Source organism: Macrococcus sp. 19Msa1099 (assembly GCA_019357535.2).
Taxonomy (GTDB): domain Bacteria; phylum Bacillota; class Bacilli; order Staphylococcales; family Staphylococcaceae; genus Macrococcoides; species Macrococcoides psychrotolerans.
In genome coordinates this window covers 1,784,434-1,842,104 of the sequence record CP079955.1, presented here as the reverse complement: position 1 = coordinate 1,842,104, position 57,671 = coordinate 1,784,434, and the positions used below count along the sequence as shown (strand labels likewise).

Below are 57,671 nucleotides of genomic sequence, written 5' to 3'. Positions count from 1 at the left end.
ATTTCGATGTCTGACCATTTTTCAAGTAATTTTTCATTTTCACTATTGAGTTTAATAAGTTCTTCATTGAATGTGTTTGCTTTTTCGATATCACTGAATACTTCTGGCTTTGTAAGTTCGAGTTCAATTTCATTGATACGCTCTTCGTTTGTTTCGATTTGCGTTTCCAGCTTTTCTTTTTGTCGCTCTAGCTTTCTGATCTCTTTTTGGTTCGCTTTGAATGCGTTATAGTCGTTCTCTTTATTTACGGATTTCGTTTGTTCTTCTGCTTGATGTGCAAGTATGGCCATACGTTCTTCTTCTTTTTCAATGAAGTAAGAATAGTCGCCTAGGAACATACGCCCGCCCTCTTTATCCATATGGAATACTTTCGTTGCGAGTTTGTTGATAAAATAACGGTCGTGACTGACAAAGAGCAATGTTCCTGGGTAATGGATGAGTGCATCTTCCAGTACTTCTTTCGCATCGATGTCTAAATGGTTCGTCGGCTCATCGAGTATGAGCACGTTATGATTTTCAAGGCTAAGCTTTGCGAGCTGGAGTCGAGCTTTTTCGCCACCGGATAAGTCATTGATGATTTTCTTGACATCATCTTGTACGAATAAGAAACGTCCAAGCACAGTTCTGATTTCTTTCTCAGGCATTGCAGGATAGTACTGCCATAATTCTTCCAACACGGTATTGTTCGATGAGAATTCAGCTTGTTTCTGATCGTAATAACCAATCGACAAGTTTGCACCGTAATGAACCTCTCCGGAAAGAGGCTTTAATAATTTAGCAATTGTTTTGATGAGCGTTGTCTTGCCGATGCCATTCGGGCCGATAAATGCGATTGCGTCTTGTTTAGAGACATCAAAGTTGATATTGGTTGCAAGAGGCGTTGAATAGCCGATTGCAAGATCAGTACAACGCAGTACGTCATTTCCTGTTTCTTTATCTATAGTAAAGCGCAGGTTCATTGAGTGGTCGTCTTGTTTTGGCATATCGATCTTTGTCATCTTCTCTAATACTTTGCGGCGGGACTTTGCCATGCCACTCGTCGATGCACGTGTAATATTCTTCTGTACGAATGTTTCTAGTCGTTTGATTTCAGCCTGCTGACGCTCATATTCGGCCTGCATCTTATCATAGAATTGATCACGCAGTTCAATAAATTTTGAATAGTTACCGGCATATTTCGTTACTTGTCCGAGCGCGACATCATATACTGTATTCGCAACCTTATCTAAGAAATAACGGTCATGTGAAATAATGACGATGGCACCGTTGTACGTCGTTAAGTAATTTTCCAGCCATGCAGTTGTATCCATATCAAGATGGTTCGTCGGTTCATCAAGTAATAGTAAGTCGGGATTATGAAGTAGCATCTCAGCAAGTGCGAGACGTGTCTTCTGTCCGCCAGAGAAGTTATCTATTTTCTTATGGAAGTCTTCTTCTGTGAAGCTTAATCCTGTTAAGACAGATTTGATCTTCGTTTCATATAAATAACCATCTTGTGATTCGAACTTTTGCTGCAGTCTTTCGTATTCTGCTAATTTCTCTTGATATGCATCACTCTGTGCATCTTCACTCTGTTCACTTAAGTAAGTGGCGATGTTATTTAACTCCTGCTGCATGCGCTCTAAATGTAAGAAGGGTTTCTTCATAGCCTCATAGACTGTACCTTCAGCATTTAAAGTCATCTGCTGTGTTAAGTAACCAACGTTTACATGTTTAGCAATAGACAGATGACCTGAATCGTAGTCTTCAGTTCCAGCAAGAATCTTCATTAATGTCGTCTTTCCGGCACCATTTCTGCCGACAATGGCTATACGGTCATTGGATTTAACTTCAAATTTTACATTTGAGAATATATTTTCACCTGAATAGGATTTTGTTAAATTACTAGCTTGTAATAGTATCACTTTGTTCACCTCTCTTTTATTGTACAGTAGTGTGATATCAGTGGGAATCATTTATCGTTAATTCATAATTTCACATAGTCATTTATTAGTATAGATGTTATAATTATATCGATGTGAAAGTTATCACAAAAAATAGAAACGGGTGAATAGGATGTCGAAGGACCAAATCAAGATTCCTAAAGCCACTTTGAAACGACTTCCTTTATATTATCGTTTTGTTAATACGTTATATAATTCAAATGTTGAACGAGTGAGCAGTAAGGAATTAAGTGAAGGATTACAGATTGATTCTGCAACAATACGCAGAGATTTTTCTTATTTTGGAGAACTTGGCAAGAAAGGATACGGATATAACGTTAAATTCCTGCTAAATTTCTTTAAGACGACGTTACAGCAAGATATGATTACGAAGGTCGCGATTATCGGTGTCGGTAATTTAGGGACAGCACTAGTGAACTACAACTTCTCGATTAATGATAGAATGAAGATAACAGCAGCATTCGATGTGAATGATGAAGCGATTGGTCGTAAGATTGGCAAGATTGAAGTTCAGGATATGAAAGAGTTTGAGAAGGTTGTAGAAGCTACAGGGATTCAAGTCGTTATCTTAACGGTTCCAGGTAGTGTTGCTCAAGACGTCGCAAATAGAGTGACAAAAGCACAAATAAAAGGTATATTAAACTTTACACCAGAACGTTTAAATGTACCGAGCGGAGTACATGTACATCACATTGATCTCGGCGTAGAATTACAATCATTAATTTTCTTTATGAAAAATCATTAGGGGGATAAATATATGTTTTTAGGTTTAGCATTATCAGGACCAGTTGTTATATTTCTAGGAATTATCGCTTTAATTATCTTTGGTCCTAAGAAATTACCAGAGTTTGGTCGTGCCATGGGAACATCTCTTAAAGAATTCAAAGATGCAACAGATGGCATCATGAAGGATCACGAAGATAAAGATAACAAAGATATCAAATAAATTGAAATTTTAAAGCGGCGATGTAGTGCCGCTTTTTGTATGAGGAGGTCAATTCCTTACATGAATAAAGATGATTTAACAGTAGTTGAGCATTTAGAAGAACTGCGTAAACGAATTATGACAGTCTGTTACTTCTTAGTAGCAGGCGTTATCGTCGGATTCTACTTCGGAAAGCCGGTCACAAAGTACTTGACGAAGGATGATGTGCCAAAAGAAATTACTTTACATTACTTTAAAGTAAGTGATCCGCTGACAATTTATATTACAGTGATTATGTTAATTGCACTCATCTTAATCTCGCCTGTTATTCTGTATCAAATATGGGCGTTTATCTCACCCGGACTGCATCCCAAAGAAAGAAGCGCTACGTTAGCATATATTCCGATCAGTATTATATTATTTCTTGCTGGGCTATTGTTCAGTTATTATTTAGTATTTCCTTACCTCATCTTCTTTACGTTAGGGCTCGCAAGCGAGATTGGTGTCAACCAGATGATTGGTGTAAGAGAGTACTTTAACGAAATGCTGCGCTTTACGCTGCCTTTCGGGTTTGTCTTTCAGTTACCGATTCTTTTACTGTTCTTAACACGACTTGGTATCGTCACACCGATGTTCTTAAGTAAGAACCGTAAGTATGCTTATTTTATTTTATTTGTCTTTGCCGCATTAATTGCACCTGCTGACTTTATGACGTATTTAATGTTCGCTGTGCCGATGTTACTGCTGTATGAAGTGAGTATCCAAATAAGCAAGATCGGCTATAGACAATATTTAAAAGGTGAACAGAAACTGATTGAAGAAGAACTTGAGAAGTAGTGACAAAGCTACTTCTTTTTTTATATTTTCTGATAGAATATAAGTAATATATTTCAAGGAGAATTATGATGAAGGAATCCCAGATAGTGCCATTAACAGAGCAGGAATTAGAGGAACTTGAAGCGCAAGTCGGCAGCAAGTTAGATGTGTATCCATCACAATTGAATTATAATATTGCTGACCATGGATTCGATTATCAGCCCGTCACCTTTATGCTGGATGAACAAGACCGTTGCCTATTAATCGGCAGAATTGGTGATGTACTTGCTACACCAAGGATTGTGTCAATCGAGGACGGACAGCTAAGACAACGGCCACTGCTTTCTTCTAGTAGGCAAGGCAAACTTGAAACAGCAGAAGGTTACGCCACAAGGAAGAATGTTCGCCTGCATCCTTATGAAGGCAATAATTATGAACTTGTCGCTGAGATTATAGAGAATAATGCCTTAGAATATATACTTGAATTACGTGTTTCAAGAAAAGAGCGCACGGTATTGATCTATGACACAGAGAAAAGAATATTTACTGTGGATCGTTCGGATAGTGGTTTGATTGATGAACCCTATACAAAGTTTATTACGTTGCACGAACCATTGACAAAGTTACACTGCATTGTTCATAAACAGACGATAGAGATATTTATCAATGATGGAGAAGCAGTAATGTCCACGCGTATTAATACATCAGAATCAGCAGATGGCATTAGAACATCGGCGGTTCATGGGGATGTTTATTTGAAGCTATGGAAGTATGATTTAAAGGATGCATAAAAACATCCACAAATTTTAGAAAATTTTTGTTTTAATTGTTTTCAGCAAATAGTATATTTATACTGAAGTGAAGCTAGCGAATTGAAATTAAATAGGGCATAACATTAATTGAATAAGATGTAAGGAGCTGAAATTATGTATTCAGTATTAGGTCAAATTACAAAGATGTACGATAGCTTTACACCAGTTGAAAAAAGGATTGCCGACGTTGTCATTGAGTACCCTGAAAAGGTGGTCAACTTACCAATCAAAGAAATTGCACATCTTTCAAATACAAGTGAAGCAGCCATTGTACGCTTCAGTAAGCGTCTTGGATTATCTGGGATTAAAGTGGTTAAGGTGGAGCTCGCACGTGAACTTCACACAATTGCAGATAAAAAGGTACCGACGAAGATTGAATTAACAGACGATGAAGAAGTAATGAAAGAGAAAGTCTTCAACAATACAATTCAAGCACTTTATAATACAGAGAAGGTCATTTCTGCTAAAGTGATTGATGAAGCGGCCCAGGCAATTACAAGTGCAAAACGCGTTATGATCTTTGGCGTCGGGAACTCAAGAGTTGTTGCGACAGATTTGCATGTAAAGCTGATGAATATTGATCAGTCTGCAATTCTGGCAACAGATCTTTTATCTGCGATTACATTATTAGGACACTATGAAGCAGGAGATGTATTATTCATTACATCTGAAACAAGTAAGAATAAGGTTATTACAGATATTTGTAAATATGCAAAAGAGAAAGGGATTAAGATTATATTATTAACACAAAAGTTCTCATCTCCTGCTATTCGTATGGCGGATATTGTACTTGCGATGGCGAAAGAAGAAAATGAAATCAATTTAGGATATATGACAGTACGTACAGCACAACTTACAATTGTGGACGTACTTTATTTAAGAGTTTGTGCGTATTTAAAGGATACAGTATTATCTAATATGCAGAATTTAAATGAAACACGTAAAATTACGCACGAACAAGAGAACTTATAATATAAAAAGCTGCATGTATGTACCGAATTATCGGTGCTATACCTGCAGCTTTTTATAGATGCTTTTATTTTTTTGATGAAACGGTCCTCATTCTTCTCATAGTGCCTAAAAAGCTTGCTATATTTTTCTTAAATAATCCCATAGTTACACTTCTAATTTTTTGTCATTATTCTAATTCCAATGCCGCTAGGGTCATATATAATATTTGAATTCTCGTCTTTTGACTGAGTTAATCCTTTTTCTGATAATGTTTCTAAAAAGTGCTGGAGGTCTTCTTCGTTCGGGATATTCAGATCAAATTTCCTTAATCCTGGATAGTCAAGACGTGCGCGCTCGGTCTGATGTTGCCATGTATTTAATCCGAGATGATGATGATACCCGGCTGTTGCCATAAATGCCGCCTGACTACCATAGCGAGTCATTACATCTAATCCAAACAATTCATTATAAAATGCAATGGACTGATTTAAATCAATGACTGATAGATGCATATGTCCGATGATTGTGTCCTTCGGCATACCATCGAATGGACGGTTATGATTCGCTTCAATAACAGCTGCATAATCCATCTCAGATGTACCCATGACGATATCACCATTTGGTTCAAACTGCCATTCATTGCTTGGCACATCTCTGTAAATCTCTATCCCATTACCTTCCGGGTCCTGCAAATAGATGGCTTCTGAAACATCATGATTGCTCGCACCTGCTAACGGATATTCAGTCTTAATGAGGTGGTAGAAAATATTGCCGAGCGCAGCACGAGAAGGAACTAATAGTGCAAAGTGAAACAGCCCTGCAGTTTGAACACGCGCATGATTCGTCTGATATAAGTAGATTAGAACGCTATCATTAACCCCAAGTGCTGAAAATGAAGGGGTATGCTCGATAATATCCAGACCTAATATTTCATGATAAAACTTTACGCTGTTATCCATAAAGTTAACGTTAAGATGTACAGCACCAATATGTGTGTCTTTCGAAAAGAATTGTTTCTCCATTATTATCCCTCTTTACAATGTATTATATATATTTTATATTTGATATATTAATTATACTAAAATTTGTTAGAATTGCAAAACATTCATTTCTGGCATTAGATTTTGATATGTTTCATTTATATATGAAATGTTAAATGTGTGTAACAATGCATCCTCATCATAGAAAAAGTGTACATTCTCCATTATAATTAATCTAAGTGGAAATTGGAGGAATTAAAAATGCACAAATTTAAGGTGAAAGCTGTTGCGGCATTGGTATGTACGTTCGGTTTAACGTCGTACCATGCAGCGCTGACTGAAGCAGCAGATAACTCAGTGACAGTAGAACAGCCATCAAGTGAGCAAGTAGAATCTATAAATACCGAATCTTCATTGAAATCGACTGAAGACAAAAGTTCAGAAAGCCCGGTAATTGAAATCTTGTCTACTGAAATTATCAAGGATGATGAGACGACAGAAATGCCAACAACAGAGGCACCAACAACAGAAGCACCAACAACAGAAGCAATGACCACAGTATTACCATCCAAAGAACAGACATTAACGACAGAATTACCTTCAGTTGAAGTCGATCAACCGACTGAACGCCTAACAGCAGAATATCCCGTTACAGAACATCCAACAGCAGAACATCCAACAACAGAGGATCCAGCAATCCAAGAACCGATAGAATCACCTACAGGTGAAGAGTTTACAGATTCAGTAATAACGCCTCCACAAGATAGTGATAATCAATCGGTGAGAGAGAAGTCACCTTTAAATGAACCGTCAGCAGGCACAGTTGATATTCCTGAGTTGCCTGATACTCCGGTGAGTCCAGTAGAACCTAGTGATAGTGAGCCGGAACATCCTTCTCTTGAAGAAGATGATGATTTGCTTGGCATTAATCCGGGAAAGTTTAAACCAACAGATGGCGAAGCGTATTATGCAGTGCTTGATAAACAAGTGTGTGACCTCGTGACACGTGAAATTGGTAAATCTAAAAAAAACCATCAAGACGAGGATTCAAAAACGACTTCAAAGCAAAAACAAAAAGTAAAAAAGCATTCTGAGCTGCCCGATACAGGTGAAAATGTCTTCATGTATGTATTAGCATCTGTGAGTTTGTTGTTATCAGGATTAATCTTATTAAGAAGATTATAACGTATCACAATGAAATAATATCCCCATCGATACAATATATCGATGGGGATATCTTTATAGTGAACTAAAAATTGCTCGTATCGATTTCATCAAGATAATCTTCAAGGAAAGTCATCGTATCTTCTAATGCACCATCTTGGAATGGAGAGCGTAAGTTTGCCGCTTCAACAATTTTATTGAATGGTAATGACCCACCAATATCACAGATGTGCAGATAATCTTTCCATGCCTCTTCAAAATCCTCTGTTGAACGTTTGAAGAACTGGAAGGCACAAACTTGTGCAAGCGTGTAGTCAATATAATAGAACGGCGACCCAAAGATATGACCTTGACGATGCCAGAATGCACCGCTTTCTAAAGACGCGATTCCGTCATGATCTTTATGCGGCAGATACTTCTGTTCAAGCTTCGTCCATTCAGCACGACGTTCTTGCGGCGTTAATTCAGGATGCTCATAGACGATATGCTGAAATTCATCAACGGCCACACCATAGGGTAAGAACTTGATGGCATCCCCGATATGTTTATATTTGAACTTATCTGGGTTGTTAAAGAAGAGATCCATCCATTTATATGTGAAGAACTCCATACTCATTGAATGAATTTCACATGATTCGTGCGTCGGCCATAAATAGTCCGGAATTAAGTCCTGTGAACGGTGTACTTGAAATGCATGCCCAGCTTCATGTGTAAGTACGGTAATATCATGATCTGTTCCATTAAAGTTAGAGAAGATAAACGGCGATTTATAGTCTTGGATAAACGTACAGTAACCTCCAGCCTCTTTCCCTTTCTTCGCTTCTGCATCAAACAGTTCGCGGTCCATCATGAACTGGTAGAATTCATCTGTTTCTGCACTGAGCTCTTTATACATTTTACGACCGTTCTCTAAGATTGTTTTCCCATCATCTTTTGGTTTCTCGTTCCCTGATAAGAACACAATGTTCTCATCGTATGGCTTTAAGCTATCCCATCCATTACGCTTCATTTGAGACTGATACAAACTTTGTGCAACTGGGACAACATGCTTATGAATCTGATCACGATATCTCTTTACCATGTCGGGTGTGTAATCCACTCGGTTCATACGCACATAACCAAGTTCGATAAAGTTTTTAAAGCCCAGTTTCGTTGCGATTTCATGACGTACTTTAACGAGTCGATCATAGATTGCATCGTACTGCTCTAACTGCGCAGCACGATATTCTTCCATTGCAAGTTTCGCTTCCTTACGTACGGATCTGTCTGCAGAATCGAGAAATTGTCCCATCTGAGCGAACGTGTATGTTTCACCTTTAAATTCAATTTCTGCTGAAGCAACGAGCTTACTATATTCAGATGAGATTTTATTTTCTTTGTTCAAGAGATCCTTGATTGAATCATCGTACTGTTTCACGAACAGCTCAGCAAGATCAAACAGCTGGTCACCATAGGTTTCACGCAATTCATCTTTAAATTTACTGTTTGCAAGTGCATTATAGAACTTGGATTCAATCTGAACGACTTCTCCACCATGTGCATCCAGATAATCTCGCTCTTCAGAATAAAATGCATCATTTGTATTAATTGAAGCACGCACGTAAGCAAGATTCATTGCAGTATCAAGATGCTTTCTTACTACGTTAATCTCATCAATCAGCTTTATTTGTGCTTCAGCAGATGATGCTGCTTCAAACTGTTCAAGTAACTGATCGATAGATTGGTCAACTGCATGCAAGTCAGGTCGCTCATATTTATAGTTTTGGAATGTTGTCATATAGCTGCTCCTCATTGTCTAATTTTTCTTACTATTCTAATAATACTTCAATAATCGAAATAATGAAATACAAAAATTCTTAAAAATCTGTTATTTAATAGTATAATTAAATTAATACGCTGAGGAGGGGTCATATGACGAAAATAGATAAACAGTTACAGCTTACGACAGCAGAGCTCGTAAGAAAGACACATGAAGCAGGCATTCCGGTTATGATTGTATTTGAGGGGATACCAGCTTCAGGAAAGTCACGACTATCTAACGAACTCTTGCTGACGCTTGATGCAAAATATACAAACTTCTATGCGACGAAACGTCCGGATGAAGAGTTATTACGCTATCCATTCCTGTACCCATATTGGAACAACATTCCGAAAAAAGGCGGGGTAACGCTGTTCTTTAGGAGTTGGTATGCCCAGAAACTTGATTTTGAAGAGCATGGCTATAAGAAAGATATCATTAAAGATTATGATTTATTAACGCAGGAAATTAAAGGGTTTGAATCGATGTTGTCAGATGATGGCTATGTGATTATTAAATTTTATCTATCAGTAAATGAACAAAAGCGTCAGGAGCATATAGAGCAGACGAAGAAGAATCCATTGACACGCTGGAAAGCTCAGGAATATGAAACGAGTATTCCGACCAAAGTCTACCAGGACGGTATGATTGATTTGATGAAAGCGACAGAAGAGATTGCACCATGGACACATATCGACTATACAGAACGTGGTAAAGCAGTCAATGAAATGTACGAAGTCATCATTAAGCGACTTGAAAAAGCGCTGAAAGCTAAAGAGAAATCTAAGCAAGATGAACGAGACGGCGCCTTTACAGAAGACTTCTCAACAGACATGTTCGAGGATACGTCGGATGATATGTCTAAAGCAGAATATAAAGAACTATTACCGAAATTACAGGCGCGTATCCGTGAACTTCAATATGCACTGTATGAACGTAAAATTCCTCTGATGCTCGTATATGAAGGCATGGACGCTGCAGGTAAGGGCGGTAATATTAAACGTGTCCGTGAAAGTCTGGATCCAACAGGATACGAAGTGAATGCCATCAGTGCACCAACTGAAACAGAACTGAGCTATCACTATTTATGGCGCTTTGCGACAGATGTGCCGAGAAGCGGGCATATCGAAATCTTCGACCGCAGCTGGTATGGACGTGTACTCGTTGAACGTGTGGAAGGCTTCGCAACGAATAAAGAATGGCAGCGCGCATACGATGAGATTAATAAATTTGAGAAAGCATTGACGATAGAAGGTGCCATTGTGATTAAGTTCTTCCTTGTTCTGGATAAAGATGAACAGTTGAAACGCTTTGAAGAACGACAAGTTACCCCTGAGAAGCAATGGAAGATAACAGATGAAGACTGGCGTAACCGTGAGAAGTGGGACCTATATCTTGAAGCAAGTAAAGATATGATTGATAATACGACAACCGAACATGCACCGTGGGTAATTATCCCGGCAAACAACAAACGAGCCGCACGAATTAAAGCACTGAAAACCATCATCTCCGTATGTGAAGAACGACTGTGGAATGTGAAGAAGCTTTGGTAGTAAAAGGACGTGACACGCGCGTCCTGACCCAAAGCATAATGTGAACAACGCAAAGAAAAAGTTCTTTGTTTTCTGTGTTGTTTGCATTATGCCGAAAGGGTCAGCGAGTGGAACGCCGTAAAAAGGACGTGACACGCGTTTAGCCACGAACAAAATCCTAAAAAATAAGCTTGAGACATTTGTCTCAAGCTTATTTTAGTTAAATAAATGCCATATAAAGTTTGTCTGCTCTAATTGTTTCTGTGCTTCAATCACTTTATCAGCGAATACAACTTGCATTAAGACGACGAATCCATTCATCAGCATATGTGCTGCGATTGGCACGATGATACGATTCGATAATACATATAAACCACTGAATACGACTGACATGCCCATGTAAATGAGTGTATGATTGAAATCACTGTGTGCTGCTGAGAAGATAAAGCCGCTGATGAGTACGCTGATTGTAAAAGCAACGGCGCGGTTTCCTTTAATTAGTTCATAAAGCTCCCCGAATATAACTTTTCTGAATACGAATTCTTCCAATATCGGTCCGACAATTGCAATCAGTATAATGAATATAGGAGCTTGTTTCGCGATACCCATAATCTGCGTCGTATTCTGACTTTCCATAGGTTGATTTAATATATATGTATTGACCATGCCGAGCATCATCTGCGTAAATAATGAAATGAATAATCCTCCGATGATTAACCCGATTGTTGATAACGTATCAGTCTTAACTGAACGTTCAAGGTGTGTCTTATTTTTGATTTTCGTATTGATATAGATAACAAGAATACTTGCTACGACAAATGACCCGACGTAATATGGGATGGATTTTAAGAACGCTGCATCGTTATCAAGCCCTTGCTTAAGAAAGATACTGGTCGGTATTAATACGAATAATTGTGATCCGATATAAAGTAATACGGTAAGGATGTTAATCCATTTTCTATTATGCTTCACTTTAAAACTCCTCTAATAAATAATATCCTTATTCATTGTACCGTAACTATCCATTAATTAGAAAGCAATAAGAAAGCAATCAAATATTATTAATAAAAATAAAGTAAAATGTTTGCAATTTTGACCTTCTTTGATTATTATGAAATTATATTAGCACTACATATAAGAGAGTGCTAAAAAATCATTAATGTGATTATAAGGAGGAAAAAATCGTGTTAAAACCATATGGAAATCGTGTTGTAATTCAAAAGACTGAAAGAGAGACAACGACAGCAAGTGGAATCGTCTTAACAGATTCTGCGAAAGAGAAGACAAATGAAGGGACTGTAGTTGCAGTAGGTACAGGACGCATCCTGAATAATGGTGAACGCGTTGAGATTGGTGTTAGCGTTGGTGACCGTGTCGTGTATGAGCCATTCGGCGGTACTGAAGTTAAGACTGGTGATGAATCTTATATCGTATTAAAAGAAGAAGATATTATTGCAATAGTAGAATAGCAGATAGAAGTATAGAAGATATAATTCACAAATTTATTAATAAATGGAGGAATTAACTAATGGTTAAAGAGATTAAGTTTTCTGAAGATGCAAGACGAGCAATGCTTGCAGGTGTAGATAAATTAGCAGACGCAGTTAAAGTAACACTTGGACCTAAAGGACGTAACGTTGTATTAGATAAGAAGTTTGTTGCACCTTTAATTACAAATGATGGTGTAACAATTGCGAAAGAAATTGAATTAGAAGATCCTTATGAGAACATGGGTGCAAAACTTGTTGCTGAAGTAGCGAACAAGACAAATGAAATTGCTGGTGACGGTACGACAACTGCAACGGTACTCGCACAAGCCATGATTCAAGAAGGTCTGAAGAACGTAACGAGTGGCGCTAACCCAGTTGGTATTCGTCAAGGTATCGATAAAGCAGTAGCAGTAGCACTAGAAGAACTTGCAGCAATCTCTAAAGCAGTATCAAGCAAAGAAGAAATCGCGCAAGTAGGTAGCATCTCAGCAGCTGACGAAGAAATCGGTCAGTTCATCTCTGAAGCGATGGAGAAAGTCGGTAACGACGGTGTCATCACAATCGAAGAATCTAAAGGATTCAAGACTGAACTTGAAGTCGTTGAAGGTATGCAGTTCGATCGTGGCTATGCTTCACCTTATATGGTAACAGATTCAGATAAGATGATTGCAGACTTAGAGAATCCTTACATCTTAATTACAGATAAGAAGATCTCTTCATTCCAGGACATCTTACCGATCTTAGAACAAGTCGTTCAAACATCACGTCCAATCTTAATCGTAGCTGAAGACGTTGATGGCGACGCACTGACAAACATCGTATTGAACCGTCTACGCGGAACATTCACTGCAGTAGCAGTTAAAGCACCAGGATTTGGTGACCGTCGTAAAGCGATGTTAGAAGACTTAGCGATTCTTACAGGTGGACAAGTGATTACTGACGACCTTGGATTAGAATTAAAAGACACAACAGTAGAAATGTTAGGTAACGCTAGTAAAGTTCATGTAACGAAAGATAACACAACAATCGTTGAAGGACGCGGCGATGCTTCAAACATCGATGCACGTGTTGGACAATTAAAAGCTCAAATCGAAGAAACAACTTCTGAATTCGATAAAGAGAAGTTACAAGAACGTTTAGCGAAGCTAGCAGGTGGTGTTGCAGTGATTAAAGTCGGTGCTGCAACTGAAACAGAACTTAAAGAACGCAAATTACGTATCGAAGATGCATTAAACTCTACACGCGCAGCAGTAGAAGAAGGTATCGTTGCAGGTGGAGGAACAGCATTAGTATCTATCTACAACAAGGTTGCAGCAGTTGAAGCAACAGGCGACGTTGCGACAGGTGTGAAGATCGTACTGAAAGCACTTGAAGCACCAATCCGTCAAATCGCTGAGAATGCAGGACTTGAAGGCTCAGTGATTGTTGAGAAGATTAAACACGCTGAAACAGGTGTCGGCTATAACGCTGCAACGGATGAGTGGGTAAACATGATCGACGCAGGTATCGTTGACCCAACAAAAGTAACGCGCTCAGCATTACAAAACGCAGCAAGTGTTGCGGCAATGTTCTTAACAACTGAGGCAGTAGTAGCAGAAATGCCAGAAGATAACCCAGCACCAGACATGGGAATGGGCGGCATGCCAGGAATGATGTAATTTAAAATATACCGATCATCAGAAATGAAGTGCACCCCTAAAGTTGAACCTTAAAATTCAACTTTAGGGGTGTTTATTTTGAATAAAAAGCATGATCTTGATTTTAAATTAAAACTAATCAAAGAATATAAAGAAGGAAATATTGGTTATGATTCATTAAGTAACAAATATGATATCGATCCTTCACAACTAAAAACATGGACTTACCAATTTGATACCTTCGGTATTGACGGTCTTATATCCAGTATGACCAGAAAGAAATATTCAACAGATGAAAAATTAAGAATCATTCAGTATAGAATTACTAATCAACTTTCATATAAAGAAACTGCTAGAATCTTTGATATTACTAATCCTACTTTAATAGCTCAGTGGCAGATGAAATACAATCAATATGGTATCCTAGGTTTAGAATCAAAACCGAAGGGTCGTGCGTCTAAAACTATGAAAAATAAAAAGGTTGATAACACTAGTTTAAACGAAAGTGAACGACAAGAATTAATACGCTTACGTGAGGAAAACAGGAGATTAGAAATCGCAATTGCTCTCGAAAAAAAGTTACAATCCTTAGCTCGAAAAAATCAAACAAAGAAATAGTAGCTGCTATTATTGAGTTAAGGAATGAATCTAACTATAAGTTAAAAGAAATATTATCAGTAGCTATGATAGCGAAAAGTGTATACCATTATTGGAAATTACGACTTAGTGTCACTAAACATAAAGACAATTATTTAATTACTTTGATTAAAGAAATCATTAACAAACATAAAAATAGGATAGGTTATCGTACAGTAACCGACGAACTAAGAGAGTTAGGTTTTGTAGTTAACCATAAAAAAGTTCTTAGAATAATGAGAGAAAATAATTTACTTTGTACAAAGTTTAAGCATAGAAATAGAACATATAAGTCGTACAAAGGGAAAGTTGGCAAAACAGCTAAGAATAAATTGAATCGCAGATTCGTAACTAATCGCCCATATCAAAAATTACTTACTGATGTAACACAATTCAACATTAAAAATGGAACTAAGCTATATCTGTCAACAATTTTTGATGTATGTTCGAAAGAGATTATTTCTTATTCAATTAGTAAGCGTCCAACATTGGAATTCGTTATGGAATCATTGTTAAAAGCAATTAATGTAATTCCAGACCTTCCCTATAGAACTACAATCCATTCCGATCAAGGGTGGCAATATCAGCATAAATCTTGGGTACAATCTTTGAAAAAGAATAGAATTATTCAAAGCATGTCTAGAAAAGGTAATTGTCTTGATAATTCTCCGATGGAGAATTTCTTTGGTATTTTAAAACAAGAAATGTTTTATGGAGAAACATTTGATTCTTATGATGAACTAGAAGAGGAGATTATTGACTATATGGAGTATTATAATTTAGTCAGAAAGAAGAGAAAATTAAAAAGCAAGACTCCTGTAGAATACAGAAATCTTGCTTTAATGAAAGTAGCTTAATAAAAAGTTCAACTTTTTGGGTTCACTACAAAATGATGGTCGGTTTTTTTGTTTATGGATAGTGGTTCAAGTTGGCTCGTAAAAAATAAACATGAGCCAAGATGCCCCTAAGACCAGAGTAGAGCTGCTCAAGTTGGCTCATAAAATAAAAACATGAGCCAAGGTATCCCTGAGACCAGAGTAATGTTAATCAAGTTGGCTCATAAAATAAAAACATGAGCCAAGTCAATCAACATCTTCCTCGCTCAAAGCTACTTCCTCAGACAACAGCCTAATCATTTGAACATGTACTTAAAAAATGTACAATTTTCGTTGACAATTTTATTTATCATCTTTACAATTGAGAAGAATTATCAATGATAATAATTCTCAATTACAGGAGGTTAAGGAATGAAAAAGTTATACATATTATTCATCGCATTTATCACATTACTTGCTGCATGTGGTAATCCATCTGCATCAAAGGAAGAGAAGAAAGACGGTTCAAAGGATACAGTTTCTGTTAAACATGCTATGGGTACAACTGAAGTACCAAAAGATCCGAAGCGTGTTGTCGTGTTAACGAACGAAGGTACTGAAGCGCTTATTGCATTAGGTGTAAAACCTGTCGGAGCAGCAAATTCTTACGCTGGAGATCCATGGTATGATCACTTAAAGGATAAATATAAAGGTATCGAACCAGTCGGTAATGAAAGTGAAATCAATATTGAGCGTATTGTTAAGCTAAAACCAGACTTAATTATCGGAAACAAATTCAGACAAGAAGCACAATATAAAAAGTTATCAGCGATTGCACCAACTGTATTCTCTGAAGAGTTACGTGGTGACTGGAAAGAGAACTTCAAATTATACGCGAAAGCTGTAAACAAAGAAGATAAAGGGAAAGAAGTATTAGCTGATTACACGAAACATGTTGATAAAACACGCGAAGCTTTAGGAGACAAGATTAATTCAGAAATCTCAATGGTTCGTTTCATGCCGGGTGACGTAAGAATTTACCATAAAGATACATTCTCTGGTGTTATTTTAGATGAAGTAGGTTTAAAGCGTCCTAAAGGTCAGGATAAAGATGATTTTGCAGAAAAAGGTTTAACGAAAGAGCGTATTAGCGCAATGGATGGCGATTACTTATTCTACTTCACATTCAATACACCGAAAGAAGATGTTACAGCTGTAGAGAAAGAATGGGTTAATGATCCTGCATTCAAAGCATTAAAGGCTTCAAAACAAAACCATGCAATGAAAGTTGACGACTCAATCTGGAACACTTCAGGTGGTGTATTATCAGCACATATGATGCTTGATGATTTAAAGGACAAAATTTTAAGTGCAAAGTAATGGCATAAAGTTAGTTTTACTTTCATTGCTGTTAATTGTCAGTATGATATGCAGTTTAATGTTTGGTTATAAAGTTTTTACTGTGTCAGATGTGTTTCATGCATTATTTCAAAACCAGCACATCGACGATCACAATATTCTAATGAACTTAAGATTGCCAAGAACACTTCTTGCAGCACTGATCGGGTTGATGCTCGGGATAAGTGGTGTACTCATTCAGACCGTGACGCGTAATCCGTTTGCGAGTCCGGGGATTATGGGTGTTAATAGTGGTGCGAGTTTATTCGTTGTTACTGCAATCGTCATATTTAATATTAATGGAACATTTCAATTAAGTGTTATCGCATTTATCGGTGCATGTGTTGTTGCTGCGATGATTGTCGGAGCAACGACATTACCGGTAAGACCATTATCAATAATGGAACTAACGTTGTTTGGTGCAAGTATTAGTGCTTTTTGTATGGCAGTAACACAAGGGTTACTCATTTACAATGAATCAGCGATTGAACAAGTAATCTACTGGTTAAGTGGTGCAGTTAGCAATAAGAAATTATCGATACTCACACATTTATGGCCTTTTATTGTTATTGGAATAACGCTCACGATTTATAACATTAAAAATTTGAATGTTTATTATCTGGACGATACGGCATTAAAGTCGGTCGGTGGGAATATACTGCGTATTAAGTTTATTACTATGCTGAGTGTTGCTTTACTCAGTGGTGCATCTGTTGCAATTGCAGGTCCGATTGCATTTATTGGTCTGATTACACCCCACATTACGAAAATGATGGTTTCAAGTCATAATCATATTGTGCTGTTACCAGCTGCAGGACTGATCGGTGCAGTACTACTCGTTACAAGTGATATACTGAGCCGTTATCTGTTATTTCCTCAGGAGATACCGGTTGGAATTGCAACAGCGATGATAGGTTCACCGATATTCTTCTATTTGATTCTTAAGCGTAAGGAGCAGATGTCATGAAATATATCGTGAATATTATATTGCTGCTGCTTGTAATGATGATAGGACTAATGTTTGGTGATGGTTTCATTCATCCGGTTGAAATTGTAAAAAGTTTTGCGGGTCAGAGTGATACGTATACGAATTTAATTATTCGCTCGCTGCGTTTACCGAGAGTACTGCTTGCTATAATAGCAGGTGCGGCGCTTGGTGTAGCCGGATGTTTGCTGCAGCGAATTACTAAAAATGAACTGGCTTCACCTGACGTTATCGGGATTTCACAAGGAGCGGTCGTCGGTAGTTTATTCTTCTTGATTATACTGACAACTGCGACAGAACAATTACTATTTCCGATAGCGTTTCAAAGTATCGCATCTATTGTCGGTGCAATTCTCGTCACATTCGTGTTATATCACTTCGCATTAAAGTGCACGTTCTTAAAGGAACGTCTTATACTGCTTGGTATCTGCATGAATATCTTCTTTCAGGGGATAATAATGTTTCTCATTATGTCTTCTAATAAAAGAAGTGCGCAGGCTCAAATATGGATTACAGGTTCCGTACATCTTGCTGAATATTATCAAGTTATTGTCATAACGCTGATCATCATCATCGTTATGATTGTGATGGCATATTATACGAGGCATCTGGATATTCATCAGTTAGGTTACAGCATGTCACATGGATTAGGATTAAGTTATCAAAGCATGACAATATTAACGCTTGTTTGTGTCAGTATCCTTACGGCAATAAGTGTAAGCTTCGTAGGTGGTATTCAGTTTGTTGGTTTAATCGCACCACACATCGCGAAAAAAATAAAGCATCATTCATTTACGCAGTTTGTATTTACGAGTGGTGTCATCGGTGGTGTGATTTTACTGTTAAGTGACTTGATAGGTAGAACAATATTTTTACCAGTTGAAATTCCAGCAGGTGTATTCACTGCTCTTATCGGTGCACCATTCTTTATATATTTGTTGTTTAGTAAACGATTTAAGCAACGTTAATTGATAGATTGGAATCCGGCACAATGACAAGAAAATGATTTTATGATTTTCTTGTCTTGTGCTGGATTCTTTTATTTTTCATTTACAAAAAAAGGAGTTTATTTATGCATTTAATTCCGGAAACATTAAAAAATAAAGCATTGCATTACTTTAAACATTTGGATGAACAGACATTAAAGAAATATTACTCGGAAGCTGAGCGAGAGATCAATGGTCGAATTCAAGCATGCAGTATTGTTGAACGCATTGAAACAGAAGACTTTGGAGAGATTGAAAAAGAAATTACAGATTCAATACATAATTTGACGTTAAGTTTGATTCAATACGAAGAAGACAGACAGCAATTTGGTGGACAATTTAAAAATATATTCGAATTTGCGCATCATTTTAATGTGAAAGCAACGATATTCGAACAATGTGTTACGTTAGGACATCCTTTTCATCCTATGACGAAAACAAAACTTGGATTAACTTATGAATCAGTACTCCGTTATGCACCAGAATTCAGAAATTGCGTAAAAATTATACCTCTGATTATCGATAAGTCATTAGCAGGACACTTCGGAACTGTACAACTCCCAGTTAGCTATATGGAACAGATTTACGAAATAGCAGCACAATATAATATAAAGCACCCAGAGATTATATTCATTCATGAATGGCAGCTTAACCATTACTTCAACGAACATACCTCGTTATTAAATAGCAAAACATGTATCCCGATTGAAAGTTTATCAGTAACGGGCTATCCGTTGTTATCATTTCGAACGTTATACGTACCAATGTTCAAGTGTGTCATTAAAGCTGCTGTAAATGCACAGGCGACAAGCGCAGTGCGTAACGTATCCCCAGCATCAATTCATAACGGTGTATTACTTGGGAAATATGTCAGCAAATTGTACGAGCAATATGATGGATGTTTTATACAGCAGGATCTGGGCGGTACTTATTTGGAGCAATCACCACACGAAAATAAATTAAGTTATATGATGAGAGAAACCATTTCTTATGAAAATCATCAGTATGCGGTTGTTTGTGCAAGCTTAATTTCAAAGAGCTTTATTACTGATCAGGCAATTGTGATTGAGGCGATTGATATTATAAGGCATCATCAGCGTATTTCACGTGAAGCGGCAGCAATGATATTCTTCGAAAAGTACACGCACATACTACTTAAAGCAACTTATCGACTCATGCTCGAACATCAGATCAGTCTGGAAGCGCATATGCAGAATAGTTCTATCGTTTTAGAATACGGTGTGCCGAAAGCGATATATATTCGTGACTTTGGAGGTATTAGAATATCCGATGATTCGGTTCATATTGATAAGCGTACAGGATTATTTACTAATGATTTTGAAGATTTACTTTCAGTATTCACACATGCAGTACTATACAATCATCTGTTCCAGCTCATAAAACCTTTATCAACTTTCGCAAATGAACAAAAACTCTATGACACTATCTATCAGGAGATTGCCACGATTAACGACACTTATAAGCCACCTGTGAATGTTCTGAAACAAAGAAAACTTAAAGTGAAATCACTACTTAAAATGCGTCTGTACGGAGATAGTTATGATTATAAATATTCAGAAATAAAGAATCCTTTAATGAAGGAGGACTTTCGATGTGGGAAAGCATAGTACAATCTCATAGCAATGAAATAGGTTCTAAAATTATACATGATATACAGCGTGCAAAACATTTAACGATGGATAAGATTATCCGTGCAATTATAGAAGAACAAATTCACCCGTTTACACTCGTTTCAAATCATGAGGACAAAGCTGCATTTATGACCAGTGATGCTTTCTTTTATTATGATAAAGTGACAGGAAGTGTAACTGTTAATGACGAAACAATTACTGATCCGCTTGAATTTCTGAAATGGTGTGCTGCGCAATCAACAGCTTATGACTATACCTCATTTATAGCAGAGATTGAAAATCATCTCATTAACCAGTCATTAAGTTTCATTCATTGCGCACATATAGAAAAGGCGGATCATCCTCTTTTAAAAGGAGAACAATGGGTCGTTACAGGTCACAATATTCATCCTTGTGCAAAGACGAAACTCGGCATGTCATATGAAGCGGTCATGCGTTATGCGCCTGAGTATAATCATACATTTGAATTGAACTGGATACTCGTTAAAAAGGACATACTGTTCAATAATTTAGAAGATGATCAAATAGAGCAGTTGATTGCATTCAGTGGGTATCAGAATGCTATCGACGATGCATATCATTTGATCCCTGTACATCCGTATCAATATGAGCATATATTGCCGGAAGTGTACAAAGAAGAGATTGCAGCACAAGATATTATTATGCTTGATTACGAAGGTGGACGCGTGAAAAGTACATCATCATTCAGGACGGTATGCCCAATTGATGCACGTTATCCGATTGTGAAGTTACCTGTTCATTCACAGATGACATCAACGATTCGTTCCATCAGTAACAATAGTGTCATCAACAGTAAAGCGATTAGCGACTATTTTAAGTGGATATATGAGAGTGATGATGCACTTGCGCAGTTGAGTACGCCGATAATGGAATATGGTGGTATGACATATGAACATGAAAGTGAAGCGAAACAACGTAATTTATCCTTCATATTAAGAGAGAACAGTACTCAGGAATTCAAACAGTATGATGATGTATTCGCTGCGACTTGTCTGTTTGAGCGTGATGAGACAGACGATAAAATTTATAAGCGCTTAATCTATCAGTCCAATCAAAGTGCTTCAGCATGGTTTTATCGTTATACGAAATTGCTGCTCCATACGGCGATCCCTTTAATGGCGACGTATGGAATTGGTCTTGAGGCACATATGCAGAATATTTCAATCGCATTTTTAAATGGTAATCCGGTCCATCTATATTATAGAGACTTCGGTGGATTACGAATTGATATATCAAGAACAGCAGGTAAATTACAGTTAAATGAAGGACTAACATGCACGACAACAGAAGGAATGCACGAAAAGGTCGTCAATACGTTGATAGCGAATCATTTAACGACCGTTATCGATCACATCTCACAAGATTATGAACTGCACCCCGATGAACTATGGCGCATTGCAGCAGAATTGCTTATGCATACATTTGAAATGCTGAGTGGTAATGATATTCAGCAGGACTTTGAAAGCTTTACGTCAGCGCATCTCAAACAAAAAGCATTGATGACGATGCGTTTATCGTCCGACAAAAATGATTTATACATCTATAAGGAAAACCCGCTACATGCGCAGTTTATTAAGAAATAATCAGCCGCTGCAGCGTTTTTTCCTAGGACAGCTCATACAGCGGACGAGTGACTGGATTGATATTATTGTACTTAACTGGGCGATACTACAAATAACACATGATCCGATGGCGCTCGCATTGCTGAATATGATGCGCTTATTACCACAATTAATCTTCGCGTTTATTACCGGAAAAGTAGTGGACTGTATGCAGGCCATTAAGCTGATGTATACTGTTCATGCTTGTAACATTTTGCTGACGGTGATACTTTGTTTTAGTTTTTATGAACGACAGCTTTATATGATTTATGCGGTTATTGCTGTACGTGCTTACGTTCAGTCAATTGATAATATACAGAGAAATAAAGTATTGCCGAACTTTACAGCAGCAGACAAATTAAAACAAATTATCAGCATGAATGCATTACTCATTAATATAACGCGAATTATCGGTCCGTTCATCGGTGGAATATTGCTCGCGTACACGACATATGAACTATTGCTGCTCATACCAGTATTAAGCAGTGTGTGCGTTATATTACTCAATAAAACATTGCCACACCAAAACGTCCAATATAAGGAGCATAATATTGTGCAATATTTTAAAACACATAAAGTCATCCTGCATATTATGATTACGAGTATGATATCGATGTTTTTCGGCTTTTCCTTCACAATTGTCCTGCCGATTATAGTGAAACAAACATTAAATCAAGGTGCGCTGACGTATGCGGTGTACACAGCGGTACTCGCACTCGGTTCTGTTACCGTACTGATGTGCTTTATGAATCAGCATAAACAGACAACGATATGCGCATTAATTCAGTGGTCGGTACTCTTTTCACTGTCCATTGTGATGATGCTGGTGCAGCACACCTATATATTTATGATTGCAATTTTTATTATGGGATTTGCATCGCAAGGATTCAGAACGACGCACCGCGTTTTAGTGCAGCAATATACTGAAGAACAATATAAAGGAACAGTACTCTCCGTTACGATGATGGACCGAGGATTTATACCACTTGGTGGGATGATGCTTACGTATCTATATACTACATTCGGTATTAATGTTATGTTTACAACAATGTTCATCGGATTAGTGTGTGTGACGTTACTATGCATCTATATGAAATGGGAGGAGAAAAGAGATGGAACATATATACAAAGTGTTAAGTAATACGAATAAAGATTACTACATTTACGACTTACAAGCATTAGAAGAACGTATCGAAAGCATTACATCAATGCTCAATCACGATGTATATTATGCTGTGAAAGCGAACAGTCATCATCGAATACTCAATACACTGTTACCATATGTAAAAGGTTTTGAAGTCGCATCCATCGGTGAAATTGAAAAAGTAAGACAAATATCAAGTGATGCAGCAATTATATACGGTGGACCGGTTAAAACAAGTGAAGATCTGGAATTTGCAATTACAAGAAATGTCTCATCTGTTCAGGTGGAAAGTTTGATTGAACTTGATACACTCAGCACATTAACAACATATTATGAATATGACCTTAATATAAGTCTACGTATCAATTTAGCAGCAGTGAACACAAATGCAACATTAAAAATGTCAGGCGCAACGCAATTTGGATTGCCGGAAGAAGAAATATTTGAAGCAATGGACATTATTCAGGATGCGCCACATCTGCACTTTGAAGGACTTCACTTTCATGCGATGAGTAACAATCTCGATGCACAAAAACACGTGGCGTTTATTGAACAGGCATTAAACTATCAGCATTCTGCAATTGATGGCGACGTAATTATTAATGTCGGTGGCGGAATTGGAATAGATTATCAGGAAATTGAAACGTTTAATTTTGAACAGCTTTGTGAAGCGGTAAATGAATTACCACGCATGAAATTTGAACTCGGACGTTATACCGTCGGACCAGTTGGATATTATGCTGCAAATGTATATGACATAAAAACGATGCATCACGAAAACTTTGTACTACTAAATGGTGGGACACATCATTTCAGATTTCCAAAAGCATGGAACCATCACCATGCACATAGTATATATCAAACTGATAGTCAGCAAAAACGTAAGAAGACATTGAGTAACGCCTCTACGTATTACGTAGGAAAACTATGTACACCAAATGACGTTTTCGGACAAAAGTATGAAGTAGACACAATAAACACAGGAGACTGGGTCATATTCCATAATGCCGGCGCATATGGATACGACATCAGCCATATAAACTTTTTGTCACACCCACAACCAGAAATCGTGTTTGTAGGGTGAGGAGGAAACCCGAGTATGAAGAATACTCGGGTTATTTTTGTGTTAATGTATAATAGAAAAGAGGAGGATGACGATGATACATTACAAATGCGCGAATTTAGTACATATGAAAGATGGTAAGTTATTACTCGTAAAAGTTAGAGAGAATGAGCATTACTATTTACCGGGAGGAAAAATTGAAACGGGGGAAGATGACCGTACATCATTAGAAAGAGAGTTGCGAGAAGAGTTGAGCTTACAACTTGATAGAGAAAACATGCTGTACTTATATACCGTGACCGGTCTAGCATATCCGGATACAGATAAAACAGTGGAATTACGTTGTTATCGTTATGCCGATGATATTGGAGAAATTCACATGAACAGCGAAATTACTGATGTGAAGTATATAGATATTAATGAAAAAGAATCATTTTAAAGACTCCTTTAATATTTTTTGTTTATCATTAGTTTTCCTAAAAAATATAATGCTACAGTCAATATAGATGCTTGAGCCATAGCGCCTAGAACGTCGAAGAAATCAAGCATAATAGGTTGATTGAAAAATAAGTGGCCTACATATAATTCGTATATAAGACTGGATAAAACGAGCAATAGAAATATATGAACGCTTTTTAACTTCAAAGAATTGATAGAAAGTTTATAATGTGCCTCATCATATACTTCCACATATTGATTATGAATTGTTTTCATCAATTTATTGCTTAAGACGGAAGTATATAAAAAGATAAAAAGGAATAACAGGAATAATAAAGGTGTTGCAATTGATAGTTGCTTAAAGATTACATCACTAATTAAACTGATGTAGCAAGATGTAAGTAATAAATAGAAACTAATTACTGCAGCTTTAGCTAAAATCTTGATAATAATTGACTTTTGATATTCATCACGAGCATTGACATAGCCTACATGATATTTCATTACTTTTTCATTGATGGTATACATTACTCCACCTCATCTTCTGTTACTTTTTTTATTTTTGTTCGAGCTACAAAATACATCATTGTACCAAAGAAAGCACCACCGAGAACCCATATAAGCAGGTTAAACCAACTGAATTCATACTTTTCTCCAGAAATTAATTTGAATAAAACTTCCATAAGCAGATACATCGTACTACCCCAGTATAATCCGATTTTAACGCTTTGTAATTTCACCTTTTTTAATTCAACTTTATAGTCATCATGTGTATAATATTCTGATATATCAACCTTGGTTTTTCTAATATGATTAAGAACAAATATGCTTAAAACTTGCTGTGTAATAAAAAAAATTATCGTTCCGGCAGAGATAATTTGATGATATAAATCCCAAGCTAAACTGCCTAACAACAAGATAGGAATGAGTAAAAAAATATAATTAAAACAGTTAGTTAAAATTATATATCCTTGCTGGCGTTGGTATTCGTCATTTGTCATATCTAACCCAGTAAATGCGGAAAGATAATCGCAATCTAATTTTTTCATTCTGAATCTGCTCCTTCGATGTTTACCCAGAATAGGGTGTTTAAATCAGTATTTAAAGCTTTCGCAATTTTGATGCACAAATCAAGTGAGGGATTGTACTTATCATTCTCAATTAAATTAATAGTTTGTCTTGAAACTTGAACCTTTTTTGCAAGATCCAATTGTGAAAGTTTAAGCTCTTTTCTGTATGTACGTACATTGTTCATATTATTTTCTCCTAGAAATGTCGTATATATATGACATATACAATATATAACATATTTTTTAGAGTGTCAAATATATGTGACATTTTATTTAGTTATGAAAAAAGTGACGAACTATGTGAAAGTTCGCCACCTAGCAGTCGAGATATGTGCGACGGCCATGTGTAAGTGCCGAACAATGTGAAAGTTCGGCACCTAGCAGTCAAAATATGTGCGACGGCCATGTGTAAGTGTCGAACAATGTACAAGTTCGTCACCTAGCAGCCGAGATATGTGCGACGGCCATGTGTAAGTGCCGAACAATGTGAAAGTTCGGCACCTAGCAGTCAAAATATGTGCGACGGCCATGTGTAAGTGTCGAACAATTTGCAAGTTCGTCACCTACACCCCAACACGCGACACCCTCCATACGCTGCAACCCCTCCTACGCTACAAACTCCCATACCTACCTTACTCTTTCAATGTCACGACACCATTTTTAATATGCACCGTATCGCCACTTTCTATACGATCATAAATTTCTTTTGACACGACATATAAGCGTTCTCTTCCATTTCGCTTAACGCTTATCGTATACGATTTTCGGTTGCCGAGTTGTTGTCTGATTAAAGCTTGCTGTCTTTGCACGTTTGAAGAATGTCCGTACATAGCACCGTAAAATATTTGATTGTTCACGAACTGATTATGAGCAGCTTGATATTTCATTGGTCCAGAAAATTTACAGCGCATAGGAGGTGCAAGGGTTACTGCGTTTGATTTTGCACGCTGCATATTTCTCGAAGAACTCATACGTGATGTACTGTTCATTCGACTCATTGTGTTGATGCGTGATGCATTCATTGCCGCTCTTGAAGTCGTTGAAGCACGGGCTGCACTGCTGCTCGCACTCGAACTCGTTGACGATGAACCCGACGAACTCGTCGTACCCCCTGCATCAATGGTTTCGGGTATTAGCATCAATAACATCACAATCGCAAATATTTTTAATAGCTTCATAGTCATCTACTCCACAACAGATTTCTTCTCGACTTTAGCATCAAATTCACCTTCGTTATCAAAGATGATATATGGCTGTCTGAAAATGTGAACATCATTTTTCTTAATTAAAATATATGGTTTAGCACTTTCATCTTTAAGAATGTGCTCCGTGACATTCTCTGTATCAAATCGCTTAGATTTTAACTTGTTGTTGTCCTTGTAACCGACTTCCATGGACATCTTGCTCTCACTGCCGTTATTCAGCACTTCTGCATAGACGAGGTCATACTTCTTAACATTCTCACCAGATACATCTGGTGCCTCTTTTTCTTTCGCATTCCCGCATGCTGCAAGTAATAATGTTAATATTACGATATAGCTTAATCGTTTCATGTGTCCACTCCTTTATATACTGTTAATTTCACTTTATAATAACATTTTAAATTAGACAAAGAAAATTTAACAATAAACTTGAAATATGTCTGTTTTTATCATATAATATTCAGGTAATTGAATTTTGGAGGGATACCCAAGCCTGGTTAAGGGGACCGATATTTATATCGGTTAGAAGCTTTATAGCTTGCGTTGGTTCAAATCCTTCTCCCTCCGTAGACCGAGATCAGAACATGATGTTCTGGTCTTTTTTTTATGTTATATTTTAACAAAAGGAGTGATGACATGATTCAACCATGTACAATAGAGGACAAGCAAGCATTGCAGCATATCGCATATCAGACATTTGATGAAACGTTTAGAGCTCAAAATAAAAAAGAAAATATTGATCATTACTTGAAGACGGCTTTTACAGATGAAAAAGTAGAACGAGAACTTTCAAATCCACATTCATTCTTCTATTTTATATTTCATGAAGAACAGCTTGCCGGCTATTTAAAGTTAAATATAAAGGACGCACAGACTGAACCATTTGATGAACATCATCTGGAAATTGAGCGTATCTATATTCTGAAGCAATTTCAGAAACATGGATTAGGAAAAGCACTATACCAGCATGCACTTCAAAAAGCACGTGCATTATCATGTGAACACATCTGGCTCGGTGTGTGGGAGAAGAATACAAACGCCATTGATTTCTATCAGAAGATGGGCTTTACAAAAGTCGACCAACATACGTTTTTCATGGGCGACGACGAACAGATAGATATTATCATGTTAAAAAATATATAGAATTTTATCCTCGATATGGTATATTTTAGGTGAGAGGTGATCGAGTTGCTTGGTAGACAATTTAAAAAGGCGATGATGATCTATTTATCAATTTCTGTATTGATGTTCATTGTTACAATCTATCTCTACTTGAACGAAGAAATGATGCAAAGTATTTCAACGGGTATTTTTACCATATTATTCATGGGGTTAGGGCTCTTATATCATCGTAAATACCGTCATACTCACGCGAAAGATGAGACACATCAGACAGACGATATTTATCATTATCAACATTTCGTGATCAACGCTGAAGTTAGCCTAACAAAACAACTGCTTATATATAGTGTCGATGGCAAATTTCTTGGTAGACTTATAGCCTTGAATAAAGTAAGCAACGCAATCTTTACCATCTTCATCAGTAATCAACTTGCACCAGGAAAATACGCGCTCGTTGATGCATCGAACAATAGATTATGCACTGTAAAGGTCAAAGGATGCTTCCAGCAAACAATGACGATACGAGATGAAGGAAATGAAATAGCGACAATCCATCAAAGATTATTTCAATCAGCAATGCGCTATGTCTATGAAATCAAATATAAGGATACACAAGACATAATTAAAACTGAAGCATTAACAAACGACCTTCAGCATAATGATTTATTTAAAATAAGTGAAACGCAAGTTCCGCTTGAGCATTCACAACGATTTCAGAACCTTACGATGAATACCTATGAAATCTTTCATCGCCTAGATACTGATAAAGGTAAAATTGGTCTTGCCATGATGTGCATGCACAAAATAAACAGCAGAAGATAATAGGGGGGCTTAAAGATGAAATGCGTACACTGTAATTACAAATTCACTTTTAAAGAACGCATGAAAGCGGCATGGAAACCTTCTACGGATACTATCGTCATATGTCCGAAGTGTGGCGGTAGACAATATATCTCAAACAAAAGCATGGCGAAATCATATGGATTAATGCTGTTAGTGGAACTCATACTGATCATAGCAGCGCCACTAATTAAAATACCCATACCCTTCCTTACAGTCTTGATGATTATCGCGCTTGCTTTAGTCATCGTGCTATTTCCGTTATCACTGAAACTCGTCGCTGAGAAAGATGGATTGCTTGAAGAACAGTTTCGGGAGATGGAGAAGAAACAAAAGAGGAAATCGCTTTAAGCTATGTCAGCTTTGCACCTATCACACTTGCTGCAATTTCATTAGTCACACTTTATGAATACAAAAATTACGATAAAATAATCCCACATGACAATGTCATGTGGGATTTGTGATAGTCATTTTGACTAATATACTTGTCAAAATGACTATCATAAATTACAATTAGATTATAAATGGTTGAAAGGAGCTGCGCCTATTGAAGAATCGATTAAAGGAACTCCGTGCAAGAGAGGGATATAATCAAACCCAGCTTGCCAAACTTGCGCATGTTTCAAGGCAGACGATTTCACTTATCGAACGCGATGATCTCATGCCATCCATACTGACCGCTGTTAGAATCGCTAGAATATTTAATGAGCGGGTAGAAGATATATTTATATTTGAGGAGGATGAGTTATGAGTAAGAAAAAGAATAGTGGATTTCTAAAAATAATGATTGGAATGGCTTTCGGTGCTATCGCAGGATACAGTATTCCTGCACTCTACGATGCAGTAAGATCACTTCAAGCAACATATAATATAAGAATCCTTTGGTATATCGTGCCAATATTATTTGTGATTGCCTTATACTTATATTTTAAGTCTATCTATCAATTTAAAGCGATGAACAGTGATATCAATTTATCTGAAGATGACCGGTTTATCTACCAAGTGACCCATCATAATAAAGCATCAGCAAATGTAGTGAATGCCTATCATATATTGTTATTATCGCTTTGTTTAAGTATAACGATATTAATTGAACCTGAGACGTCACATATTATCATATTCGCTGTATACTTTATTGCGTGTGCAATATTTTATACATTCATCAGTAAACAGACGGCTAAAGTGTTAGCGGCATATCCGATGATAACAAACAGTGACGTGTCAATCGAGTTTGGAGATCCAAATTTGATGGAGAAAGTGATTGATGGCATTGATGAAGGTGAACGCTTAGTAATGTTACGTTCATTATCAAAGACATATGAAATTATGATTCTCATGCTTTCAGTGATACTCATGCTGCTAGGAATATATCAAGCAGCTACTGGGGAAAATCAGTACTTAGCCATGTTTGCAATTGCTGCAGTACTTATTTATTCAACAGTTGTATACTATAAGAAGAACGAAGAGTTTAACCGTTAAGGAGCTGTCGTGATGAGGCACATAAAGAGAAAACCGAAACAATTTATTATTATGCTTATATTATCTACAATTTATATCATGGTTAATGTAATGGGAAATGATAGTGTGTGGTGGAGTATTGCTTATGGGCTCCTTATTATAAGTACAGTGATGACTTTCTTCATCACGACAAGCGATGAAGAGGAGATTAATGAACAGCTTGATCAGGAAGTGAAGCGGCTCAATATGCCACGTGAGCGTTTGTATCAAGTAACAGGTTATAATCGATATGAGGTTTCAAAGAGTGAAGATGGCCAAATAATCTTCTGGATACCAATGTCGCAGAAAAAAGTATTGCTGAAAAAATTAAAAGGCATGGAACCGGAGCAAGAATAAAGTAACTTTAAAGTGTATAAAAAATCCAGCACACATTCACGTGTACTGGATTATTTTTTATGATTCTAAATAGTTATGTGTAACTGCTGCTACTGCTGCACCTACTAATGGTGCTACGATGAAGATCCATAATGTTGATAATGCTTCGCCACCAGTGAATAACGCTGGAGCGATACTTCTTGCAGGGTTTACTGATGTACCAGTTAACGGAATTCCGATTAAATGTACCATCGTTAATGTAAATCCAATTACAAGTACTGCTAAGCTTGGTGCGATAAATTTCGTTTTCGTTACTGATAATACAACGAAGACGAATACAAATGTAAGGATAACTTCAACTAAGAAAGCACCCCAGATTGTTAAATCGCCAGGCGCGTTTGCACCGTAAGAGAATGGAATCTCAGTTTTGAATGACTTAAGAATCGCCCAAATTAATGTTGTTGCAAGTAATGCACCGATTGTCTGGAATACTGAATAGATCGCAAAGTCTTTAAGTGATAATCTTTTATCTAAAAACATCGCAAACGAAATTGCTGGATTTAAATGTCCGCCTGAGATATCACCTATTGCGTATGCTGCTGCGATAACAGTTAAACCGAATGCAAATGCGATGCCGAATATACCGACGTTGTTGTCTGGATTAAGTGATGCCATAACAGCAGTCCCTGTCCCGAAGAATACTAATACAAATGTTCCTAATAGTTCTGATAAATACTTTTTCATTAAATTGCCTCCTAAAGCTGATTTGTACATCTTATAACAAATAACTTGTAAATACAAATGCTGTTTTTTTATTGGCATCATCGTATTTGATGTTAAACTATGAGTAAAACTTACTTAAAAGGTGAAGTCATGGCACATATATTAATTATTGAGGACGACAGAGATATTGCGGATTTATTAGCGCTTACATTAAGCGGACATTATGATGTGACGGTGGCACATGATGGTAAAGAAGGTTATATGTATATTAAGGAACAGGCGTTTGATCTGATCTTGCTGGATCTGATGATGCCTTACATGAATGGTGAAACGTTGCTAGGCGAGATAAAGCATCATACAAATACGAAAGTGATTATTATTACGGCTAAGCATGAACTTGAACATAAGGTGAACTTGCTGATGCTTGGTGCGGATGATTATATTACAAAGCCTTTCTATCAGGAGGAGGTGCTGGCGCGTGTTATGGTACAGCTTAGGAATGTGGAGAAAGGGGGCAGTCTTATCACGCATAGAGCATTGGAGCTGGACACTGAGAAACGTGAAGTGACTCTGAATAATAAAGGGATTCAGCTTACGAATTCTGAGTTTGATATATTGACGATATTAATGAAGCATCCGGAAGTACCGTTATCAAAGCAGAAGATATTCAACGCACTCGGGAATGGGACGTATGTTGGTGATGATAATACTGTCAGTGTCCATGTATCGAATATACGAAAGAAATTCAGTCAGATTACTGATGAACCATATATTAAGACGGTATGGGGGATTGGATTCATGCTCATATAAATCTTTATGATTTCTTTAAACTTTTCTTAAAGGATTTTAACAGTCGTTTCATTACAATGATATTAATTAATCTTTAAGGAGGGTATTATGGAATCCATCATCAGAACACATCAGCTCGAGAAGACGTTTAAAACGAATAAAGGCTTAAAACCAGTGGATTTCCAGTTATTCAAAGGTGAAATCTGTGCGATTATCGGTAAGAACGGTGCAGGAAAATCGACTTTCTTCAAACTGCTGGCAGGACAATTACAGCCAACTGGTGGAGAAATGGCTTTCTTCGATTATGCAGCAGCAGAGTCGAATCGTGCGCGTAAACGTATGGGATTTATGATTGAAAGTCCTGAATTCTTTGCAGATCTTACAGCTTATGAGAATTTGAATTACTTTAGATTACAACGCGGTATTAGCAGTAAGGATGCGGTTAAACGCGTGATTGAAGCCGTGGATCTCTCAAAATATCCTGCAACACGCTTTAAGGAATATTCAATGGGAATGAAACAAAGGCTTGGCTTGGCACTTACGTTAATGGCAGGCCCAGACTATCTTGTACTCGATGAACCGACAAATGGGTTAGATGCTGAAGGGATTTCAGATATTCGTAAATTACTGCTCAAGTTAAATAAAGAACAAGATATCACGATTCTAATATCAAGTCATATCTTGTCAGAATTACAACTCGTCGCAACGCGTTTTCTCTTTATCGATAAAGGTCAGGTTATTGAGGATATCTCGAGAGAAGAATTACATAACAGAAACCGTAAATCACTGAAATTAATTGTCGATCATCCATCACGCGCAGCACGTGTATTAGAAGAAAGCTTCGCGGACTTAAAGTATACAGTATTGCCGGATAATACGTTAAAACTGGATAATCATGTAGAAGATGCAGCACAGATTAACAGAATATTGATGCAGCATGATATCGATGTGAAAGAAATCATGACCGAGACCAATAGTCTGGAAGATTACTTCCTAAGCTTAGAGGTGACGCCATGATGAACTATATGAGAAGTGAGGCGTACAAGTTACTTAAGACAAAAGGCATCTACATCACTTATGCACTCTGTATTACGCTGCTGATACTTGCTGCACTGACACTTTACTATTTTGGACATAATGGGAAGTACTTTCCATACTATAGAGCGGATTTCTATTATAACAATGTGTTTGGAATGTGGCTTTTCATTGTGATGATAGGTGCAGTAATCAATTCATTCCTGACGAATAAAGAGAGTAAGCGTGTATTAAAACAAAGTATATCTTATGGGATTTCTAGAGCAACGATCTACTTCAGTAAATATTTAGTAGCGCTTATCGCATTTACCATCCTATGTATACTAGGTACTATTGTGCTGCTGACGTGTGGACAGCTGTTCTTTCCGAAAGATACGTCTGCAGTAGAGGAGTTCCTGCTCTCACTCATTAACTTCTCACCGATAATACTCGGCGCATTTAGTCTCGTACATGCACTTAATATGGTGATTCGAAGAGAAACAACAGCAATTGTATCATTTATATTCATCCTGCTTGGCACATCTACAGTAGCTTATATTCTCACTAAGATAAATAAAGCTTTTGACGTATTCTACAACCTCACACCAAAAGTGCTGAGTGATAAAGTGCTGTCAGAATTTATGAATCATAATGTAGAATTAAGTGCAGACTTCTGGATATCCAGTCTCATTATCACAAGTTTGAGCTTATTCATTGGCTATCGACTATTTAAAAAAGAAGACTTCTAGAAAAGAGGAGAAATATGGGTATCGCATTCATTATTATAACGCTTGTATGTATCGCATCTGTAGTACTGAATGCGATGTACCATTATGACCTGAAGCGTATTGCACGGCAGTTAACAGAAGTGAGTCATCGAGCACACACAAACGAACGCATCCGCACGGAGACGCATTTGAAAAGAGTGAACGACGTAACAGATGGTATTAACGGACTGATTGATAAACAAATATCAGAACGTGTACACTATCAGAAGGATCTGCAGGCTCAAAAAGAAGAGTGGGCGAACGTGTCACATGACCTTAGAACACCACTGACATCACTTCGTGGATATATGGAAGTGATACAGAAAGAGACAATGACAGAAGCGGAGCGTACGCATTACTTAACGATAATGGAACGTAAAATAGATGATCTGATAGAACGTATCAATACATTCTATGATGTGTCGTTAATAGAATCTGAAAGTATTCAATTAGAGCGTGAATATATAGCGATTAACAGTATTATCAATGATGTCCTGCTGCTCTACTTCAGAGAAATCGAACATAAAGACCTCGACATACAAATTACAGAAACAACGCACGAAATCTATATTGATAAGCAAGCAACCCTCCGTATTATTAACAATGTTATTGTTAATGCGCTCAGATTTGCAGAACGCTACATCCACATACACTATGAGCAATCTGGAGACAAGCTGATTGTAACGATTGAAAATGATACGAAAGAGAAAGTAACCAACCCAGCAACACTATTCGAACGTTCTGTAATGGGAGATTCGAGCAGACAAGGGACGCATAACGGACTAGGACTATACATCGTGAAGAAATTGATGGAACTGCAGGACGGCACTGCACATATTGAAGTGGATGAACAAGTATTTAAGATGCAGCTCATGTTTGAAAATTAATTAAAACAAGTCAGGAGTATGATACTTCTGACTTGTTTTTTAAATTAATCACATACTTTGTACCTTGTTTAGAAGACGTAATAATTAACCCTAAATTCATCCGTTCACAGATACTATTGATAATACCGCTACCTGATTTTTGAGGAGGATTACTGTTAACAGTAAATCCAACACCATAATCTTCGATAATGAGCTGAGAGTTATTCAATTTAATTGAAATTTCACCTGTTTTAGAATGATGAGTAATATTTGAAAGGATATTATCAAATAAACGCTCATATAAAAGCGGGTCTCCATTCCAGATAATATTCTGAACAATATTTGTCATTATTGTGATTTGTTTTTTCTCAAGTAAGTATTGCCATTTATCTAAAGATTTATTTAAAAGCTGGCTAATATTTATATCATCCAGAAATAAATATTGGTTCTGTAAATCTACTTCTGTAGCCTCGCTCACCTTTTTAACAAGCTGACTTGTGTAATTGATCCTAGAGTATATATGCTCTATTTTTTCATCAGGGATGTGATAGTCGTCTGCAAGTTCATAAAGTTCAAGTGTAATAGCTGTCAAAGGTGTATTAATATCGTGCGATAGTTGCTGGATATGTTCGTTTTTTGTTTTTAAATTTGTATCAAGCAGCATTTCTTTATGTCTTAAGCGATCAATTAATTTATTGATAGTTTGAGCGAGTAAGTTGATTTCATCCTGGCTATTCTTTGATACTTCAATTTTATTTGGATAAATATCTTTGTAAATAATTTCTTCAAGTGTATTATCCAGCGCGGTGATTCTTTTGATTGTATTTTTGAAGAATTTAGCACCAATAATAACAAAAATGAAAAGTAATAAAAAATAAAATAAATAAAAGTTTACATATAAAAATGAACTGCTAAACTTTTTATCTACATTTAGCATTGAAAACAATGTGGTGTGTATAAACAGGAACATATAGTTAAGTAAGATAAAGCTGATAGGAATAAGCACAATACATACAGACATAACGAAGTAATATTTGCGAATAAGACTTTTATTCTTCATGTGACACCATCCTATAGCCAATTCCGTAAATTGTTTTAATTATTTTAGCATCATGATCCTGTAGTTTCGAACGTAGTCTCTTAATATATGTATTTAATAGATTATCGAATTTATCTTCATCAAACCAAATATAGTCAAATAACTGCTCTTTCGTTAGTACAGTGTTCAAATTACTGAATAAATAAAAGAAAAGCTTATGTTCAGTTTTGGTTAATTTAATAACCTCATCTGATGCGTCATATATAATGTGATTAACAGTATCTATTTTAAAATTATGGAATGTAGTAACATCGTCAATATAATGTTTATCTAATAAATTTTGAACTCTAGCTATAAGTTCTAGTGGATGAAAGGGTTTAGTGATGTAATCTTCACCGTTACTCAAACCTTGCAGTTTTGTGTCAATATCATTTCTGGCAGACATGAAGATAATAGGGATATTAGAGAACTTCCGAATGTCTTGCGTAATTGAAAGCCCATTATCATAAGGGAGCATAATATCCATTATGATTAAATGCATATCAACCAGTTGTTGAATAACATTTTCTCCGGTTTGATTAATGAATATATTTAAACCTTTTGATTCTAAAAGCCTCTTTAAACTATGAAGTATTATTGTATCATCTTCTATGATTAGCACATTAAACCCTTTCATTTCACTATCCCTCGCTACTTATTAATCAATACAAATCCGATTCCATAAAACACGATATATCCTAAGAACAATAAAAGAACTGGTAGATACTTTTTATTATTTTTAGTCCTATCTTTAGGTTTAACTTCATTGAGTAATGCAATGATAAAATTAAAGATATAAACGAACGCGATAACTATTGCTGCACCTAAACAAAGCATTGCAATGATAATAAACCCTACTCCAATATTATTTTCCATTAATATCTCCTCCTTTATGATAACAATATATAATCCAAATCTGAATAAATTATGAATTTCATATAAAAATCGCAATTGAAATAAAAAAAGTTAAATTTTTTTAAAATATATTGAAACGGAAAATCATATATTATTAAGAGATATCCGCAATGTTTAAAATTGAAGTGGAACTTTGATATTTTTTATTGAGCTAGGTCAACTAGAATCTATTGAGAGTGAATATCCTGAATATTTGTTAGCGTTAAATCAATTTAATAAGACAGCGAATTGCGAAAGTATACAGAAACTGAACGCACTGAATTGGATATTGGACAAATACATTAAAGGAGAGTGATGATATATTAAATTTAGAAAAAATATATACACACTTTAAATAGCACATGGAAATAGTTGATGAAGTTAATAAAATGAGGAAATAAATCCATAAGAAAATATAGTGCCCCCCCTAAAGTTGAACATTAAAATTCAGCTTTAGGGGTGTTTATTTTAATAATTGAAATATTTTCCTTGAATTAATATTCCATACAAATGACCATTATTTTATAATATTAATTAAATAAAATAAAAGGGGAATGGATAATGTTTAGTTTTAAGAGAATTATGACAGTAGTCATCGCTATCGCATTGTTAGGAATCCTTGGGATAATTTCAATTCCATATGTAAAAGGCGAGCGAGAAGTATTTAAGAGTGAGAAAGTAAATGAACAGAAATCTAAAACAAGTGAAACAAAGAAGGAAGAAAAATCAGCTGCTAGTAAATTAGAAGAAGCGCTCAAGAAGCAGGATGTTTATGCGTTTGATGCAAAGTATGTGGTGCAGCATGATGACTTGAAAGCTCTATACCCTGATATGTTACAAGCGCTTGTTAAAAATAATACGAATAAGGATATTCGTGATATACAGTATGGTTTTGTAGCGTGGGACAAGAACGGATTACCAATTAAGATTAAAGGAAGTATTGATTTCGGAAAGAGCTACTTACGTGGTGTGAACGGAGATGCTGTAAATATTCCTGCGAAAGGTGAGTTCGGGAAAGCACACGGGTTTGAGATTAAAGCGAACCTTGGGATCGATACCTTTAAACCGGTAGTCGTCAGCTATACAGACTTTGAAGGGAAGAAATGGGATAATCCAAGTTTAGATGAATTTATGAAAGTATATGAAGGTAAACGATTGAAAGATATTAAAGATGGTAAGAAGTACGTGTTCTATCGAAACGGAAAGACGAAACAACCAGAAAAGTCTGAAACAGCGACTTTACCGGAAGATTTAGACCAGAAGAAGCTTGATGAGATCAGTAAGAACATTGAAGAAAAAAGCAAAATCTCTAAAGAAGAATTAGAAGCATACTTAGCATACCTTAGACTTATGGGATTCATTGCATACCTTGATGCCTATGAAGCGCTGTACGGGATAGATGACATTTATGGTTATTACGAAGTAGAAGAAACAGATCCGAGTGACTACAATTTCGACGACTACGACTTTGAAGACTATGAGGAGGAAGATGTCGACAGTTCAGAAAGTGATACAGAAGAATGGACTGACACGGAAGAAGATTATGATACTGAGAGTGAAGAAGAGGACACGGATGAACCTGTGACGGAAGAATCAATTGAAGAATCGATTGAAGAAGAAACAATCGAAGACGAGACGATTGAAGAAGAATCAAGTGAAGAAGAACCAGAAGAGCCATCAGAGGAAACATATGATAGTGAAACGAGTGTTGAAGAAGATACAGTGGAGTAGAATGGAAATCACAGTCTTCAGAGACTACTATTTTTGATTTTACGAATAAAGTCAATCTATAAAAAATAATTGAGAAAATAAAAAACCTCACTGACACAGTGAGGTGTTGGTATGAGTACGACTTTAACGCTTTAAGCTTATTTTAACTTAACCATGATCTTTTAGGATGAAGTGAAACACGTGTTCTTCTATAATAACGATAATCAGAATACACTCATATTCCTCACACCTATTATTGGGATAGTTGGCACATTCTTCGGTTTCATGATAGAAAAAGGATAGCTAAGAGCATTTATTCTTTTATTAAATATTCTTGTTGCTTCCAGTACCGGGTTAGTGATATTTTTCGGTACATTAATATTTGGTCTATAGCAGAAAGGTGGAGCTCCATGAATTTGCGTTCAGGTTTATTAATTTTCTTTTTTATGATGTTCGTTCTATCAACTATCTATAACATTTATACAGAGATAATGAGTGACAATATCGCTGATTCATTAGGTGGCTTCTATAGCTTATCAGTGCCGATGCTGGCATTAGCATTTTATCCTGATTTAATAGATAAATCTTCTCGAAGTGTCCGAGTGTTTGTATATAGATTATTGATATTTGTTTACGCTGTTGTATTATTTAGTTTTATGATTAAATACCATGCATCGTGGTTCTTATTATTCTTTGAAGGTGTCATGGTTCTAGTGACGGGAGTATTAGTATATAGTACGTTCAGAAGGCTGATACAAATTGAGAAGTAATAAGACGCAGAGGACTGCGTCTTTTTACGTAGTATATGATTTCAAGTTTTACTGAATCAATTTTAATCATTTGAATGCGGCGCCAGCAACAGTTCATAGCGTTCAGCTATTTTTTCATAACCTTGTCGCTGATACATATCGCGTGCGGTATCGTTTCCATCTGCAATAAGGAATACTTGCTTGCCATGTGCCAAGTTATATACCGCTTCTTGCAGACGACTCCCGATACCACGTTTACGATACGTTTCAATCACGTAGAAGTCATCGATTTCTACCGTCTTGTCTTCTATAATCGCTTCTATCTTACCTGCAGGCATATTGTCTATGTATGCGACAATCTGTAGTATGTTATGCTTTAACAAATCACGTCTATGTGTCTCGTCTTTCAGCTTTACAAAGTCTTCTCCGTACTCGATTTCTCCTGTAGCACAGACCTTTAGGAAGTCATCGAATATTGGTCCGTCCTGTGTAACTACCTCGCAAATGACCTCATCGTTACGTCTTAACTGCTTCGGATGCTTTAGCTCATACAATTCCATCATCTCTAGGTTACAACCATGTGATTTCGCATAAGCGACAATTGATTCCGGAATCAATTCGTTGTCAGGAAAGATGAATAATAGATGCTGTTGATGATATTTCATATGAAAATCACGCTGATACGATAGATCTTCTTTAAATAATTCTAGCGTCGGCATCTCTTTATATTCGAAGTAGTTTGCGTAATACTTAATCAACTGGCTCGGCGTATGGTAGTGAATATAACGAGCGTTTTCTTCTAATATGTCCGCACTATTATGTGTCTCTTTAAATGATAGCATGTTATTACCTCGCTCTTTATTCTTTATTATACATGATTTTATATATACTATATATTTTACAGTAATTGTATTAAAATGGTATTAATATGATAAGAGAGGTGCTACATGGATAAAACGGATTTCAAGAGAACGTTTCAATATTTTATAAAGAATTTATTTAACTTTAAAGGGGAACTGCCGTTTCATCTGTATAAGAAGCTGATGACTATCCCGTTTATTCTTTCGCTTGTTATGATTGTCTTATTTTTTATCTACATATTCCAAGATTTTAGCTACCCCTATGACGATTATTCGATGGAAGAAGCAGCACGTCGTGAAGGCTTGGATCAGTTCAAGCGATTTAGTTTTTTCATAGGATTATTCTCCTTACTGTATTTATCATCTTTATCTACAGAGATAAAACGATTCAGATTTCTAAGGAAGTCACCAGCTGTGTATTTATTACTTGGATTCATAGGTTTACCTATAATCTATGCGTATAGTTATTATTCTAACGTTATTATGCATAGTACGAGTACCGTCGGCATATTACTCATCATTTTAATACCGTGGTTTGCGAACAATAAAAATAAACCGACCGACCGCGACAAATTGTATGAAGACTATGATTTTGAGGATATCGAAAAGTTGGAACAGTGAAGTTATATTAAAACATATAGAAAGGATGTCATGATATGACGAAGAAACTATGGCTAAATTATCTTATCTATGGAACCATTGTAGTGATGTTATTATGGTTATTGATTGATAGTGGCGTGCAGCAGGAACCGTTTATATTTACTTTTCTTATAGTAGTTTTAATTGGACCATTCTTTATCATTCCTCACGAAACAAGGCTCAGACAGTTACTTCATACAGATCGACTGGCAGGGTTAGAGCAACGTGTAGCACAGAAGAAGTATGAATATACAGTTCTGGCAGTAATGTTGATTATCTCTTTGTTATTGCATATGTATTACAAGATGAATGATATGGATACATCAGGGTTGTTCGGTTTTACGGTTGCTATTTTCGGTGCAGCAGTAGGTACGAACATGAGGCATATTGTTGATAGACAAGAGATAAAAGAAATAAAAGAGAAAGCCATGTTGAAGTGAATAAACTGCACCCCGAAAGTTAGATTTTAAACCGAACTTTCAGGGTGCAGTTTATTTGTATTAAGCCTTTTATTTCTTGGGTAATGACTTAATCTCATCACGCTTACCATTTAAAACATCGTTTAAATATTTACCGTATAACCCTTCATCATCGTTAGAAATTAAATGACCATAACCTTCTAGCACGATACGTTTTGTATCCCATCCCTGACTTCGATAGAAAGCCTCACTTTCCTTACTTTTCTTTAATGTATTAAAGCCTTTCGCGTATTTGTCAGTACCGTCATCATGTTCTCCTGCAATCCATGTTAATGGGAATGATTCCTGGATGACGTCACTTTTGGGTAATGTATCTGTAATACCTTCAGACTTCGGTGAGCCTCCACCACCAAATAATACGGCACCACCGCGTTGCACACCTGCTTTCTTCAAATCATGAAGCAACCAGTATGCCACTTCTTCAGAACCTCCCGAGAATGACCCGATCCATAAGTTGTCGTGATCTGGTAATGTGCGAATAAGCTCGACGAGATATTCATTATTCTGCTCCCCGTTTGTCCACCAAGTCTTGTCCTTACTTGGCGTCTTAGGTACAATGAGCGTTAATTGATGTGCTGCAGCTGCCTGTTTTATACCATGTGGTCCTTCCAGATAATACTTTGTATCAGGTTCATAAAATTCTGCTGCCCCGTCACCATGTAGCCAGAGCAACGTTCCTTTTGCGTGTTTTGCAGGGTAGATAAGATAGTTAATCTGCGTACCATCACTCGTAGTGAAGTGTTCAGGATTATTTGCTTTGTGGGTTACAACATGCGTCTTTTTATTCGTGATGATAATGAATAGAGTAATCAGAACGATTAAGCTGAAGCATATAATAATAAGTTTATTTCGTGATGTATTTGTCATAGCGCATCCTTTCGAACATTAATATGTATATATTATAAGTCTTTTAGGTGTTTAAGTTCGCCAGCTTCGTAGTTAATCGCATTACCATACTTTGCATGATAGTCCTGCATTATAATCGCCAGGTCATTTGCGTCCATACCTTTTGCATTTTGCGTCGTAATATTGATATCTTTGTATCCAATCTTATTATTCAGACGCATCGCTTTTTTTGACATCGCGTTTTGACTTTTAAGCAATTCATGAAAATTTTCAACTTCAATCGACACGAATAATTTCCCGCCCATAGTTGTCAATGCAATGTCTCTGACATCTGTCCATTTAATGAGCTGATCTTTCGTTGAGATTGCACTGGAATAATCATAGAAACCTTTGTTGTTCAGTATCACGAGGTCATGGCCATCAATAAGTAATTTAATATGATGGAAAGTAAAGAAACCGAATATTAATAAAATGAAAATACCAAATAAAATGGCGAACAATGTATTATATTCGATTCCTATGTATAGAAAAAAAGCGCCTAGTGCAGTAAGGCCGAGGGACATAAAGGTTACAAAAGCTTGTTTTACGATACTTTTTCTGACAATTAATTCATCCATGTTCTGCACCCTTTCCTATATTTGTGTATTATTATACCCTAATATTTGCAAATAAAACTTAAAAGGACATCTATATCAAATACCTGTCTGTCCTATGTTAAAATATACATATTATATTAAAGGGTAGAGGTAACTCATATGAAATCATTCTTTGAATACTACAAGCCGTATAAGGGTTTGTTTATGCTGGATTTTGGTTCAGCGGTATTTGTCGGCGTACTGGAGCTCATCTTTCCATTAATGACGAGTTTGTTTATTGATAAGCTGTTACCGTCGAAAGACTGGCCGAATATCGTGCTTGGTGCGGTCGGCTTGTTTTTAGTGTTCGGGTTTGTCACGATCCTTAAATTTATCGTGACTTACTGGGGGCATAAGCTCGGGACAAATATTGAACGTGATATCCGGAATGAACTGTATCAGCATATGCAGCGTCTGAACTTCGGATTCTTTGACCGTAATAAGACAGGAAAGCTCATGGGTCGGCTGACGAATGATCTGATGGATATCGGTGAACTTGCGCATCACGGTCCTGAAGAGGTGTTCGTTGCCGTGATGACGGTCATTGGTGCGCTGATTATTATGCTCACGATTGATGTAAAGCTTGCGTTAATCACGTTTTGTATCGTACCGCTCATCTTCGCTTTAACGTTATACTTTAACCGTAAGATGACGACGCAGTTCCGCAGATTGTTTGGCAATGTATCTGCGTTCAACGATGTCATCAGTGAGACAATCGGTGGCATTCGTCTAGTACAGGCATTCACGAATGAACGTTATGAGAACGAACGTTTTAAAGAGACGAATGAAGACTTTAGACGTACGAAATTAAAGGCGTATAACTACATGTCGTGGAACACATCGATTGGTTATATCTCACAGAAGTTTACATTGATCATTGTATTGATATTAGGCTGTTACTTCGTACTACAGAATATGATGAGCTATGGAGAGTTCGTTGCATTTATTATGATTACGGATATATTATTCAAGCCGTTACAGTCGATTAACCTGATCATCGAACTCTTCCCGAAAGGTATTGCTGGATTTAGCAACTTCAAGGAGATTATGGCGACAGAACCTGCTGTTAAGGATAGCGCTCATGCCGTAAGCTTCGAACAAGTACCGGAAGAGATTGTCTATGACCATGTGACGTTCAAGTACGGCGAACAGACGATTCTTGACGATCTATCGTTTTCAATTCAGCGCGGGGAACATATCGCACTTGTCGGACCGAGTGGTGGCGGCAAGACGACAATCTGTTCATTGCTGCCGAGGTTCTATGATCCATCGCACGGCAAGATTACTATGAATGGACAGAATATAAAGGACTATACGTTAGCATCTCTGCGTAAACAGATTGGTATCGTGCAGCAAGATGTATTTCTCTTTAGCGGCACATTAAAAGAGAATATCGCGTATGGGAATTTGGAAGCGACAGATGAGGAGATTATGTGGGCAGTAGAACAAGCCCAGCTGAAAGCGTTTGTTGATACGTTGCCAGAGGGTATAAACACGATTGTAGGAGAACGCGGTACGAAGTTATCAGGGGGGCAGAAGCAGCGTGTTTCTATTGCGCGTATGTTCTTGAAGAACCCGCCGATTATTATACTGGATGAGGCGACAAGTGCGCTTGACGTTGAAACAGAGAATCGTATACAGGCAGCATTTAAACGCTTATCAGAAGGGCGTACAACACTGACGATTGCCCACCGTCTGTCAACGATAAGAGATGTGGACCGAATTCTTTTTATAGAGAATGGGCGCATCGTTGAAAGTGGCAGTCACGACGACCTCATCGCACAGCAAGGTAAATATTATCGATTACAGCAGGCACAATATGCACAAGTCATGTCTTAAGCAAGAACCGACGAATCATTCGTCGGTTTTTTTGATAATAAAGATTAAATTGACACTTAATCCTATTTAGAAGTATCATGTAAATAATGGAAGAAAATACAAATGAAGTGTGGGATGGATGATGAAGAAAATATTGCTCGGTTTATTTATTGTGTTCTTAGCAATTGGCGCGATAAGGGATACGAAAGATTATGTGTTAGGTAACGACCTCACAGATCTAGAAGTGGAATCAGGGTTATATAGTGGACAATATTTAGATTATGAAGAGGCGTCAAGTGCAATGAGTGATGCAATGGGTGAGAAATTTAGCGTCAAAGCAAATCACGCAGATCGCACTTTCAAACTGCCGAACGGTCATTATTATTCATGGAAGATGATGGACGGAGATTATAAACGTTCACAATACTTATATACCGGATTTATCGAAAACATCTCAAAGGACACGACGGAACTGACATTTCCAGAGAATGAATTTAATCTGGTCAGTGTAAATGGAAAGTTCGAACAAAAAACATGGGATATCAAGAGTAAGGCTGGAGTGCATCATTTTCAGTCAGGTGCATTCAGTAAAGCGACAAAACTTGAAGATCGCATCATGACAAATGACGATGAATCAGAAGGGGTTACTGTAGCAACAGAGCTGAAAGATGGCGTTATTCAGATGAACGAAAAGGGTATATGGCTCAATAAAGCGAACAATAAGGTTGGTATGAATGAACCGATGAAAGCATTCGATACAGAAGAGGCAGCAGTAAGTGCTGCTACGCAGGAAGTATTCGGTAAGGCAGTCGGCGTAATTAAATCTAAGAATATGAACTTCCATATCTATCAGAATAAAGTAGATGCATTTAATGAATATACCGTCATACCTGTACGTCTGAAAGAGCAACAATATTATGCAGGTCAGTATGAACGCTTTACATTTATAGCAGATACAGTGGTTGATACTCACACAGAAGAAGCGGTGGAAGGGATAACTTATAAACTTCACTTCCAGCATGATGTAGACAAACTGAAGCAATATAAGAAACAGTTGAAAGATGGCCATATGTACATTGGTGTAGAAGTAAGAGGTGAAGATTATGGAAAATAATATGTCGATTAAAGATGCATTTATAGCATTCTGGACGAAAGGATTCACATTCACAGGACGCGCACGCCGCAGAGAAGTCTGGCTGAATATACTTGCGAACATCATTATTGGATTGATTCTTACAATCGTAGTCTTGTTGCTTGAGATAATGACTGGCGGACGTTATCATGTGATGGATCATTACGGATTTGTAGCAGGTACGATATTTCCATATATCACTACTATACCAACGATGGCACAGGCAAGCCGCCGATTACATGATATTAATATGAGCGGTAAAATTGCAATCGTCATCACAGTATTATCAGCAATCTTAAGTTTTATCACAGAACAAATGACAGGCACGTTTCCGGTAAACTTAGATACAATATCATTACCAATTATATTAATTACGCTATTCACAGTTCTTGGAGGATTGTTCTTATTTATCATCAATTTCATTAAAGGTAATGAAGGCGATAATAAGTATGGCAAAGACCCGAAACGCATGTAGAAGATGCACCCAACTCCATGCAGTTGGGTGTTTTTTATGTTAATAGTATATTATTTATTGATAAACGATAAATAATTATTGAATTTCATAAATAGTAATGGTAATATGTAAGTGAACAAAAATAGAAGTAAGAGGTGTCGATTATGAATGAAAATAGTGTGGGTCGTTTTAAAGGATTGTTAAAGGTGATGGATATCATTTATCTCATTGGTATCGTGCTGGCAGCCATAGGAACTGTTGTCTTAGCTGGACTCACGATACTTATTTCTACTTTATCAGAAGAAACTTTAAACAAGTTCCTACAAGCAGATAACTCCAAAATAATGCTGAGTATTGGCGGTGTGGATTATGAGTTCACTAAAAGTTTTATAGGAGAGCAACTCGCAGTTAATAAAGGCCTTCTGATTAGTTTATTGATTATTGCAATATTAAATGCTGTTATATTCTTATTGATGATGTGGTTTGCAAGAAAATTAATCCATGCGTTTAGTAAGAATGAAGTATTTAGTAATCGTAATGGCAAATTTATTGAGACAATCGCGATACTGTTTATATTCGTAGGGCATTCATATAAAATGATGGTTACACTGATCAGTGTATTTATTGATAAATCACTGAACTTATCTCATTATTTAATAGATACAGATGTCATCAATAAAGTGAGTTATAATTTATTTAATTTAGATTGGAATGTTATATTAATTGCAGTGACAATCTGGTTTATCGGAAGAGCGTTCAGATACGGGGCCTACCTTCAAGGTGAATATGATGCAACAGTTTAGGAAGTGACGATATGATAATAGTGAGATTGGATAGAGTGATGGCAGATCGTAAAGTGAAGTTAAATGAACTATCCGAGATGGTAGATGTGAGCGTTGCAAATCTATCGAACTTAAAGACCGGAAAGGTGAAAGCCGTGCGTTTCTCTACGCTTGAAGCTATATGTAAAGCGCTAGATTGTCAACCGGGAGATTTGTTTGAGTATGTGGAAAATGATTCAGGTAAATAATTTATAAAAGACTATATCGCAAGCGAGCTTGTGGTGTAGTCTTTTTGTTGGGATTAGCATTTGATATAAATGAGACGGTGCGTAGTGTTATTGCGAAACAATGAATCATACCCTTTGTTTTAACTTAATCGTAAGTGTTATTATATTAGTATGATTAAGAACAATAATATAAAGTTGAGGTGGGGAATATATGAACAATAAACATTATGATGTGATTTATATCGGAAGTGGTCATGCAGCATGGCACGGCGCACTTATCTTGAACCAGATGAAGAAGCGTGTAGCGATAATTGAAAAAGATAAGATTGCTGGTACGTGTACGAACTATGGGTGTAATCCTAAAATCTTATTAGAAGGGCCATTTGAAGCGATTGAGTCTCTCAAGCATTATGGTGATATTGTAGATACGCTCCCTCAAGTGAACTGGTCGAAGTTAATGGATTATAAACGCGAGACGATTAATCCGATGCATGAAGGATTGGAACAAATCTTCAAAGATCAGGGCATTGATATTATCAAAGGTGAAGGGCTGCTGAAAGATGCACACACGGTGAGCGTTGATGGAACAGAATACCACGCGAAATTCATCGTGCTTGCAACGGGACAGCGCAGTCATGTACTAGATATTGAAGGTAAGGAACTCATGCACAACAGTACCGACTTTATGGAGCTGGATACGTTCCCTGAACGCATCACCTTCCTGGGCGGTGGTTATATCAGCATCGAGTTCGCTTCAATTGCTGCGAAGATGGGCAGTGAAGTATCGGTGATTGGTCATTCTGATACTGTGCTGAAGCAGTATCATCAGCCATATGTACAGAAACTGGTCAAGAAGCTGGAAGATGAAGGTGTGACATTCCATCTGAATATTGATGTCAATAAGCTTGAACAGACAGAGGATGGTTTGAAGTTCACTGACGACAAAGGCTTTGAACTGTATACAGATTACGTTGTAGATGCAACAGGACGTGTACCGAATGTGGAAGGTATCGGATTAGAGCAAGTGGGTGTGGATTACGATAAGCACGGTATTAAAGTCAACAAGTTCATGCAGACATCTGTGCCAAATATCTATGCAAGTGGAGATGTCGTTAGTAAGAAAACACCTAAATTAACACCGACGGCAACATTCGAATCAAACTATATTGCGCTCAATATACTAGGTAACGATGCGGATAAGAAGAAGTTCCCGTTAAAAGCATTGAAACTCTTACCGATTAAATATCCTGCAATCCCGAATGTGGTGTATTCGCTGCCAAGAATCGCGCATGTGGGGATGACCGTCGAGGAAGCGGAACGTAAATCAGGGTATAAAGTGAAAACTATTAAATTTGGGGAACAGCTGGAATTTCAGTATAAACACGAACGTGATGCGGAAATGAAGGTTATCCTTGATGGAAGAAATAGATTAAAAGGTGCGGTTATCTATGGCAGTGCCGCAGACGATCTTATTAATATGCTCACACTGATTATCGAGAAGAAGATGAGTGGTCGAGAAGTAAATAAGCTGATTGTTGCATTCCCGAGTGCATCAAGTGGTGTTATCCAACTACTAGGTATGCATATGATGGGCGTTGATATCGATTTATAAGAAGTGAACCTCACTCAATTTTGAGTGAGGTTTTTTAAGGACCACTTTGAGAGATAAAGCGGTTGTTTGGTGTGCAAGATGGCCCGTGTTTATTATTTATGAGCCATTTTGAGAGATAAAATGGTTGTTGAGTGTGCAAGATGGCCCGTGTTTATTATTTATGAGCCACTTTGAGAGATAAAGCGGTTGTTTGGTGTGCAAGATGGCCCGTGTTTATTATTTATGAGCCACTTTGAGAGATAAAATGGCTGTTTGACGTGCAAGATGGCCCGTGTTTATTATTTATGAGCCATTTCGAGAGATAAAGCGGCTGTTTGATGTGCAAGATGGCCCGTGTTTATTATTTATGAGCCACTTCGAGAGATAAAGCGGTTGTTTGGTGTGCAAGATGGCCCGTGTTTATTATTTACGAGCCACTTTGAGAGATAAAGCGGCTGTTTGGTGTGCAAGGTGGCCCGTGTTTATTATTTACGGGCCACTTTATCTTGGTCAGGTTCATTGCGCATAAATCTTCGCATATTTAAGGTGAAAGCTACAAGTAGAATGATTGCCATAGAAGCCCAGCTGATGATACCACGTATCTCATAGTCCATAAGGATTAAGATGATATTCACGATAGCCAGAATGATGACAAGCATGATAAATGATTTTTGAGATTTTTTCATAATATCTCTCCTTTCCCTATATTTTACTATAATTATACATCTGTTAAAATAAATGAGAAAGGGATGATTGATATTGAAAGAGAATATTGTATATCATATTCTTGCTATTATTTTAAGCATTGCCTTCTTGGCGCTATACTTTTATGTTATGGGTACACTATATTCTGCCGATGTATGGCGATTTCCGTTGATAATCTTAACACTCTACTTTATCGTTGCGTTCTTTAGCTATCCTTTTATCGCTCTTGATGCCAGTGCATTTGCACTCAAGATAAAACCGATTCGTTCTTTAGTGCAGGTGGGTGCTTTTATCATTGCGCCAATACTACTAATCAGAAAAATCATTGTTAGGAGAGGACATTCTTATGAAAAAGATATTTAAGACGATGACCAATAATGCCTCAATTCCACTGAAGTTAAAACTAACGAAGGGGTTGTTTCCTCGAACAGCCGAAGTACTGGCAGAAGTTGATCTTGAAACTGGAGAGGTAACGTTTAAAGTGTCAGAAGAAGATTTAATAAGAATTAAGAAAAATATTGAAGATTAATTTTTAATGTTAAAAAAGAGAAGAATTTTGAAGTTCTTCTCTTTTTTGATGCAAATTTATAATATTATCTACCCCGTCAGTACATCTTCTTTCGGATACGTATAGAGCGCTTTCTGTGGTTTAGAGAATGTCAGCACGATGGTTAATACACCGATCTTACCAATCATCATCATCAGAATAATGAGCAGCTTTCCGATAACAGAGAGTTTCGCTGTGATGCCCATCGTCAATCCGACTGTGCCGAATGCTGATATGACTTCGAACATTACTGCAAGGAATGGCAGATCAGGCTCTGCGATAACAAGCGCCAAAGTGATGATAAATATAAAGGTAGAGCTCAATACGACAATTGCGAAGCTTTTAAAAAGATTTTTAGTATCGATGGCTCTTTTGAATAAATTGATTTGTTCACGTTGTTTAATATAACTGATTGTCCCGAAGAAGATAACGACAGCTGTCGTCAACTTAATCCCGCCGGCAGTTGATGTCGATCCGCCTCCGATAAACATGAATAGCATCATCAGTAAGATGGTCGGTGTTTGTAGTGCACCAATATCTATAGTATTAAATCCTGCTGTTCTTGTCGTAATAGCCTGGAAGTAAGCCATCTGAAACTGATCGAACGTATTATGGCCACCGAGCGTCTTAAGGTTATTCATTTCAAGTAAATAGATGGACAGTGTCGCGAACGCATTAATAATGATTGTGCCGAATATCATGATTTTCGTATGCAGCCTAAGATGACTAAACTTTTTTTTCTGGTAGAGATCAAGAATAACAGTAAATCCTAATCCTCCAAGAATGATCAATGTAGTGATAATAAAGTTAGTTAAAGGATTTGTCTGATATTGCACGAGATTATCACTGTGAAGTGCAAATCCGGCATTGTTAAATGCGCTTACCGCAGTAAAGAAACTATTGAATAATCCACGTCTAATCCCGAGCAAAGGGACCCATTCAAGTGCCAGCAGTACAGCGCCGATTGACTCGAATAGAAGACTGATCAGTAACAGTGTAAGAACAAGACGTAATATGCCGCCTAAGTTTTGCTGGTTCAAAGCTTCCGTAGCCAATGAACGGCTTTTCAGTCCTACCTTACGACCAAGCATGATAAAGACGATCATCGCTAATGTGATGATCCCGAGTCCGCCAGCCTGTACAAGGATCATAATGATAATATGACCAAATGTATTGAAATTTGCTGTAATATCTATCGTTGCAAGTCCTGTCACCGTAAATGCACTGGTTGCAATAAACAGACAGTCAATAAATGATGTTGGCTGTCTTTGTGCTATCGGAAGTGCCAGCAGCAATGTCCCGATAGCTAAGAAGATGATGAACGAACTGATAATCACGAGATATGGATTACTTTTTTTCTTTTTCACTTAGAAACCTTCTTTAATATTTGATAGCAATAGAGTACATGATAAAGATATAAATTACAATATACATCTATCTTTATTTATTGTAAAAAATTAGATATAATACAACAGCTAGTAAGTAGAGAGGGAGATTGATTTGAATCGATGTAAGAAGTGCAATTATCCTTATCGGTATGAGGATATGTTTAAAGCATCATGGCAGCTCTTTACCAATGTTAAAGTGCCGTGTCCAAAATGTGCGCATACTCATTATATATCTGAGAAACAGATTGCTAAGATTTATCTGCATCTTTTTGTAGTAAATTTAATAATAATGATGGCAGTTAATCTATTTCATCTGCATTCGTATGTATTACTTACGTTATATATCGTTTCTCTTGTTTTATTGATCATCTTCTTTCCGTTACTTCATAGAATTACAGAATATCCTGATAGTTTCTCAAGTAAGTCTATTCAATAGAAGAATAAAAAATAAGGAACGGAATTGCTTCCGTTCCTTATTTTAATGAAGCTGGAAATGGTGTAATATCGAAGCCGAAGACGATTGGCAGCAATACCATCACAGCAATAACGATAATGACACAGCTGATTAGGTTTAACCAGAAACCGGTAGTTGCCATCTCTCGAATCGTCACTTTACCTGTTCCAAACACGATAGCATTTGGAGGTGTACCTACTGGTAACATAAATGCACAGTTCGCACCCATCGCAGCTGGGACCATTAATGCGAGTGGATGTACATCTATTGATATTGCAAGTGCAGCAAGTAATGGCAAAATCATTGTTGCAGTTGCTGTATTTGATGTGATTTCGGTTAAGAACAGTACGAATAAGACAGTGATCGTGATGATCAGGATAATCGGTAATCCTTTTAGCAAAATCAGCTGATTGCTCAGCCACGCATCGAGTTTACTTGTGGTAATTGCATTTGCTAGCGCTAATCCTCCACCAAACAATAGCAGCACACCCCATGGGATTTCCTTTGCAATCGACCAGTCAACGATGCGGCCTTGCTGGCGTTTTGTCGGAATTAAGAATAATAATATCGATATGAACATTGCAATTGAACCATCCTGAATCATTTTGAGGGCAGGGATATTCACGAATACGAACCCTCTAATAATCCATAAGAATGCTGCAAACAAGAAGATACATAAGATGATAATTTCTTCTCGTGTAATCTTTCCTAACTTGTTCAGTTCACGTTCAATGACCGCTTGACCTCCTGGTAATTCTGTCATATCTGTCTTAAACGCTACATAGTTTAAATATGCCCACGTAAGTAATAAGAGGACGATAACTGAAGGGACACCAACGAGCATCCATTGTCCGAAGCTGACTTCATATCCGAATATTGCTTTCATCTGACCCGTAAGCAAAATAAGTGGCGGTGTTCCAATCAATGTCCCCAGTCCACCTATCGTACCTGCATAGCCGATTGCGAGCACAAGTGTCTTCTCGAACTTCTGTAATGATTCTGATGCATTATTCTGACTGAGCACTTCGGCTTCTTTGATCAATGCCAGTCCAATCGGTATCATGATCATAACCGCTGCGGTGTTAGAGACGAACATACTCATTACGCCCGTTGCCATCATAAATCCAAGTATAATTTTAGAAGTTGTTGTCCCGATTTTATTGATAATATTCAGCGCGAGCCTCGTATGCAGATTCCATTTCTCCATAGCAATCGCTAAAATAAAACCTCCTAGGAATAAGAAGATAATATCATTACCATAGTTTGCCGCGACTTTGTTACCGTCCATAATCTGACCCATCGGAAATAAGACAAGTGGTAAAAGTGAGGTTATTGGAATTGGAATCGGTTCAGTAATCCACCACGTTGCAATCCACAGTGTTGAGGCAAGGACAAAGCGTGCAGCAGGTGTTAAACCTTCTAACTGGATAAGAAAATTAAATAAGAGGAATAACAATGGACCGAAAATTAAACCAATCAGTTGAACTTTCGTATACCCTGGTGTTTGATTTTTCTTAGAAAAGAATTGCAGATAGCTTGCAGATACGATACTTTCTCTCATAATCATTCACATCCTTCTTTGTTTATTCAATTCCAATTGTATCAAAATCGGAAAGAAAATTGTAAGGGGTTTCATAATTTATTTCAATATTTTCTTTAGATTTTTCGGCGATTGAATTATAATCAGTAACTACTAATCTTTTTATTATGGGGATGGCAAAGATGAATTATTTTATTGTTGGAGATGTACACGGTTGTTTCTTTACCTTGAAGAAAATCATGAAGCACTGGAAAAAAGGCGAAGAACAGCTTATCTTTGTCGGAGACTATATTAACAAAGGCTGCAATTCGAGAGATGTAGTCTATTATATTAGAAAGCTGTGCAATATGTATCCGGATACGGTGTGTATTAAAGGGAACCATGAATATAAGATGGTACAGTATATGATGCAGCATACACCAAAGTCAGAGATGAAAGAAAACTACAGAAGGACGCTCACACATTATCCATTGAAAAAATTCGACAGGGATATTGAGTGGATGCATCGTTTACCGCTTTATTATGAAAATGAGGTACTGTATGTATCACATGCCGGCGTAAACTGGCTGAACTTTAGAAAGTTTAGCACAGAGAGCAGTTGGTGTGTACTGCGCTACCGTGGAAAGTTGAAGCATATGCATAAGCTGCAGGTGATAGGACATACGCCGACAGAAAGTGGTAAGCCGGAGTATGATAAGAAACGTAATATACTCAACATCGATACAGGTGCGGGGAACTATGAGCACCTATGTGCAGTGCGTATTAATAAACACGGCAAACTGGTAGATAGTTATTTGGAGAAAATTATGGATGAAGATAAATATTAAATAGTAAAAAGCACCTGACGTGTCAGGTGCTTTTTACTATTTAAATATTCGTTCTTTCAAGCGGAGTAATTTTGACGATTTTATTTAGATTGATTGCACTATTATGTTCCCCGTCATTGATTGGAAGGAAACCTGTTTCGTTACGGTCACATTTTGTGATGAAGTTATTGTACGCAATCTTCTCATCTGTTGAGAAGAACTCGTAATGATAAACCGTTTCATTGTTGTCCAGCTTAATCTCAATCTTTAAATAATTACTACTTGATTCCATTATGGATAAAACTCCCTTATTTATTATTTGTTCATCAATAAGATTCCCGTAGTAAAAAGATATAAACATAACATTCAAATCATTGTTTGAATGTTACGTTTGTTATATAATATATTCAAATATATATTTGAATGAGGTGGATGTGTGAGTAATGATATGTGTGATGTTTACTTATTTGATGAACATAAAGTATCACGTGTAAAAGCGAATATGGAGGTTGTTGACTTAGCGCCAATGCTTTCGATTTATAAGGCATTAGCTGATAAAAATCGTTTGTCAATCTGCTATAGTTTGCTGCTTGAAGAGAAATTATGCGTGTGTGATCTGGCAAACATTATCGGCGCGACTGTCGCTACGACGAGTCATCATCTCAGATATTTGCTTAAATCACATATTGTAAGCGTCGAAAAAAAGGGTAAGAATGCATTTTATGAACTGAAAGATGATCATATTAAGACGTTGATAAGAACAGCGTTAGCACATGGAGATGAGGACGATGAAGAATAAAGAAGTGTATCGCTTAGAAGGTTTGTCATGTACAAATTGTGCAGCGAAATTTCAGGATAACGTGAAGGCAATTCCAGGTGTAGAGGATGTCACTTTAAACTTTGGTGCGGCCAAGCTTGAAGTTACTGGAGATGCATCCATTGAGGCGTTAGAAGCGGCAGGTAAATTCGATAACATCAAAGTGAGACCGGCCCATATTAAACGTGTTAACAAAGTTCCTTTCTATAAGAAGAGAGAGAATATACCGTTTATATTATCGGCAATTATATTTTTGATTGGGATGCTATGTAGTCTGAACTTTGGTGAGGATCATACAGTAACGCGTGTTGTGTTCATCATTGCGATATTGGTTGGGGGTTACCATCTATTTATCGAAGGAGTAAAAGGTCTGTTTAAATTGAACTTTGATATGAATGTACTGATGACGGTTGCTATCATTGGTGCAGCGCTAATTGGTGAATTACAAGAAGGCGCGATGGTCGTTGTACTCTTTGCGATAAGTGAAGCGTTAGAAGGGTACGCGATGGAGAAATCCCGTGCAGGTATCGCTTCGCTTATTGATATCTCGCCAGACGTTGCGCTTATAGCACGTGAAGGTAAGTTTATTGAAGTGGATGTAGACAGCATTATGCCTGGTGATATCGTCAAAGTACTGCCTGGTAAGAAAATACCAGTAGACGGTGTTGTAACCGATGGACAAAGTAATATTAATCAGGCGAGCATCACTGGAGAAAGTATTCCTGTACATAAGCAGGAGGGAGACACTGTGTATTCAGGTACGCTGAATGAATCCGGTCAGTTGACAGTCCGCGTAACTAAACGAAATGATGAGACGAAACTTGCACAGATGATTCATCTTGTAGAAGAAGCGCAGAGCGAGAAAGCGCCGACCCAGAAGTTCGTCGATAGATTTGCGAAATATTACACTCCGATTATTATGCTGATTGCATTAATGGTTATTGTGGTACCACCGCTCTTTGGAGGCGATTTTAATCACTACTTATATCAAGGGTTGTCAGTGCTTGTTGTTGGATGTCCTTGTGCACTTGTAATATCCACGCCAGTAGCAATCGTAACAGCGATTGGACGCGCAGCAAAAGAAGGAATGCTCATTAAAGGGGGCGTGCATCTCGAGAACGCTGGACATATTGGCACCGTTGCTTTCGATAAGACAGGAACTTTGACGAAAGGAACACCTGCTGTTGTGTCAAGAAGAGATTTTGAAGCAGATCAGAAGGATGACATTATCTATACACTTGAAAAAGAGGCTGGACATCCACTCAGTCGTGCCGTCGTCGACTCGCTTGAAGTGCGCACGCTCGTTCCTGTAACCGATTATGAAGTGGTTACTGCTAAAGGTGTAAAAGGCGTATTCGATGGTGTTGAATACCGAATTGGGCAACGTTCTTTCTTTGATTTATCTGATGATGCACAAAAAGAAATAGAAAACATGCATGAAACAGGTGCAACGATGGTGCTCTTTGGAACAGTCAATCGAATTTACAGTGTGTTCTTTATTAAAGATACACTGAGAGAAGAAGCAGAATCAGTCATTCGTACCCTTGAACAAATGAACATTGATACTGTCATGTTAACAGGGGATCATAAGTCAGTTGCTGAAACAATCGGCAAAGAAATCGGATTAACACAAGTACATGCGGGATTATTGCCTGAAGATAAACTGGATATCATTAAAGATTATCAGCAACATGGACGTGTTGCGATGGTTGGAGATGGTGTTAACGATGCGCCCGCACTCGCTCAAGCTGACGTCGGTTTCTCGATGGGCGGGGCCGCAACAGATACCGCATTAGAAACAGCGGACATTGCATTTATGAAAGATAATCTTGACGATTTACCCCGTGTGATTCAACTGAGCAAACGTACATTGAAGATTATTAAGCAGAATATCACGTTCGCACTTGGCTTAAAGCTACTTGCGATACTACTCGTGATTCCAGGATGGCTCACATTATGGATCGCAATATTCGCGGATATGGGTGCAACGATATTAGTGACACTGAATAGTTTGAGATTGTTGAAAAGAAAATAAGAAGAACGTGCGATCTTAGGTGATCGCACGTTTCTTTATATTGAGTGAGTGTTTGAGGAGAACTCGAATGTCCTATTATCGGCCACTCGCGTACAAAAGTGAGTCTGAATGTCCGATTATCGGCCACTCGCGTACAAAAGTGAGTCTGAATGTCCCATTATCGGCCACTCGCGTACAAAAGTGAGTCTGAATGTCCCATTATCGGCCACTCGCGTACAAAAGTGAGTCTGAATGTCCCATTATCGGCCACTCGCGTACAAAAGTGAGTCTGAATGTCCCATTATCGGCCACTCGCGTACAAAAGTGAGTCTGAATGTCCTATTATCGGCCACTCGCCGATAACATAACTATCACCTTTCAACCAAATTATGATATTCTATCCATACTAATATAAAGAAGGGGTGAAGTGATGGAGTTATTGATCAACTTATTAACTGAAGATTTACTGTGGAAGTATATTTTCTTTAAATTA

Annotated in this window: 66 protein-coding genes and 1 tRNA gene (2 of these 67 only partly in view); 47 read left to right on the top strand and 20 right to left on the bottom strand. The window is 37.2% G+C overall.

Going from position 1 to position 57,671, the window contains the following annotated elements; translation table 11 throughout:
* Nucleotides 1-1,904: the 5' portion of an ABC-F family ATP-binding cassette domain-containing protein gene (locus KYI10_09815; GenBank protein ID QYA33964.1), read on the bottom strand. The gene continues 16 nt to the left of window position 1, outside the view; 1,904 of the gene's 1,920 nt are visible here — the first part of the coding sequence; its start codon is at nt 1,902-1,904; its stop codon lies off the left edge, out of view.
* Between the two features lie 151 nt (nt 1,905-2,055).
* Between KYI10_09815 and KYI10_09810 the strand changes: the two genes are divergently transcribed.
* The 5 genes from KYI10_09810 (at nt 2,056) to KYI10_09790 (ending at nt 5,468) form a co-directional block, all read left to right on the top strand.
* Nucleotides 2,056-2,688 carry a redox-sensing transcriptional repressor Rex gene (locus KYI10_09810; protein QYA32623.1) on the top strand — a complete coding sequence of 211 codons (633 nt, stop codon included), beginning with the start codon at nt 2,056-2,058 and terminating at the stop codon, nt 2,686-2,688.
* 12 nt (nt 2,689-2,700) lie between these two features.
* The gene (locus KYI10_09805) at nt 2,701-2,889 is read left to right on the top strand and encodes a twin-arginine translocase TatA/TatE family subunit (GenBank protein ID QYA32622.1); all 189 of its coding nucleotides are present in this window, start codon (nt 2,701-2,703) and stop codon (nt 2,887-2,889) included.
* 60 nt (nt 2,890-2,949) lie between these two features.
* Nucleotides 2,950-3,705 carry a twin-arginine translocase subunit TatC gene (gene tatC / locus KYI10_09800; protein QYA32621.1) on the top strand — a complete coding sequence of 252 codons (756 nt, stop codon included), beginning with the start codon at nt 2,950-2,952 and terminating at the stop codon, nt 3,703-3,705.
* A gap of 65 nt (nt 3,706-3,770) precedes the next feature.
* Nucleotides 3,771-4,475 (top strand): GH32 C-terminal domain-containing protein, encoded by a 705-nt coding sequence (locus KYI10_09795; protein ID QYA32620.2) that lies wholly within the window; start codon nt 3,771-3,773, stop codon nt 4,473-4,475.
* Between the two features lie 135 nt (nt 4,476-4,610).
* Complete coding sequence (locus KYI10_09790; protein ID QYA32619.1) at nt 4,611-5,468, top strand: MurR/RpiR family transcriptional regulator; 858 nt, start codon at nt 4,611-4,613, stop codon at nt 5,466-5,468.
* A gap of 152 nt (nt 5,469-5,620) precedes the next feature.
* On the opposite strand, the gene KYI10_09785 is transcribed toward KYI10_09790, so the two are convergent.
* Nucleotides 5,621-6,469: a VOC family protein gene (locus KYI10_09785; protein ID QYA32618.1), complete on the bottom strand. Its 849-nt coding sequence runs from the start codon at nt 6,467-6,469 to the stop codon at nt 5,621-5,623.
* 219 nt (nt 6,470-6,688) lie between these two features.
* On the opposite strand from KYI10_09785, the gene KYI10_09780 reads away from it, so the two are divergent.
* Nucleotides 6,689-7,612, top strand: coding sequence for an LPXTG cell wall anchor domain-containing protein (locus KYI10_09780; GenBank protein QYA32617.1), 924 nt, complete (start codon nt 6,689-6,691; stop codon nt 7,610-7,612).
* Between the two features lie 64 nt (nt 7,613-7,676).
* Here KYI10_09780 and KYI10_09775 read toward each other — a convergent pair whose 3' ends face one another.
* Entirely contained in the window at nt 7,677-9,368 is a 1,692-nt protein-coding gene (locus KYI10_09775; protein QYA32616.1) for a M3 family oligoendopeptidase, read from the bottom strand.
* Between the two features lie 134 nt (nt 9,369-9,502).
* Between KYI10_09775 and KYI10_09770 the strand changes: the two genes are divergently transcribed.
* Nucleotides 9,503-10,942, top strand: coding sequence for a phosphate--AMP phosphotransferase (locus KYI10_09770; protein QYA32615.1), 1,440 nt, complete (start codon nt 9,503-9,505; stop codon nt 10,940-10,942).
* A gap of 195 nt (nt 10,943-11,137) precedes the next feature.
* Here the strand turns inward: KYI10_09770 and KYI10_09765 are convergent, their stop codons facing one another.
* The gene (locus tag KYI10_09765; GenBank protein QYA32614.1) at nt 11,138-11,893 is read right to left on the bottom strand and encodes a type II CAAX endopeptidase family protein; all 756 of its coding nucleotides are present in this window, start codon (nt 11,891-11,893) and stop codon (nt 11,138-11,140) included.
* A gap of 212 nt (nt 11,894-12,105) precedes the next feature.
* Here KYI10_09765 and groES point away from each other — a divergent pair, with 212 nt between their 5' ends.
* The 12 genes from groES (at nt 12,106) to KYI10_09705 (ending at nt 24,788) form a co-directional block, all read left to right on the top strand.
* Nucleotides 12,106-12,390 (top strand): co-chaperone GroES, encoded by a 285-nt coding sequence (gene groES, locus KYI10_09760; protein ID QYA32613.1) that lies wholly within the window; start codon nt 12,106-12,108, stop codon nt 12,388-12,390.
* Between the two features lie 59 nt (nt 12,391-12,449).
* The gene (gene groL, locus KYI10_09755) at nt 12,450-14,069 is read left to right on the top strand and encodes a chaperonin GroEL (GenBank protein QYA32612.1); all 1,620 of its coding nucleotides are present in this window, start codon (nt 12,450-12,452) and stop codon (nt 14,067-14,069) included.
* Between the two features lie 69 nt (nt 14,070-14,138).
* Nucleotides 14,139-14,666: a transposase gene (locus KYI10_09750; protein ID QYA32611.1), complete on the top strand. Its 528-nt coding sequence runs from the start codon at nt 14,139-14,141 to the stop codon at nt 14,664-14,666.
* Complete coding sequence (locus KYI10_09745) at nt 14,597-15,541, top strand: IS3 family transposase (GenBank protein ID QYA33963.1); 945 nt, start codon at nt 14,597-14,599, stop codon at nt 15,539-15,541. The genes KYI10_09750 and KYI10_09745 overlap by 70 nt, the downstream gene beginning before the upstream one ends.
* A 390-nt stretch (nt 15,542-15,931) precedes the next feature.
* Nucleotides 15,932-16,879: an iron-siderophore ABC transporter substrate-binding protein gene (locus KYI10_09740; protein QYA32610.1), complete on the top strand. Its 948-nt coding sequence runs from the start codon at nt 15,932-15,934 to the stop codon at nt 16,877-16,879.
* Nucleotides 16,869-17,864 carry an iron ABC transporter permease gene (locus KYI10_09735; GenBank protein ID QYA33962.2) on the top strand — a complete coding sequence of 332 codons (996 nt, stop codon included), beginning with the start codon at nt 16,869-16,871 and terminating at the stop codon, nt 17,862-17,864. The genes KYI10_09740 and KYI10_09735 overlap by 11 nt, the downstream gene beginning before the upstream one ends.
* Nucleotides 17,861-18,850 carry an iron ABC transporter permease gene (locus KYI10_09730; protein QYA32609.1) on the top strand — a complete coding sequence of 330 codons (990 nt, stop codon included), beginning with the start codon at nt 17,861-17,863 and terminating at the stop codon, nt 18,848-18,850. Before KYI10_09735 ends, KYI10_09730 begins: the two co-directional genes overlap by 4 nt.
* Nucleotides 18,851-18,954: 104 nt before the next feature.
* Nucleotides 18,955-20,496, top strand: a complete 1,542-nt coding sequence (locus KYI10_09725) for an IucA/IucC family protein (protein ID QYA32608.1) — start codon at nt 18,955-18,957, stop codon at nt 20,494-20,496.
* Nucleotides 20,481-22,124 carry an IucA/IucC family protein gene (locus KYI10_09720; GenBank protein QYA32607.1) on the top strand — a complete coding sequence of 548 codons (1,644 nt, stop codon included), beginning with the start codon at nt 20,481-20,483 and terminating at the stop codon, nt 22,122-22,124. The genes KYI10_09725 and KYI10_09720 overlap by 16 nt, the downstream gene beginning before the upstream one ends.
* The gene (locus KYI10_09715; GenBank protein QYA32606.1) at nt 22,102-23,283 is read left to right on the top strand and encodes an MFS transporter; all 1,182 of its coding nucleotides are present in this window, start codon (nt 22,102-22,104) and stop codon (nt 23,281-23,283) included. Before KYI10_09720 ends, KYI10_09715 begins: the two co-directional genes overlap by 23 nt.
* Nucleotides 23,255-24,370, top strand: coding sequence for an alanine racemase (locus KYI10_09710; protein ID QYA32605.1), 1,116 nt, complete (start codon nt 23,255-23,257; stop codon nt 24,368-24,370). Before KYI10_09715 ends, KYI10_09710 begins: the two co-directional genes overlap by 29 nt.
* A 73-nt stretch (nt 24,371-24,443) precedes the next feature.
* Entirely contained in the window at nt 24,444-24,788 is a 345-nt protein-coding gene (locus KYI10_09705) for an NUDIX domain-containing protein (protein ID QYA32604.1), read from the top strand.
* Between the two features lie 8 nt (nt 24,789-24,796).
* On the opposite strand, the gene KYI10_09700 is transcribed toward KYI10_09705, so the two are convergent.
* From KYI10_09700 to KYI10_09680, 5 genes are all read right to left on the bottom strand, one after another.
* Nucleotides 24,797-25,315, bottom strand: coding sequence for a hypothetical protein (locus KYI10_09700; GenBank protein QYA32603.2), 519 nt, complete (start codon nt 25,313-25,315; stop codon nt 24,797-24,799).
* Complete coding sequence (locus tag KYI10_09695) at nt 25,315-25,836, bottom strand: DUF3278 domain-containing protein (GenBank protein QYA32602.1); 522 nt, start codon at nt 25,834-25,836, stop codon at nt 25,315-25,317. Before KYI10_09695 ends, KYI10_09700 begins: the two co-directional genes overlap by 1 nt.
* The gene (locus KYI10_09690) at nt 25,833-26,042 is read right to left on the bottom strand and encodes a helix-turn-helix transcriptional regulator (protein ID QYA32601.1); all 210 of its coding nucleotides are present in this window, start codon (nt 26,040-26,042) and stop codon (nt 25,833-25,835) included. Before KYI10_09690 ends, KYI10_09695 begins: the two co-directional genes overlap by 4 nt.
* A gap of 447 nt (nt 26,043-26,489) precedes the next feature.
* Nucleotides 26,490-27,035 (bottom strand): hypothetical protein, encoded by a 546-nt coding sequence (locus KYI10_09685; protein ID QYA32600.1) that lies wholly within the window; start codon nt 27,033-27,035, stop codon nt 26,490-26,492.
* A 6-nt stretch (nt 27,036-27,041) separates the two neighbouring features.
* Nucleotides 27,042-27,410: a hypothetical protein gene (locus KYI10_09680; GenBank protein ID QYA32599.1), complete on the bottom strand. Its 369-nt coding sequence runs from the start codon at nt 27,408-27,410 to the stop codon at nt 27,042-27,044.
* 126 nt (nt 27,411-27,536) lie between these two features.
* On the opposite strand from KYI10_09680, the gene KYI10_09675 reads away from it, so the two are divergent.
* The 7 genes from KYI10_09675 to KYI10_09645 all read left to right on the top strand — a co-directional run bounded on the left by KYI10_09675 (nt 27,537) and on the right by KYI10_09645 (nt 30,875).
* Nucleotides 27,537-27,626: transfer RNA gene (locus KYI10_09675), tRNA-Lys, on the top strand.
* A gap of 69 nt (nt 27,627-27,695) precedes the next feature.
* The gene (locus tag KYI10_09670) at nt 27,696-28,202 is read left to right on the top strand and encodes a GNAT family N-acetyltransferase (protein QYA32598.1); all 507 of its coding nucleotides are present in this window, start codon (nt 27,696-27,698) and stop codon (nt 28,200-28,202) included.
* A gap of 45 nt (nt 28,203-28,247) precedes the next feature.
* Nucleotides 28,248-29,003, top strand: a complete 756-nt coding sequence (locus KYI10_09665; protein QYA32597.1) for a hypothetical protein — start codon at nt 28,248-28,250, stop codon at nt 29,001-29,003.
* Between the two features lie 15 nt (nt 29,004-29,018).
* On the top strand, nt 29,019-29,372 hold the full coding sequence (locus tag KYI10_09660) for a TIGR04104 family putative zinc finger protein (protein ID QYA32596.1): 354 nt from the start codon (nt 29,019-29,021) through the stop codon (nt 29,370-29,372).
* Nucleotides 29,373-29,568: 196 nt separating this feature from the next.
* Nucleotides 29,569-29,772, top strand: a complete 204-nt coding sequence (locus tag KYI10_09655) for a helix-turn-helix transcriptional regulator (GenBank protein QYA32595.1) — start codon at nt 29,569-29,571, stop codon at nt 29,770-29,772.
* Nucleotides 29,769-30,500 carry a DUF3169 family protein gene (locus KYI10_09650; protein QYA32594.1) on the top strand — a complete coding sequence of 244 codons (732 nt, stop codon included), beginning with the start codon at nt 29,769-29,771 and terminating at the stop codon, nt 30,498-30,500. The genes KYI10_09655 and KYI10_09650 overlap by 4 nt, the downstream gene beginning before the upstream one ends.
* 12 nt (nt 30,501-30,512) lie before the next feature.
* Nucleotides 30,513-30,875 (top strand): hypothetical protein, encoded by a 363-nt coding sequence (locus KYI10_09645; GenBank protein QYA32593.1) that lies wholly within the window; start codon nt 30,513-30,515, stop codon nt 30,873-30,875.
* A 57-nt stretch (nt 30,876-30,932) separates the two neighbouring features.
* Here the strand turns inward: KYI10_09645 and KYI10_09640 are convergent, their stop codons facing one another.
* Nucleotides 30,933-31,598, bottom strand: coding sequence for an MIP family channel protein (locus KYI10_09640; protein ID QYA32592.1), 666 nt, complete (start codon nt 31,596-31,598; stop codon nt 30,933-30,935).
* Between the two features lie 99 nt (nt 31,599-31,697).
* Here KYI10_09640 and KYI10_09635 point away from each other — a divergent pair, with 99 nt between their 5' ends.
* From KYI10_09635 to KYI10_09620, 4 genes are all read left to right on the top strand, one after another.
* The gene (locus KYI10_09635; GenBank protein ID QYA33961.2) at nt 31,698-32,387 is read left to right on the top strand and encodes a response regulator transcription factor; all 690 of its coding nucleotides are present in this window, start codon (nt 31,698-31,700) and stop codon (nt 32,385-32,387) included.
* Between the two features lie 87 nt (nt 32,388-32,474).
* Nucleotides 32,475-33,383 carry an ABC transporter ATP-binding protein gene (locus tag KYI10_09630; protein ID QYA32591.1) on the top strand — a complete coding sequence of 303 codons (909 nt, stop codon included), beginning with the start codon at nt 32,475-32,477 and terminating at the stop codon, nt 33,381-33,383.
* Nucleotides 33,380-34,129, top strand: a complete 750-nt coding sequence (locus KYI10_09625; GenBank protein QYA32590.1) for an ABC transporter permease — start codon at nt 33,380-33,382, stop codon at nt 34,127-34,129. The genes KYI10_09630 and KYI10_09625 overlap by 4 nt, the downstream gene beginning before the upstream one ends.
* 14 nt (nt 34,130-34,143) lie before the next feature.
* On the top strand, nt 34,144-35,034 hold the full coding sequence (locus KYI10_09620) for a HAMP domain-containing sensor histidine kinase (GenBank protein ID QYA32589.1): 891 nt from the start codon (nt 34,144-34,146) through the stop codon (nt 35,032-35,034).
* Between the two features lie 10 nt (nt 35,035-35,044).
* Here KYI10_09620 and KYI10_09615 read toward each other — a convergent pair whose 3' ends face one another.
* The 3 genes from KYI10_09615 to KYI10_09605 are packed head-to-tail and all read right to left on the bottom strand — an operon-like array spanning nt 35,045 to nt 36,967.
* A complete protein-coding gene (locus KYI10_09615) occupies nt 35,045-36,073 on the bottom strand; it encodes a HAMP domain-containing sensor histidine kinase (GenBank protein ID QYA32588.1) in 1,029 nt (342 codons plus the stop codon).
* Nucleotides 36,063-36,728, bottom strand: coding sequence for a response regulator transcription factor (locus KYI10_09610; protein QYA32587.1), 666 nt, complete (start codon nt 36,726-36,728; stop codon nt 36,063-36,065). Before KYI10_09610 ends, KYI10_09615 begins: the two co-directional genes overlap by 11 nt.
* Before the next feature lie 14 nt (nt 36,729-36,742).
* The gene (locus KYI10_09605) at nt 36,743-36,967 is read right to left on the bottom strand and encodes a hypothetical protein (GenBank protein QYA32586.1); all 225 of its coding nucleotides are present in this window, start codon (nt 36,965-36,967) and stop codon (nt 36,743-36,745) included.
* Nucleotides 36,968-37,546: 579 nt separating this feature from the next.
* Between KYI10_09605 and KYI10_09600 the strand changes: the two genes are divergently transcribed.
* Both KYI10_09600 and KYI10_09595 read left to right on the top strand, forming a co-directional pair.
* A complete protein-coding gene (locus KYI10_09600) occupies nt 37,547-38,716 on the top strand; it encodes a DUF5780 domain-containing protein (GenBank protein ID QYA32585.1) in 1,170 nt (389 codons plus the stop codon).
* Nucleotides 38,717-39,105: 389 nt separating this feature from the next.
* On the top strand, nt 39,106-39,465 hold the full coding sequence (locus KYI10_09595) for a hypothetical protein (GenBank protein ID QYA32584.1): 360 nt from the start codon (nt 39,106-39,108) through the stop codon (nt 39,463-39,465).
* A 62-nt stretch (nt 39,466-39,527) separates the two neighbouring features.
* On the opposite strand, the gene KYI10_09590 is transcribed toward KYI10_09595, so the two are convergent.
* Entirely contained in the window at nt 39,528-40,286 is a 759-nt protein-coding gene (locus KYI10_09590; protein ID QYA32583.1) for a GNAT family N-acetyltransferase, read from the bottom strand.
* A 105-nt stretch (nt 40,287-40,391) separates the two neighbouring features.
* Between KYI10_09590 and KYI10_09585 the strand changes: the two genes are divergently transcribed.
* Complete coding sequence (locus KYI10_09585; protein QYA32582.1) at nt 40,392-40,925, top strand: hypothetical protein; 534 nt, start codon at nt 40,392-40,394, stop codon at nt 40,923-40,925.
* Nucleotides 40,926-40,960: 35 nt separating this feature from the next.
* Nucleotides 40,961-41,383, top strand: coding sequence for a hypothetical protein (locus tag KYI10_09580; GenBank protein ID QYA32581.1), 423 nt, complete (start codon nt 40,961-40,963; stop codon nt 41,381-41,383).
* A 69-nt stretch (nt 41,384-41,452) separates the two neighbouring features.
* On the opposite strand, the gene KYI10_09575 is transcribed toward KYI10_09580, so the two are convergent.
* Both KYI10_09575 and KYI10_09570 read right to left on the bottom strand, forming a co-directional pair.
* Nucleotides 41,453-42,289, bottom strand: coding sequence for a hypothetical protein (locus KYI10_09575; protein ID QYA32580.1), 837 nt, complete (start codon nt 42,287-42,289; stop codon nt 41,453-41,455).
* 32 nt (nt 42,290-42,321) lie between these two features.
* Nucleotides 42,322-42,885 carry an STM3941 family protein gene (locus tag KYI10_09570; protein QYA32579.1) on the bottom strand — a complete coding sequence of 188 codons (564 nt, stop codon included), beginning with the start codon at nt 42,883-42,885 and terminating at the stop codon, nt 42,322-42,324.
* A 138-nt stretch (nt 42,886-43,023) separates the two neighbouring features.
* Here KYI10_09570 and KYI10_09565 point away from each other — a divergent pair, with 138 nt between their 5' ends.
* The 6 genes from KYI10_09565 (at nt 43,024) to KYI10_09540 (ending at nt 48,928) form a co-directional block, all read left to right on the top strand.
* Nucleotides 43,024-44,742 (top strand): ABC transporter ATP-binding protein, encoded by a 1,719-nt coding sequence (locus tag KYI10_09565; GenBank protein QYA32578.1) that lies wholly within the window; start codon nt 43,024-43,026, stop codon nt 44,740-44,742.
* A 118-nt stretch (nt 44,743-44,860) separates the two neighbouring features.
* Nucleotides 44,861-45,835 carry a hypothetical protein gene (locus KYI10_09560; protein ID QYA32577.1) on the top strand — a complete coding sequence of 325 codons (975 nt, stop codon included), beginning with the start codon at nt 44,861-44,863 and terminating at the stop codon, nt 45,833-45,835.
* Nucleotides 45,825-46,328, top strand: a complete 504-nt coding sequence (locus tag KYI10_09555; GenBank protein QYA32576.1) for a DUF805 domain-containing protein — start codon at nt 45,825-45,827, stop codon at nt 46,326-46,328. The genes KYI10_09560 and KYI10_09555 overlap by 11 nt, the downstream gene beginning before the upstream one ends.
* Nucleotides 46,329-46,471: 143 nt before the next feature.
* On the top strand, nt 46,472-47,110 hold the full coding sequence (locus KYI10_09550) for a DUF2975 domain-containing protein (GenBank protein ID QYA32575.1): 639 nt from the start codon (nt 46,472-46,474) through the stop codon (nt 47,108-47,110).
* A gap of 11 nt (nt 47,111-47,121) precedes the next feature.
* A complete protein-coding gene (locus KYI10_09545) occupies nt 47,122-47,337 on the top strand; it encodes a helix-turn-helix transcriptional regulator (protein QYA32574.1) in 216 nt (71 codons plus the stop codon).
* Between the two features lie 190 nt (nt 47,338-47,527).
* Nucleotides 47,528-48,928, top strand: a complete 1,401-nt coding sequence (locus tag KYI10_09540; protein ID QYA32573.1) for an NAD(P)/FAD-dependent oxidoreductase — start codon at nt 47,528-47,530, stop codon at nt 48,926-48,928.
* A gap of 464 nt (nt 48,929-49,392) precedes the next feature.
* On the opposite strand, the gene KYI10_09535 is transcribed toward KYI10_09540, so the two are convergent.
* Entirely contained in the window at nt 49,393-49,593 is a 201-nt protein-coding gene (locus tag KYI10_09535) for a hypothetical protein (GenBank protein ID QYA32572.1), read from the bottom strand.
* Nucleotides 49,594-49,780: 187 nt separating this feature from the next.
* Here KYI10_09535 and KYI10_12660 point away from each other — a divergent pair, with 187 nt between their 5' ends.
* Together KYI10_12660 and KYI10_09525 are read left to right on the top strand one after the other, a co-directional pair.
* A complete protein-coding gene (locus KYI10_12660) occupies nt 49,781-49,975 on the top strand; it encodes a hypothetical protein (protein ID XBW67565.1) in 195 nt (64 codons plus the stop codon).
* On the top strand, nt 49,959-50,141 hold the full coding sequence (locus KYI10_09525; protein ID QYA32570.1) for a hypothetical protein: 183 nt from the start codon (nt 49,959-49,961) through the stop codon (nt 50,139-50,141). Before KYI10_12660 ends, KYI10_09525 begins: the two co-directional genes overlap by 17 nt.
* A 68-nt stretch (nt 50,142-50,209) precedes the next feature.
* Here KYI10_09525 and KYI10_09520 read toward each other — a convergent pair whose 3' ends face one another.
* Nucleotides 50,210-51,526 carry a TrkH family potassium uptake protein gene (locus KYI10_09520; GenBank protein ID QYA32569.1) on the bottom strand — a complete coding sequence of 439 codons (1,317 nt, stop codon included), beginning with the start codon at nt 51,524-51,526 and terminating at the stop codon, nt 50,210-50,212.
* Nucleotides 51,527-51,659: 133 nt separating this feature from the next.
* Here KYI10_09520 and KYI10_09515 point away from each other — a divergent pair, with 133 nt between their 5' ends.
* On the top strand, nt 51,660-51,983 hold the full coding sequence (locus tag KYI10_09515; GenBank protein QYA32568.1) for a TIGR04104 family putative zinc finger protein: 324 nt from the start codon (nt 51,660-51,662) through the stop codon (nt 51,981-51,983).
* Between the two features lie 37 nt (nt 51,984-52,020).
* On the opposite strand, the gene KYI10_09510 is transcribed toward KYI10_09515, so the two are convergent.
* Entirely contained in the window at nt 52,021-53,568 is a 1,548-nt protein-coding gene (locus KYI10_09510; protein QYA32567.1) for an SLC13 family permease, read from the bottom strand.
* 155 nt (nt 53,569-53,723) lie between these two features.
* Here KYI10_09510 and KYI10_09505 point away from each other — a divergent pair, with 155 nt between their 5' ends.
* A complete protein-coding gene (locus tag KYI10_09505; GenBank protein ID QYA32566.1) occupies nt 53,724-54,368 on the top strand; it encodes a metallophosphoesterase family protein in 645 nt (214 codons plus the stop codon).
* 40 nt (nt 54,369-54,408) lie between these two features.
* Here KYI10_09505 and KYI10_09500 read toward each other — a convergent pair whose 3' ends face one another.
* Entirely contained in the window at nt 54,409-54,639 is a 231-nt protein-coding gene (locus KYI10_09500; protein ID QYA32565.1) for a hypothetical protein, read from the bottom strand.
* 156 nt (nt 54,640-54,795) lie between these two features.
* On the opposite strand from KYI10_09500, the gene KYI10_09495 reads away from it, so the two are divergent.
* The 3 genes from KYI10_09495 to KYI10_09485 form a co-directional block, all read left to right on the top strand.
* Nucleotides 54,796-55,146: a metalloregulator ArsR/SmtB family transcription factor gene (locus KYI10_09495; protein QYA33960.1), complete on the top strand. Its 351-nt coding sequence runs from the start codon at nt 54,796-54,798 to the stop codon at nt 55,144-55,146.
* Nucleotides 55,136-57,199: a heavy metal translocating P-type ATPase gene (locus tag KYI10_09490; GenBank protein ID QYA32564.2), complete on the top strand. Its 2,064-nt coding sequence runs from the start codon at nt 55,136-55,138 to the stop codon at nt 57,197-57,199. Before KYI10_09495 ends, KYI10_09490 begins: the two co-directional genes overlap by 11 nt.
* Before the next feature lie 409 nt (nt 57,200-57,608).
* Nucleotides 57,609-57,671: the 5' portion of a hypothetical protein gene (locus KYI10_09485; protein QYA32563.1), read on the top strand. It continues 207 nt past the right edge of the window; the window shows 63 of its 270 coding nt (coding positions 1-63); the start codon lies at nt 57,609-57,611; its stop codon lies off the right edge, out of view.

Excerpts from the sequence above, each read along its gene's own strand:
- KYI10_09715 (QYA32606.1), top strand. The coding sequence starts at position 22,102 with ATGCGCAGTTTATTAAGAAATAATCAGCCGCTGCAGCGTTTTTTCCTA.
- KYI10_09810 (QYA32623.1), top strand. The coding sequence starts at position 2,056 with ATGTCGAAGGACCAAATCAAGATTCCTAAAGCCACTTTGAAACGACTT.
- KYI10_09625 (QYA32590.1), top strand. The coding sequence starts at position 33,380 with ATGATGAACTATATGAGAAGTGAGGCGTACAAGTTACTTAAGACAAAA.
- KYI10_09730 (QYA32609.1), top strand. The coding sequence starts at position 17,861 with ATGAAATATATCGTGAATATTATATTGCTGCTGCTTGTAATGATGATA.
- KYI10_09495 (QYA33960.1), top strand. The coding sequence starts at position 54,796 with ATGTGTGATGTTTACTTATTTGATGAACATAAAGTATCACGTGTAAAA.
- KYI10_09720 (QYA32607.1), top strand. The coding sequence starts at position 20,481 with ATGTGGGAAAGCATAGTACAATCTCATAGCAATGAAATAGGTTCTAAA.
- KYI10_09595 (QYA32584.1), top strand. The coding sequence starts at position 39,106 with ATGAATTTGCGTTCAGGTTTATTAATTTTCTTTTTTATGATGTTCGTT.
- KYI10_09490 (QYA32564.2), top strand. The coding sequence starts at position 55,136 with ATGAAGAATAAAGAAGTGTATCGCTTAGAAGGTTTGTCATGTACAAAT.
- KYI10_09550 (QYA32575.1), top strand. The coding sequence starts at position 46,472 with ATGAATGAAAATAGTGTGGGTCGTTTTAAAGGATTGTTAAAGGTGATG.
- KYI10_09565 (QYA32578.1), top strand. The coding sequence starts at position 43,024 with ATGAAATCATTCTTTGAATACTACAAGCCGTATAAGGGTTTGTTTATG.
- KYI10_09620 (QYA32589.1), top strand. The coding sequence starts at position 34,144 with ATGGGTATCGCATTCATTATTATAACGCTTGTATGTATCGCATCTGTA.
- KYI10_09770 (QYA32615.1), top strand. The coding sequence starts at position 9,503 with ATGACGAAAATAGATAAACAGTTACAGCTTACGACAGCAGAGCTCGTA.
- KYI10_09575 (QYA32580.1), bottom strand. The coding sequence starts at position 42,289 with ATGACAAATACATCACGAAATAAACTTATTATTATATGCTTCAGCTTA.
- KYI10_09780 (QYA32617.1), top strand. The coding sequence starts at position 6,689 with ATGCACAAATTTAAGGTGAAAGCTGTTGCGGCATTGGTATGTACGTTC.
- KYI10_09535 (QYA32572.1), bottom strand. The coding sequence starts at position 49,593 with ATGAAAAAATCTCAAAAATCATTTATCATGCTTGTCATCATTCTGGCT.
- KYI10_09785 (QYA32618.1), bottom strand. The coding sequence starts at position 6,469 with ATGGAGAAACAATTCTTTTCGAAAGACACACATATTGGTGCTGTACAT.
- KYI10_09660 (QYA32596.1), top strand. The coding sequence starts at position 29,019 with ATGAAATGCGTACACTGTAATTACAAATTCACTTTTAAAGAACGCATG.
- KYI10_09525 (QYA32570.1), top strand. The coding sequence starts at position 49,959 with ATGAAAAAGATATTTAAGACGATGACCAATAATGCCTCAATTCCACTG.
- KYI10_09545 (QYA32574.1), top strand. The coding sequence starts at position 47,122 with ATGATAATAGTGAGATTGGATAGAGTGATGGCAGATCGTAAAGTGAAG.
- KYI10_09795 (QYA32620.2), top strand. The coding sequence starts at position 3,771 with ATGATGAAGGAATCCCAGATAGTGCCATTAACAGAGCAGGAATTAGAG.
- KYI10_09680 (QYA32599.1), bottom strand. The coding sequence starts at position 27,410 with ATGAAACGATTAAGCTATATCGTAATATTAACATTATTACTTGCAGCA.
- KYI10_09505 (QYA32566.1), top strand. The coding sequence starts at position 53,724 with ATGAATTATTTTATTGTTGGAGATGTACACGGTTGTTTCTTTACCTTG.
- KYI10_09615 (QYA32588.1), bottom strand. The coding sequence starts at position 36,073 with ATGAAGAATAAAAGTCTTATTCGCAAATATTACTTCGTTATGTCTGTA.
- KYI10_09645 (QYA32593.1), top strand. The coding sequence starts at position 30,513 with ATGAGGCACATAAAGAGAAAACCGAAACAATTTATTATTATGCTTATA.
- KYI10_09710 (QYA32605.1), top strand. The coding sequence starts at position 23,255 with ATGGAACATATATACAAAGTGTTAAGTAATACGAATAAAGATTACTAC.
- KYI10_09700 (QYA32603.2), bottom strand. The coding sequence starts at position 25,315 with ATGTATACCATCAATGAAAAAGTAATGAAATATCATGTAGGCTATGTC.
- KYI10_09725 (QYA32608.1), top strand. The coding sequence starts at position 18,955 with ATGCATTTAATTCCGGAAACATTAAAAAATAAAGCATTGCATTACTTT.
- KYI10_09790 (QYA32619.1), top strand. The coding sequence starts at position 4,611 with ATGTATTCAGTATTAGGTCAAATTACAAAGATGTACGATAGCTTTACA.
- KYI10_09650 (QYA32594.1), top strand. The coding sequence starts at position 29,769 with ATGAGTAAGAAAAAGAATAGTGGATTTCTAAAAATAATGATTGGAATG.
- KYI10_09695 (QYA32602.1), bottom strand. The coding sequence starts at position 25,836 with ATGAAAAAATTAGATTGCGATTATCTTTCCGCATTTACTGGGTTAGAT.
- KYI10_09635 (QYA33961.2), top strand. The coding sequence starts at position 31,698 with ATGAGTAAAACTTACTTAAAAGGTGAAGTCATGGCACATATATTAATT.
- KYI10_09500 (QYA32565.1), bottom strand. The coding sequence starts at position 54,639 with ATGGAATCAAGTAGTAATTATTTAAAGATTGAGATTAAGCTGGACAAC.
- KYI10_09540 (QYA32573.1), top strand. The coding sequence starts at position 47,528 with ATGAACAATAAACATTATGATGTGATTTATATCGGAAGTGGTCATGCA.
- KYI10_09510 (QYA32567.1), bottom strand. The coding sequence starts at position 53,568 with ATGATTATGAGAGAAAGTATCGTATCTGCAAGCTATCTGCAATTCTTT.
- KYI10_09570 (QYA32579.1), bottom strand. The coding sequence starts at position 42,885 with ATGGATGAATTAATTGTCAGAAAAAGTATCGTAAAACAAGCTTTTGTA.
- KYI10_09600 (QYA32585.1), top strand. The coding sequence starts at position 37,547 with ATGTTTAGTTTTAAGAGAATTATGACAGTAGTCATCGCTATCGCATTG.
- KYI10_09690 (QYA32601.1), bottom strand. The coding sequence starts at position 26,042 with ATGAACAATGTACGTACATACAGAAAAGAGCTTAAACTTTCACAATTG.
- KYI10_09560 (QYA32577.1), top strand. The coding sequence starts at position 44,861 with ATGATGAAGAAAATATTGCTCGGTTTATTTATTGTGTTCTTAGCAATT.
- KYI10_09640 (QYA32592.1), bottom strand. The coding sequence starts at position 31,598 with ATGAAAAAGTATTTATCAGAACTATTAGGAACATTTGTATTAGTATTC.
- KYI10_09685 (QYA32600.1), bottom strand. The coding sequence starts at position 27,035 with ATGAAGCTATTAAAAATATTTGCGATTGTGATGTTATTGATGCTAATA.
- groL (QYA32612.1), top strand. The coding sequence starts at position 12,450 with ATGGTTAAAGAGATTAAGTTTTCTGAAGATGCAAGACGAGCAATGCTT.
- KYI10_09705 (QYA32604.1), top strand. The coding sequence starts at position 24,444 with ATGATACATTACAAATGCGCGAATTTAGTACATATGAAAGATGGTAAG.
- KYI10_09630 (QYA32591.1), top strand. The coding sequence starts at position 32,475 with ATGGAATCCATCATCAGAACACATCAGCTCGAGAAGACGTTTAAAACG.
- KYI10_09610 (QYA32587.1), bottom strand. The coding sequence starts at position 36,728 with ATGAAAGGGTTTAATGTGCTAATCATAGAAGATGATACAATAATACTT.
- KYI10_09775 (QYA32616.1), bottom strand. The coding sequence starts at position 9,368 with ATGACAACATTCCAAAACTATAAATATGAGCGACCTGACTTGCATGCA.
- tatC (QYA32621.1), top strand. The coding sequence starts at position 2,950 with ATGAATAAAGATGATTTAACAGTAGTTGAGCATTTAGAAGAACTGCGT.
- KYI10_09740 (QYA32610.1), top strand. The coding sequence starts at position 15,932 with ATGAAAAAGTTATACATATTATTCATCGCATTTATCACATTACTTGCT.
- KYI10_09805 (QYA32622.1), top strand. The coding sequence starts at position 2,701 with ATGTTTTTAGGTTTAGCATTATCAGGACCAGTTGTTATATTTCTAGGA.
- KYI10_09590 (QYA32583.1), bottom strand. The coding sequence starts at position 40,286 with ATGCTATCATTTAAAGAGACACATAATAGTGCGGACATATTAGAAGAA.
- KYI10_09585 (QYA32582.1), top strand. The coding sequence starts at position 40,392 with ATGGATAAAACGGATTTCAAGAGAACGTTTCAATATTTTATAAAGAAT.
- KYI10_09580 (QYA32581.1), top strand. The coding sequence starts at position 40,961 with ATGACGAAGAAACTATGGCTAAATTATCTTATCTATGGAACCATTGTA.
- KYI10_09605 (QYA32586.1), bottom strand. The coding sequence starts at position 36,967 with ATGGAAAATAATATTGGAGTAGGGTTTATTATCATTGCAATGCTTTGT.
- KYI10_09555 (QYA32576.1), top strand. The coding sequence starts at position 45,825 with ATGGAAAATAATATGTCGATTAAAGATGCATTTATAGCATTCTGGACG.
- KYI10_09670 (QYA32598.1), top strand. The coding sequence starts at position 27,696 with ATGATTCAACCATGTACAATAGAGGACAAGCAAGCATTGCAGCATATC.